Raw genomic sequence first — 55,830 nt, 5'->3', positions numbered from 1 at the left:
ACAGCAGCATTCATAGATTGGCAGCATTGTTGATATGGATTGCTGCGGACCGCTGTTGAGAACCGCAGATTATATGACCAAGGAAGCATTTTTAGCGAAGCAGCCAGTCTGAGTTTACAGCAATGGAATTGGAGCCTTATTTGCTTTCTCCTTACATAAAGCGCATGATGATTATAACGACAGTAATTGAAACGGGTGCTGTCATTTGGGCTTCAAATGCCTGACCCGCAACAAAGGAGGACGAAGTGTCTTCCATCGCGTTGAATTCCAGAAACATCACTATGATTTCGCGACTTCTAAGGGAGGCTCGCAAACCCGGCGACACGCAAGATCTGCGCACTGATGCTGCACGTTATCTGACACGTCGATTTCAGGAGGGAACACGTGACGAAGGTCGGCTACAGATCGCCCTGACACAGTTTATCAAGAAACATCGAAGAATGGCAAAGGCCGCCGATCGTTGAGATGACGAAGGCGGCTCCGTAAAAAGCGAAAAGTAATGGCCCTTTCATTTCCAAACCCCAGCAGAAGTTTCGATGATCTTGAGGTGGGCGTGCGATTTGTCGGCTACGATGGAATGACCTCCGTCCCATTTCTAATCGATAAGCCCGCCCTGGAGAAGAATGGCGCCATTGCAGCGACGGAATCATCGCTTCTTGCTGCCTTCGACGCCTCACGGAAACTGATCTACGATGCTGCTCTCGAGGTCTATTCACAGGCTCGGCAAACTTCCTATCGCATCACCGTGGAGGACATGAAGTAGCTTCTTATGCAATGATTGAGCCGATCTGCCGTCGCAATTCAGCCTCAGTTGCTTTGCTCAAATTTAAAGCGCATGGTGCATGTCTCGACAGCTTTTGAAACGGGCGCTGTCGGTTGAGAGTGCATACTCCAGCCCCAATACAAGGAGGACGAAATGTCTTCCAAAATTATCAAGCCCTACTTTGGACCTACCGACTTTCGAATGATGCGTGAAATACTGCGACGCGCCGGCTATCGGCTTTACGATACCGCAGAAAACCGTGCCGCTCACATATCCGCAGCAAGGCTACTCATTCAGGAATTTCAATCTGGACGCTCACCATCGTGAGCGATGCCGCAGCTTTCTCGGCAACATGCCCGTGAGAACGTGGAAGTATCTCCAGCGGTGATTTGAACCATCACTGGATTGGTCTGGTATGAAAGAATTAGTTAATTCCTCAAAAACAGGAAGTTTTCAAAATGCCCCGTGGTCAGAAAAGAAGTAACCGAGAAATAAGAAAGCCAAAGAAAGATAAGACCAAGGAGAAAACTGCGTCAACAGATGTTGTTTCAGGTCGCTTTCCTACTCCTGCCAATGACTTGATCAAAACCAAACGGCATTAGTTATAGCTGTGTCTCCCACGTTGCTTGGTGAGGAGACACAGCCCCTATCGGGGGTACAATCATGCCAACGTCTACATTTAGTTCAATAGGCAATTTGTATTGCGAAGGAAAGAACCTCGGTTCTGTTGGCTACCGTATTTCCATACTCACGGAAGGTGAGAAGACGTTTACAAAGGGCGTCTTGTGGGCAAGTATGGATATACTCCGGCAAGCTTATCAAGGAGATCTTGTTCAGTTATCATCGGAAAAAGGCAACGGCTTGCTGAACGTAGATGTAAAGAACGTCGGAATACATGGAAATGCTGACTTCATTATAGTTGGAAAGCAGACGTTTTAGGACATCGCATACCGGTACTTAATAGACGTAGGAACCGAGCACCCACGCGACCAATCCGATGTCGATGCATATGATGAGAAATGCGATCAGATACACGCTCAATTTACGATCCAAAGATTTTTGGGCTGACATTTTATCCTCGCCAGATTGATCACGTGTCATTGAGACGATGCCAGCCCGGTAAGTACCTCGTGAAACAGGCCTCTCGATCCCAACTCGAAGTCGCCATATTCAGCCCGACGTCAGGAAACGCGGATTATCAGCCATGGGCCAACCTCAATCGGAGCCGCTTTCGAGGAGGCCATCGCAAGACCAAGGATTTTGCAGTGACTTGCGGGGCCGTATAGCCACCCTCATTCTCCCAGGCTTCCAGTTCTCTTTGATTGGATTGTGATAGCCGTTGGGCGCGGATTGCCAAAAGCATATCCAGCATCTGCACAGGATCATGGCTTCCGGCGCTGAAAATTTCACAAAGGTGTTTGGCGGCTTCCAGGCGAGTCTCTGGTTTTTCGCAACCCTCCAGCGAATATCCGGAACGTTGCAGGAAAGCACGAAGCGAAGGGAAATCTTCTGGGCCAAAGTAGGATAGACGTGACGCGGAAGACATCGCATGTCCCCCTTCATTTTGGGGCAGGAGATTATTCTCTCCCAACGACAGCGCCCGTTTCAACTGCTGTGCATAACAAACAGTGCGCCTTTTCGAATTAAAGCGCAAGCAGACATGTGATATTTATTTATTTAAAAATAATCGGCTCAGAATTTTTATCAGATAATCATGAGCCGGCGAAAATCAACGCGTTGCCTTATACTTTTGCATCTTCTCAATTTCATGAATGAATTTTTCCGCATACTGCGCTGTATTAACGTAGTTCAGTTCATTGGAGCCAAGAATATGATGATGCGTGAATACTGCTTTAAGTCGATCCAGAAATTTGGGTTCGGTCTCGGCTAGATGCCCGATGAGAACCTGAAGTATCTGCTCATGTGCAAGAACCTTTCGTTCTAGAGCTGTGGTGTCATTAGCCATTGCGTTTGCTCCTCGGTAAAGAATGACGTGGCGACCGGGTACGTGAGAAACCGCCGCAAGAACGCCGGAGAATATTCGCAAGCTGCGACCAATCTTTAGATGGAGAAGTCATTTGTTCATGAGCATTTCTGAGATCGCTTTTGCTGGCCGTCGTGTCCTCATCGTGCCATGGACGTACAGAAACAGTTTCCAAATTAATGCTACGGGTAAGTTGTTTATTCATTATAGCCTCCTCGTTCGGTTTCCCGTCCACATTAAAGCGCCTTGGCGAGTTCGTTGCCGCACGCAGTAGCGAGCGCGGTATTGGGCTGCTGTGCTCCCAACGGTGTCGCCCACCCTGTCTTCTCGATAAAAGTACGGCGGGAGTAAGCTGGTGCGGCCTTAAAATCAGCCAGGATGTTTACAACGGCCGGATCGTTTTTCGATTTTTCAAGACAGTAAGGCGTCAGAGCGAGTGCTACCCCGTCGGTCGTGTTGGATGCAATCAGGCGCTCAGAAGTGCCTTGTGTGACCCACCCACCTACGGAAAACCCGATAGCAATTGCCGCAATGGCACCAACCGATGCACCGCCGAGTGCGGGCTTTAACCATTCAAACTTGTTCATGAAGGTATCCGATCTTCAATGATCGAACGCACATAATTATGCGTTGGATTTTGATTATAGCACCAATGCAATCAACTTTTGCGAGAATTCTTTATAAATTTTAATTTTAAGTTGTTTTTCGGCGCCAAATTGAGTTCTTGTGCCTACATAATTTTCCGAGCCGAGCAGGCGTCCACTGCTAGTACCCACCTTTTCCAAGCGTGGCTTTACTGGTTGGGAGATTTAACGGGCTTTGCAGAATATATATTTCGGTGTGCTCGTTATTGAAACATAGCCGCCGCTAGCTTGTTGTGCTGAGAATGATAAAGGCGTTGGGCACATGACTGACCTTGCAAAACCATACCATTCGGCGAGACGATTTGCTGCGGGCGTGAGACCTCGTGATCTCCCATCGCAAGCTATAGCAGAGGCGTTGAAAGACGGTTTGAGAGTGACGTTCTCCAACAATAATGAAGACCCATGCTGCTTGAGCGTTTCAATCGGAAGAAGCGTCAGGTAACCCGCAACTGGAATCTGGATGAGACCTATGTGAGGGTCAAAGGCGAATGGCTTTATCTGTATCGTGCCATCGACAGCAGCGGCAATATCGTCGAGTTCCTGCTCAACAGAAACCGGGATCTGAAGGCTGCCAAACGCTTTATCCGCAAGGCTCTGGCCCGACATGGCAGGCCAGAGAAGATCACTATTGATGGCAGCCAGACTAATCGAACGGCCATCATGCAGAGTGATGCCGAGAGCCCGTTGCGACAGGATGGAAGGTCCCTCACCATCCGCTCCAGTAAATACAAGAACAACACCATCGAACAGGATCATCGCCGCATCAAACGACGGATACGATCCATGCTCGGCTTCGAGTCCGAAGCCGCCGCCAGCATCACGCTTGCAGGTATAGAGCTCGTTCACATGATGCGAAAGCTGCAAGGCAATTTCGGATCAACCGCACCGCTTTCACTCAAACCACAATTCACAGCGCTTGCAGCATAGTTGCGCCCAGCGGTTGGCCACCCTTTGTTCCGCCGAAAATTTTGCAAAAGATCCCGATTTGACGCGAAATTTCAATGGTGAACGGCTATGATCGGTTTACATCGAGTTCTAATTTGAATGATGTGCGTTCTATCTGGAGGGTACTTTGCGCGGTCTCGATTTTACATCCTGGCAAAGCATGCTGCTTACGCTGATCAGTTTAGCTCTATTTACTCTGATTACCATCGGGATCCGCTTGTTGATGATGTTTACCATCCAACAACGACGCGAACGAATGAACCGGCAGATCAATGAGCGCCTGCGGACGTTGATTGCGGCATATAAAATCCTAGGTGGGTCGTTTACGGGAGATTTGAGCGCTAACCCTATCCATTTGAAAGAAATTCGTCAGCATGCCAATGTTGGAGGCGGCTATAACCTTGATGAAAAAGAATGGGATAGGCCACGTCGTATCCGCGATGCTGTGGAAGCGGCCCTCTCTGAGGTCATATTGCTTGGAACAGATGAACAGGTGAAATTGGCCGTTGAGGCTGCTAACGCCCTGATCGTAGGTGAACCTGTAAAGACGGAAGCGCTCGTTGTCTCATTGCGTAATTTTATTCGCGAGGCGCTCGCACTCGAACCGGTTTCCGCCAAACTCATAATTCCACAACAAGGGCCAGCACGGCCAGTTGGAACTGCAGCCCGCAAAGGTAAAGATCAGAAGGGCGGAGACTCTGGTGGCAAAGGACACGGTGGTGTGGGAGGAGGCGTGGGTGGCAATGCTGGCTTTAACGAAACACCGGCCGAGGATTCGGCTCAATACCAAAGCCGGTAGAAACTGTTGGGATTAAAACCAATAGTTCGGTCCATTTGACAGTGTTTTCGCCGCAAGCGAAAGGTTCTATGTTCCTCTTCCAATTGCAGTTTGCTTGAGCTTTTCTTTCTCCAATAGCCGGGCTATATCGGACCTTCACGCTGACGGGCTTAAAAACCCTCGGTCTGTCTGTGAGCAGCCCCGTGACGTTGGGAGACGTGCCAGGGCTTTTCTTCTTAGCTTCTATGCGACGAAATGCTGTTGTCGATGTACATCCAGAAGCTTCGAGAATAGCATCGTCTATGCTCGGCACTGAGCGTCTTCTTCCTCCAGAGAGCTGTACCATTGGCTTCAGTTTCCTTTGCAAATGCGCATACACAGTCGCAGTGCTCTCAAAGGGCTTTTTATCGGAGCTTGATAGGATATTTTGATGGATCTACATCCGGAGTATCAGTGAGATGCTGCTTCATCAGTTTCTCGTCTGGAAAAATGGCATCAAACAACCCATCCTTTCCTGCATAGGGTCCAGGAACGTGATGCTTCGTGTTCTGGAGGTCGGTTTCTTCATCGGTCCAGTCTGGTCGAATGTAAGTACTGGATAAACTGAACGGTGTCCGATCTTGCTTGGAGTAAGTTGCATAGATTTCAACCTCCCGCTGAATGTCGAGGTAAAGGAAGGCCAGGTTTGTCCGTGTTCGCGCCAATTGCAGCAGTTCATCCGGTATCTGCACCTTGGATGAAAACGTCACTTATTCTTTAGCCAGATGAGTTGGATAATCTGGATATACGTCTGAATGCGGCCAGTCGCAATCTGCTCCTATGTCCATCGGGAGCCGGCTTCCCAGAAGGACACACACCTTTGAAGTAGGACTTCTGCCATTTGTCTTTGGATGCCTGGGATTCTTTATCGCCAAGGCTCGCATTGAACTCAGTACGACTGTGGGACCAGGTTTGGTACTCCTTACTCAGTTCGGTATTTTCTGAAAGGCATCTAATGACGGGGGAGAAGTATTCGAGTTGCCTGCGCTGAATAGGAAAAATGTGGCAGAACGGTTCCCCCGCATCGAAATGAATTCGCGCTCCGGGGCGGGTAAATTGCCAGTTCATCGTGAATGTATAGGGCGACCAATTCGTCTCAACGAGACCGGTTAACGGCGCAATAGCGTCCTTGGGCCTGTTGATTGGACCAGTTACAAAAAGATCGAAATCGGGTGGCGTTTTGAACAGGCATGGCATGTGGAATGTTAGAATACCATTGCCAAAATGGCTGATGGCCGGAACTGGTTTGTCGCCTTTGCTCTTGATGTGAATTGCATCAAGCGTTCCTCGTCCGGTCCAGATTGCCGAGAAAGCTGTCGGACACAGGATCTCCCAGCCATGCGCGTTGACAATATTCAGCGGCAAGCAACGATAAGCGAAGCGTTCACCGGTCGCATCCATCCAGTCCCGCTCCAGTGGAGCAGGACGAATGAGAAGTTCTTGACCATCAAGAACATAAGCCGTCAGTTCTTTCATTCCAGTAAGCTACCACTCGGCGCGGAGGCCAAAATACCCTCCAACTGACTGCTTCTTGTCACCACTTAAATTCGTTGAATAGCTGGCGGCCCCATAAAGACTAACTGTCTTGCTGAGACGCGTACTAAGACCACCACCGATTTCCAGCTGTGTTCCCTCAACATCGGTGACGACATCTCGTGAATTGAACGTCACCGTATCATCAGAACCGAACTGGTGCCAGAGATTGACATTCATGAATGGCTGCACGGGTTTTCCGTTCAATTCAAAATTGCCTTCGAGACGTGTCCCGAGCCTTCCAACCGCGCTATTTGAAGTATCATAGTCGATGCTGGAGAAACGGTCGTTTGTGTCATCCAGATCGACACGCTGCCAGATCGCCTGAATTTGCGGCTCCAGCGTCCACCGATCATTCAGCACGACTGGATACCCCCCCTCGATCGAAGCAAGGATTGCTTTGCCGTCGATATCGGCTCCGATGCCGCGCGATGAAGTAGCGTCGCCGCTGATCCAGGTGTGCATTGCGATGGCATCGAGATACCAGCCATTTGAGCCAATATGGGTCCAGTAAGCACCAAGGCTATTGCCATCGAGGTCGAGCTCGCCAACGTTCCACTGGTTACGTCCCAGCGAGTTGCCTTTGACGTCACCTGTTGCGTTGGTATGGGCGAAAAACAGACCAGCCCGATCTTGGCTGCCGTCATCATGCTTGGCTGCAATGATATCGAGGCCTGTCTGAATGCCCCAGATATGACCGTCAAACTTCGGTGCCATGTCATAGCTCAGTCCACTGATAGAAGTGTCGGTCTTCTCCTTATATCCTTCGCCAAATATCCGTGCCCATGCTGCAGTCAGATTACCCTGGCTGTTCAGCAAATATTGATCGCCCTGCCGTTCGTGAAAGGTTCCCAAAGTGGCCATACCCATCTGGCGTACGATCGAAGGCACGACCGTATAGCCTGGAATTTCCGGGCGAATGTTCGGTATTCCCCCACCGGTTACTGGCGGCGGAGGCGGAGAGACTGGTGGGGAAACAGGTGGCGAAACTGGCGGGGAAACTGGTGGGGAGACTGGCGGGGAAACCGGCGGGGAAACTGGCGGGGAGACTGGCGGGGAGACTGGCGGGGAAACCGGCAACTCCGAACGCAGGAACCAGTCGTTGTCATTCTCCACGTTTGGTGTGACGCCACCGCGATACAGCCAGTATTCAAATATGCCAGCGGCGACCGGGTCGCCAAGCGTGAAGGCTCCCGTCGTTGTCGTCGCGCCTTGATCAGCATCGATGACGCGGATGCCATCAGCCACCGTCTGATCGCCAGGACCGTTGACATTGGTGACATAGATCGCTGTCGTGCCGGAGCCTTCTGCCCCAGATCCTCTGATGACCAGCTGGTCTGATGGGGAGTCGTCGGTTCCTAGATAGGTTTGAATGTTCAGACGCCCACCCTGACCGACATAGTCACCAAGCACGACAAAGCGATCCGTCGTGTTCGTATTGTTATTGGTCAGGTCGATAGTCCCGGCATTGTTGACGGTTACCAATTGACCGGATGTAAACGGTGCGACCGTGTGCGTGCCGTTTCCAGCCAGAACTGTACTGGTCGCGTCAATCGAGAGAGAACCGGTTCCAGTGCCTGCGTCTCCCATGGTCAGTGTACTATAATTACTGAAGGTAAGCTCAGAGTTTTCGACCAGATCAAAGGTCTCCCAGTGCGAGATACGCGCCACATCACCGCCCGTGGTTTGCTTCCAGACCAGATGATCGTTTCCAAGCCCACCGTCGATGGGTAAATAGCTACCCAGATTGTCTTCACCAGTTCCCTGGGTCAGACCAAGGAACTCGGCATAATCGTCACCTTCTCCCATGTCGAACATGCTGAGAATTTTGCCGCCCGACCACAGTACGAAATCGTTTCCTGCGCCCATATGCAGGCCGCTCGAACTGGTGCCGCCTGAGAAATATCCCTGATCATTGCCATTTCCTGCATTGATCGTACCGTTGATGGTGCCTCCGAGCATGAATATGACGTCGTCGCCGTCGCCCATGTCGATGACGTTCTGGATAATGTCGGTGCCGGTCGTTCCTTCTGGGCGATTGAACAGGATATCATTTCCGCCGCCAAGCAGGACGCTGCCGTTGATTGTTCCGTTATTGTCGATGATCTCTTCGCCGTCATCGCCTGTCAGTGTTCCATGAATTGTGGCCCCGGCATGGTTTTCAACACGATCAAGCGATGTACCGTGCATGGCGAAATTGGCATCCATCACGCCATAATTGATGACCTCGTTTCGGTCGCCGGTCAGCGTAAGCGCGCCGCTGACTTGCCCGCCAGCATTATTGATAAAACGGTTGTTTCCCGTGGCTTCCAGCGTCAGACCCGCGTCAAACGTGCCGTTATTGGTCACGGTGTTCTCGGCACCCGTCATGCTGACGGTTCCGGCGATCTGTCTACCTGCTGCAAGCGTCAGGGAATTGGTGCCGGTCCCAGTTACGGTAACGTTGCCATTTAAAGAGCCGTCCTGAAGCAGATTAAACGTCGTATTGTTGGCAGCATTAATACTGCCATCAATTTGACCATAATTGTTCAGGTCGTTATTGCCAGGACCGGTAATGGAAACGTTGCCCTCCAGCGTCGCACCGCTTTGTACATTTACAACCAGTGACGTGCCTGGTGTATTTGTGTAGCCGCCATTCACGAAGCCTGTGCAGTTCACAATGCCGCCAACTTCGACACAGTCGGCTCTTGCCTCGGTGCGCGAAAAGCCAATGATTGCGAGAGATGCAACGGATCCAAGCAGTGCCAGGCGAAGTCTCGATGTAATTGCGCAGTTCGGAGGGAAAATCAGGACTGGTGCATGACGGCGACCCGCTGTTGTCCCCTGATCGCTTATGCTTCTGACTGCTCGTTCCGCATTTCCAGACATCAGAACCCCTCATGATTCGGTCACGGTCAATGCAATTAAGCGTGAAACAAAAAAACCGTCAATAAAATCTGCTGTTCTCATCCGGAATAGGAAACAAATGGAAAATATTTGCCTGTATAAAAGAAAGATAAATTTCATCTTTAAGCATACGCCGTCCTGTCCAAGGAGCAATTCGGCACAAAACATATTAAAGCCAACACTTGCTTCAAAACGGAACAAGAAACGTGTAGCTACCTATCTTACACGCTCCGTCTATAAAGCTTCACTGAAAGGGCACAATCTGGCAGAGGTTCAATTAGTCAGTGAATGACCTTTTTAAGAACGAAGACACACCAGGCGATGATTGCAATGAATAAGAGAGTGCACAACAATCAAGACAAAGCAGCTGCGTCTCGTTTACGCGAGGAATTTGTAGATTATTTGCTGGGCGAACTAACAGACTGCTTTTCCTTGTCTGAAATGTCACCTCAGTGTCCATACTGTCAAAACTCTACAACATATCTTATCAAAAGAGGCGGAAAGCCATCGAGTGAATTGCCTAAATTCCGCTGTGAAGCCTGCAATCGAATGTTCAGTCGGCTGACGGGTTCGGTTTTTTCTCATATCAATCGCAGCGAATTCCTGCCCGGTTTTATAAAGCAGTTGCCACAACAAAAATCTTACAGACTGGCCGCACGGGAGCTTGGATGTGAATGGCGTTTGCTCTGGCGTTGGACAATGAAATTAAAGAAATGGCTGGCAACTCACGAGAACGGAGTGCAGTGGACAGAGTGCATACGTTTGGGCTACGAGACGATGGCAGCCAGTGGCCGCCGAACACGGCCGCCTATTGGACCCCTTGAACCAGAAATCATGCGGTTGAGATTTGCAGGTCATGCTATAGGCACAATTGCAACTCGATTAGGACTGAACCATGCAACAGTGGCGAAAGTCATCCAACACTACAATTCCCTGTCCGCGGGTGTAGATCTACCTCCTCGTCGCAGACCAGGACGCCCGTTGACAATCACATTCTCCACCGAGATCATCCGGGAAGTGGAAAGAAGACGCGCTGACGGTCAGAAACTGACGAAAATTGCACGGGAGCTGAACCTTCCCTATGAACCACTCTCACGTCAGTGCCGACGGGCCCGTGCGGTTTCTGACTGGCAATCTGAAGAATGAGTGCATGGGACGTGGTCCAAGCTGCTGTCTTTGAGCATTGTCATTTCTTTGATGTACAGAAGACGTACTGATATACTTCTCATTCATGACGAAACATTTGCAACAGAACGACTTTGGCTCGCACTAGGTGCGAGCCAAATTTCTTAATATAGCGACAGTATTGCGCAAGCACTCGCCACCAATTTGATCAAGCCTTCTTGATCAGACCAAGCTGCATCATGGCCGTCAGTCCATCGTCAAGACCGTTTTCCTCCACGATCAGCCCATCGACGACTTTCAATACGGTCTTGCCGGTGAAGTGCATCTTGCGGCCAGTCGCAGCCGGAAGGCCTTCATAACCGGGCAAGAGGTCATCCCAGGCCGCGCCGGTGTGTGTGCCACCGCCTTCCCATTGACCAACAACATAATCACCTTCAGCGATCAGGTCGGCCGTGCCCCAGAAATTAAGGTCCGGAAATGCCGCACGGAAATCCGTCATGAACGCCTTGATATCATCACGACCGCGACGCGGTTCGTGAAGAGAATATTGCAAAAGCATATCCGGATGGGCGATTTCATCGATAACGGCAAGGTTCACATCCTTACCCCAAAATTCGGTGAACCAGCGAACGACGACGGCTTTGTTGTCTTCTTCTTTGCTCATGGGAAAGTCCTCTCTTTCGATCGGGTACCATCGAAACTGCTCGATGACCTGTAAACAGGAATATTGGACCTTCACTGGCATCAAACTCCGGTTCTTACCCTCAAATCGGAATGGATGTGCGTGACATCAAATATCGGGATTTTGTGATTTGAAAACAGGAAACGGAGTGTGGAAGACATTATGGGAACCATAAATGCCCGCATGATTTCTATTATCCCGCCAAACTACAAGATCGCTTTTCGCAACAGGAACCGCATCGGTATGGTGATCGAAATGATCCCGGAAGATGAGACGCTTGATGCGTGGACCGAAATGCTGACCGTGCACATCATGCATAATGTGAATGAGCATACGCTCGACAGTTTCTACAAAGGTATGAAACAAGCATGGAAGGAAATGTGTGCGGGAGGGGGGGCAAGCCGGATCGTAGAACGCGGGGTTGAAAACCAGCAACCGACCTTGATCTGGTCCCAGGCCTGTCCTCTCAATCCTCAAACCGGGCGTCCTGAAAACACCTGGTTCAAGCTCTCCATACGAAGCGGCGTTATCGTGGTTGTGCAGAAGGCGTTCAGATTCGAGCCATCTGCGGACGATATCGCTTTCTGGCTTGAATTTCTGGGCAAGTTCCAGGTAACTTCTCGCGGAGATACCGTGCAATAGACGCGATTGCCCGCACCTGGAAATGCCGAATTCTGCAGGCGACGACCGCGGGATCGTGTCTGAACCTACCAGCCCGGATAGAGCAGATAGAGGCGTAGCCAGTCATCTAAAACACCAGCCGCCCGCATGCATTCAATGGCATCTGCAGCATGCCATGAGCATGGGACGCGTCGCAGCCAGACATTATCTTTTCCTGCCCTGTAAAGCCATATGATTGAGGCCGCCAGCATCTGGCGCTCTTTTGACATATGGCGATAGCCGGCTCGCCATTGCTCCATCCCCACAGCCATCACTTCGTCGTGGTAGAAATCGTATCCGGTCGGCTGGATCGAGTGATGATATGGACCATGCCCGCTATCCTGGAAAAGTGTGTCCAGATTGTACCGGGCAATTATTGTTCTCAGGTGTTGGTCGAACGATCTCAGTTTGTCATGACTTGACGGCAGGATATCAATACCTGGAACGCTTGATAGCTGGCGGATGTCTTCGTTATCGAGCTCAAGTCTCGACGCAACCAGTCGCGTCAGGCGGTATGCCGGATATCGAGCTCGTGCCGTTTCGACAGACATGAGTGAGAGTCCGATAAGATGCAACGGTTCGGGCATGCTTTCGTAAAGAACGAATTGCCGATGGATATCGCCGGGAGAGCCGTCCGACGGAAGCTGCGGAACAGACATATCAGTGCTCCAGGACTGGCTGTTCGCGTGCAAGAAGCCTGCGCTTGCGATTCACGCCCCACCGATAACCGGAAATCGAGCCGTCCTTTCTGATGACGCGGTGGCAGGGTATGATCACTGCAATGGAATTATTGGCAATTGCTGCCGTGACATCGCGTGCATCACTTGATCCGAGCCTCGCCGCCAACGCCCCATAACTAATGGTCTGGCCCACAGGCACTTCCCGCAACATCTGCCATACCTGCACTTCATATGGCGTTCCGCGCAAATCCAGTGGCAAATCACAAGCTCGCGCCGGATTCTCTATCACTGCTATCACAACTTCCAGCAAACCGGCCATTTCTTCCTGACGGCGCTCCAGTGTCGCACCCGCAAAACGTTTGCGGAGAGCATCTATGGTGGCTGTATGTGTGGAACTGAATTCGAGTGCAACAATACCCTTGTCTGATATGACAAGCACAAAATCACCCAACGAACAGGTTCCCCACGCAAATCGGATAATCTCAAACATGTTTATTGCCTCCAGGCTCACTGTAAGACGAGTGTAATGCCTTTATGTCGGAGCGCGCTCCGATCCTTGTTTTCAAATCAGAATATGGGCTCGATCTTTAATTTGCTGAAGGTACAGGCAATCAGCTTCCCAACGAGGAGATGCATCAGCACAATGCGTCCTGATCACTCAAAAAATCGTTTGAATTCATTAGCCGTGTGTCGAAAGGCGAAAGATATCGGCAATCTTTCATCGCGCACAGACGCTTCAGGTCAACACAATGTCAGGGTGGCCATGACCAATTAGTGTTCGATCCTGTGTCAGGCGAGCCTGAGTATTGTTGTCTCGGCAAGCAGATAGGTCTCGCCGGAATCGAAACGGACCTCAATATCGCCGTTATCGAGAGCGGCCCATTCTGCATAACCATCAGATACCAACTGGCCGATGTATTTCATGACGAGCGCCTTGTCCGGACTGTCCTGGGCAAAGGCGACTATCGCGTCGACGGCTGCTGCAGTTCCCGGTAACTTGCGCCGACTCGCTCTTGCATCGAATCCGCCGCGCGAAAACATGATCCTTGGTATCCTTGTCCTTATTACCGCGAGTATCTGACCTTCGCTGACCAGATACCGTGCGCCGATTTCACGAATGATATCTCATTAAACATATGGGTTCCTTCAGCCACACTCCGATTATTGTCGTTAAACTGAAAGAATACCCGAATATTACAATGCACCCCGGAAGGTGAGATTAATACGCATACGTCCTACCGTCTCGTGTGTTCCCTCCTTCAATTCTGTAACGCCATGATAGAAAAGCCGTGATGGGCCACCCCAGACTGCGACATCCCCATGCCGCAATTCATATTTCTTCACAGCATCATTCCGCTTCAGGCCACCAAACTGGAAGGTCGCCGGCAAACCAAGGGAGACAGATACAATCGGATTTGCGAAATCACGTTCATTCTTGTCCTGATGCAGGGATAGACGAGCGCCGGGCTCATAGCGATTGATCAGGCAGGCGTCCGGGCGGAAGTCCGGATACCCTGCCTTTGTCGCGGCATCCACTGCGAGATCGATAAAGGCTTTTGGCATGGCCGGCCAGGGATGGCCAGTTTCAGGATCATTTTTGTCATACCGGTAGCCGGTTCGGTCCGTAACCCAGCCAGCCGTGCCGCAATTTGTCATGGCTACCGACATGGTGAAACCGCCTGGTGTCACCATATGCCGAAACCGCGCTTGTGCGATGATCGCGTCGAGTGCTGCGAGCAAATCTCTTTCGTACGGCAGTGCAGCACCACGCAGAAGCACGGCGCCTTCTGCCATTATTTCGGTTGCGGGCTCGATGTGAGCGAACAAATCAGACATTGCCTAGCCTATTGATTATCAGTGTTGTTAAGATGTGAAAAGCAGGTGTGAGGCCCAAGGATTTGCAGAGTGACCACGCCTTATTCCCAAATGGTGTGACATGGTCTTGAATCGACGCGACATTCACCTCTGTTAGGCCAGAACGTTACCGCGCTCGCGCGGTATACGCCAAAGATACCAGGCCGCGACGGTACGGTGGGGAGACCATGCCTTCGAAATCTGGAGAAGTTGTTTTGGTCGGGGCTGTTCGGGGAGCGATTTCAACACGCGGTACCCTTCGCGTACGCCAAAATCGTCAACAGGCAGAACATCCATCCTTTCAAGTGAATACATCAGTAGCATTTCGACTGTCCAACGACCAACGCCCTTGATGGAGATCATACGTTCGATCAAGGCTTCGTCGTCCATGGTTGCGGCGGCGTCGTGTGTCGGAACCAGGCCATCGACTGCGCCCTGTGCAATTGACTTGATGGTCGCGATCTTGCTTGTTGAGAATCCGCAGCTTCGAAGAAGGTCAAAATCGGCAAGGATCAGGTCTTCCGGAGACGGAAAATCACAATGCTCGAACAATCCCTTGAGACGGCCGATGATCGCGTCCCCAGCCTTGGCCGTGAGCTGCTGATATGCGATAGCCCGCACGAGTGCCTCATAGGGCTCCCTTGCGGCCTTTGGATCGTGCCGACATGGGCCAACCATCTCGATCAGTCTGGCCCAGTCGTCATCGTGATTAGCGAGAAAAGCGATGGATTCATTGTAACGGGTTTCGAGATTCATTCAGTCACCTTGTCTCCGTGGACAGTCGCATAACGGAGCCTTATCCAGAAAATTATAGTGAGGTCGCCATAGGACAGCGACAACAACAAATTTGGGATGGCAATGGCTGCTATTGCGGTCAGCATTAATCAAGCGGTCTGCAGCGCTTCCCGATCAAGCAACTGACGTTTGCGATCAACGCCCCAGGCGTAACCGGAAAGAGAGCCGTCGTTCCGCACGACCCGATGACATGGGATGGCAACTGCAATATTATTTGCAGCGCATGCGCCAGCAACTGCACGCGTTGCATTGGGCGTACCGATGCGCCGTGCAACCTCGGCGTACGACACGCGCTCACCAACAGGAATTTCCTGAAGAGCCTGCCAGACACGACGCTGGAAGGCAGTGCCGCGGACGTCAAGCGGAAGATCGAGCCCGATGCCAGGATTTTCCACAAAGCCACAGACTCGGGCAATCAGTGCCTCATATTCGCGATCCATCCCGATCAAATGTGCTTTCGGAAAACGATCCTGAAGGTCGCGCACGAGCATGTCCGGATCGTCGCCAAGCAGGATCGACGCAACACCCTTGGCGCTGGACGCCACGAGGATCGCACCAAGATATGACTGGCCAACCGCAAACTTGATTTCCTCATTCGCTCCGCCCGCGCGGTATTTGGTGGGCGTCATGCCGAGCATGCCGGTCGATTTTTCATAAAAGCGACCGCTTGAATTATAACCGGCATCATAAATTGCCTCGGTGACACTAGCGCCGGTGTCCAGACCTTCGCGAATCCTCTTTGCGCGGCTCGCCGCAGCATAGGCTTTCGGTGTCAGGCCGGTGGAAGCCTTGAAAATCCGGTGAAAATAGCTCGCACTACGATCGACGGATGCAGCCAGCGCTTCCAGCGAAGGTTCTTCTTCGCTTTCCTCAATGATGCGACAAGCTCTCGCAACAAGCGCGGCATTTTCGCTATCAAGGGAAAGTCCTTCCGGGTTGCAACGCTTGCATGGACGAAAACCTGTTGCGCGCGCGCTTTCGACCGTATCGTGAAGGGTAACATTCTTTGGGTTTGCTGTGCGCGATGGACAAGAAGGTCGACAGTAAATGCCGGTCGTCGAAACAGAATACCAGAACTCGCCATCGGCGGCCTTGTCACGGACGACAACGCGCGCCCACCGTGGATCATCAGCTACAGCGAGAAGCGGCGTGCGGGAGGTATTCAATTGCTGAATTTTCGTGTCCATGGTCTTTCACCCGTTTTTGTAATGTCACGACCATGCATCCAAAAAAGGATGCAAACACTCCGATCCTTGTTTTCAAATTCGAACTGGTTTCAATGGAGCAGGATATGGTCAAGCAAATATAATATCGCCACCAGCTATTGCTCTCGACCTCATCGGGAATCCTGCAAGTGTTTTGAGCTGGCAATCCCAGTTTGAAAATATGAATCGGAGTGTGAGTACTGACGGTAAGTGCTCGATAGTGCCGACAAGCTGCGGTCGCGCTGATCTTCGGCGTTCAATTCCGAAAGAAGTCATTTATGAAAACCCAACTGGATCCGTCACCGTTTGATGGCCTGTTAAAGGCTAGTGCCGCACGAATAGCCCAATATCCGTGGGATCAAATTGCAGGCAATCTCGATACTTACGGCGCCGCCGTCCTTCCCGGCCTGTTATCGTCAGATGACTGCACCTGCGTTGCTGACCTTTTTTCGGACACTTCTCTGGTTCGTGTGCCGGCCGTCGAAGAACAACAAAGATGGGGGAATGGAAACTATCGTTATATGCGCTATCCGTTACCAGAGAAGGTGTCCAGTTTGAGGACGGTCCTCTATCCCTATCTGGTTCCGATTGCCAATGGATGGAACGAGCGAATGGATATCGGAGAACGGTATCCATTCGATCATGAAACATATCTCGAAACCTGTTATCGTTCTGGCCAGACAATTCCGACATCTATGATGCTGGATCATTCTGTCGGCCAGCAAACTTTGCTGCATCAAGATGTTTACGGAGAAAAGGCGTTCCCGCTCCAGACCGTTATCATGCTCTCACAACGCGGGGCCGATTTTAACGGCGGTGAATTCGTTATCACCGAGCAGCGTCCACGCATGCAGACCCGCCCTGAAGTGGTCACCCTGAATAAAGGCGATGCCCTTGTGTTCGCCACCTCCAATCGCCCGGTAAATGGCACTCGAGGCATGTATCGCGTCAATTTGAGACACGGCTTCAGTCAGGTTCGAGAGGGCAAACAGCGTGTTCTCAGCATCATCTTCCACGACGCCGCCAAATGACCGGGAGAAATTTTTCCATGTCCAATACTATTGAAGCCAGAAACCTGTCTGCAGCCGAGCGCGTTGACCAGATCGACTGGGAACGCATGGCGAGAGACCTCGCGGAAGGCGGATCGGCCGTCGCCCGGCAATTGCTGTCCCCGGAGGAATGTGAGGCACTGACAGCACTTTATGCGCAAAGTGATCTTTTCCGCAGCCGTGTTGTCATGGCGCGTTACGCCTTCGGCAAGGGCGAGTATCAGTACTTCAGCTATCCACTGCCAGATCTCGTCGGGGAACTGCGAACCGCGCTCTATCGACATCTCGCGCCGATTGCCAATGGCTGGAATCAGCGGATGCGCGTCGACACTGTTTATCCAGACGAACATGCCGAGTATCTGGATTATTGCCACCGTGCCGGTCAGAAACGGCCAACACCACTGTTGCTTGAGTATGGCGTCGGCGACTATTGCTGCATGCATCAGGATCTCTACGGCGACCTTGCATTTCCAATGCAGGTTGTTGTCCTGCTGGCTGAACCGGTGCGGGATTTTACCGGCGGAGAGTTTTTGCTTGTCGAACAAAATCCGCGTGGCCTTTCGAAAGCGGAAGTCGTTCCGCTTCGTCAGGGCGATGCCGTGGCTTTCGCGGTGAATCACCGACCGGCAAAGAGTGCGCGTGGAACCGCCCGTGTAAATTTACGCCATGGTGTCAGCCGCCTTCATTCCGGGCATCGGCATACTCTGGGTATTATCTTCCACGACGCCAAATAAACGTTCATCGGCGAATGTGCCGGACACTTTCGTGTCCGTCATTTTTACTTTTGGGTTCGGTTTTTTGATTTGAAAGCAAGGATCGGAGTTTGGCTCGGAAGCCGACATCGTAACGTTGATCATGAGGTTCGATCAAGGAGATAAGACAATGAACTGCGTGATCACAACCACGACGCTTCGAGCAGAGCCGCGAATACATCAGACACCGTCTGAACCAGATATTCTCTCATATGCAATCACAAACTGCGAACTCGGCAGGATATTGGTTGCGCGTAGTACAAAGGGTGTCTGTTCGATTCTGATCGGCGATGAAGCCGATGCATTGATCGCGGATCTCGCCAGACGGTTCCCGAAGTCTATGCTCAATGCGGATGAGAATGATGTGAAAGACGATATCGGGAAAGTGTTGCGCTATGTGGCAAAGCCCTCCGAAGGCCTTCACTTGGAACTCGATATGCGCGGTACACCATTCCAGCGTCAGGTTTGGGAAAAGCTTCAGAAAATACCCGTTGGTCAAACGGTCAGTTACACTGAGTTGGCCAGTAGTCTGAGCCCGTTGTTCCATTCACGTTCGGTCGCCACCGCCTGCGCGGCCAATCCGATTGCATTAGCCGTTCCGTGTCATCGCGTAGTGCGAAGCGACGGTACTCTAGCTGGATATCGCTGGGGACTGGAGCGCAAACGTAACCTTATTGAAAAGGAAGCCGCAGCATGAACGAGGTTGCAAATACAATCGCTTCTGTCACATCGGTTACAGAAGCAGAGGCTAGAGTTGCCGCATTTGATTGGCAAGTGCTCGCCGGAGAACTTGATAACTACGGCTGTGCCGTTTTACCTGGTCTCTTCACACAGGAAGAAGGCCGTGATCTTGCGGCACTTTATCCCGACGAAAGCCATTTCCGCAGCCATATCATTATGGCGCGGCATGGCTTCGGCAGGGGCGAGTATCGCTATTTCAAGTATCCGTTGCCAGATCTTATCGGTGGCATGCGTACGGCACTCTATCCGCGGCTCGCCGGCGTAGCCAATAATTGGAACGAGCGGATGGGGCTCGATCAGCGCTTTCCTTGCGAGCACGCGTCATTCCTACAGCAATGTCATGATGCCGGGCAGGTGCGTCCGACGCCACTTTTGCTTCAATATGTTCCGGGCGACTTCAACTGCCTGCATCAGGATCTTTATGGCGATCTTGCTTTCCCGATTCAGGTGGCTGTCCTGCTCTCGGAACCGGGCCAGGATTTTACTGGCGGCGAATTCGCGCTGACCGAGCAGCGGCCACGCATGCAAAGCCGCGTTGAGGTGGTGCCGTTGCGCCAGGGTGATGCCGTTGCGTTCGCTGTCCACAATCGTCCTGTTCAGGGTTCCAAGGGAAACTATCGTGTAAATCTGCGTCATGGCGTCAGTCGCGTTCGTTCGGGCATGCGCCATACAGTAGGGATCATTTTCCACGACGCGCGATAGCGTCGCTATTCCGACGCTGCGACAGAAGCAGCGTCGGACCATGTTTCTGCACAGTAGGGCTTTCAGGGAACCACCGAAGATATTTGTTCAATCGCGGAGAGTCTTCCGGCTATTGGCTCAATCATTCGGTAGGTCAGGGTGCGCGATTACTCAGCGGAAGACAGCTAAAGACGACACAGGCACCGTCCGCAGAGGGAATGTTGACAGGAACCCCGTACTCATTGGGATTGCACTGTGATGTGTTCGAGGCAAAACGATCAAACAACACAGTCTGCCCGGTACGGGACGGATACCGTAAGATCGTCTGCCCGGTACGGGACGGATACCGTAAGATCGCCTGCCCGTCGCGATCAAGAAGGGCTTGAATATCCGCACAACGGCGGGTGTTCGTATCAATTTTGCTGATCGCCAGCGCCGGCACTGCAAAGCCGAGCGCAAGGATAGTAGATAGAATAACCTTTCGCATATGCACCTCCTTTTGCCTGGTAATTATCGAACAAAGCATGATGACACTCACGCACTCCGCGTTCGCGGAACTAAGATCGGTGATCAAGAATGTCTCGCACGAGAGAGAAGGGAGATGCACTCCGCTTCTTCTTCCCGAATTCGATTCATATTGGCCCGGTTGATAGCGGAGGGTACGCTTTCGTCACCGTGCAACTGAAATACCGGAACAGCTCCCAAACTCCATTAAACTGCTCAGAACTGACAGCATAATACTGCTGTCTACAGTAAGGCATTAATCCCGCTCGTTGTTCGTTCATCCGGCAAGTTGACCAAACAATTGCGGCAGGGCGGAAGGCGCAGTTCTTCAAACATCAATTATTTGAAAGTAGGAAGCGGAGTGCCGCCTGTACTATCGATTGCTAGGAGACACGTAACTGAACAAATGCAGTGTGATGTGGAATTCGCATCTGGCGCGTGAATCGAGGATCAAAGTATGGAAATCGTAGTTAGTGAAAGCGCTTGGGTCGGCGATCTGATCTCAACTGGTGTCTGCGAAAACGATCCGATACTGAATCGCTCATTATTGGAGAGCGACGATCTTACATCTCTGATCAGAAAAGATGCGCCGGACTTGGTTCTCATTACGGAAGACGAGCGTACAGCGTCGATTGACGAAATGCTACAATCGCAACCAAGTGGAGATGTGTGGATATTTGGCTATGGGTCTCTGATCTGGAACCCTGCGATCAAGTATACAGAAAGGCGCATTGCACGCATTGAAGGTTGGCACCGATCTTTCTGCATGTCCATAATCGCGGGACGTGCATCGGCAGCAACACCCGGCTTGATGCTGGCCCTCGATGAGGGGGGATATTGTCAGGGAAGTGCATTTCGTCTGGCGGAAACCGATGTTCGGGCTGAGCTTACCTTGCTGTGGCGTCGCGAGATGATATGTCGGGGAGGGTATATACCCCGTTGGCTCGAGCTTCTTGATATCAATGGCAAATGTTTCGGGCATGCGATTGCATTCACAATAAATCAGGACGGCGGCAAGTATGCAGGAAACATGCCGAACGACCAAGCTGTTCAGCGTTTGGCGACTGCCAGCGGCGGGCTTGGATCATGTGCGGATTATCTATTCCAGACGCGAGATGGACTAAGATCGCATGGCATTCCGGATGCAGAGCTTGAGTATCTTGCGAAACAGGTCGAAGCCGTACTGCAAGCCTAAAATCGCGTTCAGATTGCAGCTCGTCGGTTATCTAATCTATACAGCTCCCTCGAGAGAAGTCCCTCACAGTTACCGCATAAGAAGCTGGCCAAAACAGTGCTACAGCCCGTTGGAAAAATACGTTGTGACACGGCGGTGTCGCTGTTCTTGGCAGTGTGATGGGGTTTTTGCAATCATTGGATTGCGCATCTCAAAGCTCGATAGAACCCAGACAGCTGCTTTATAAATCAAAACGCAATCAGACATGGTTAAGTCGGCCCAGCGGAAGGATGCCATACAGGTTTGAAGCCCTGTTGAAGTACCGCGATGGTAGTGGCGGGTGTCACGAGCTGTAATGGCCGTCCAGTAAGTCGACCGAATGAGGAGGGGGCTGTATAGCCTCCGAATGACCATTCAAGGGTCATTCCCGCCCGCAGGGCATATATACTAGAAGTATCTGAAATCATTGTACCATCGGGCAGGCTTGCGAGTTGTGAGAGAGCCACTGCTTGCGGGCGTCCGCCCGATGCAAGTCGCTCTTTATGCAGACGCTTGTCAACCATCGGCGCGCGGGGTTGCATGATGTTAAATGCTTGCCCAAAACGTGCAACAAAATCGATGGCTCGATCACGGCGGCAATAAAAACAGGGGCGATGACCAGCCGATAATCCGGTCACCTCATCGAGAAAAAACAATTCAGTCCATCCGGGCTGTCCGTTCGGCCTGTTTCGACCCATTGGGTCTCGCCGCCAATCACGGAATTCACAAACACAGATGATCCATGCTTGTAAGGCCCAACGCTTTTTCAAGAGCGTCTTTGTCTCAGGATCATGAATGATCCCACGATTTCCTGTAAACAGCCCGCGCTCATTTACGGCATGAATCGCGCCAAAAGGATCAACCCGATTTTGTAATGGCATGACGTATCCTCTTCGCACCCTTCGAGATATTCAAGCTCAGATTTCCTTTAATATCTCGACATGCGTAGCTGTTGAACGGGCAAGAGCACCAAGGTCGTATCCGCCCTCCAGCACAGATACAATGAGTCCGTCCGCACATTGTGCACCCCATCCTCGTCTGAGGTGATGAAGTGCGACTTTTCGGTTTGAGTTTATTCATAGCGATGTCTGTTTGCGACAAGTTTCTGACGGAAGATCTCCGCCGGTGTTTTTCAACCCAGACATTTGCGCGGCGTATTGTTGAGTTGACTGCAAATGAATGTCAGATCCCGGTCAGTTAGTGTCAGCGGATCTATGTCTCTTGGAAGCCAGTGTAGTGCGTCTGCTGGTGTTTTCGACAGTTCCTTTTCGCCAGGGTGATTGTGGGTCGCAAAACCATGTTTGCGATCCAATACCGGCTTGCAGATAAGCCCATTCTGTGAACTCGGTGCCGCGATCAAAAGTGATCAACCGGTGTGCAACCTGGGGCAGGGTTGCAACACAGTAATCAAGCCGTTCGAGATGCGCGCTGTGGCCGGAGGGGGAATATAGCCCGCCCTCCGCCGGAGGCAATACAAGGGTACAGCGCTTTAAGACAGGATCGCCCGGGGCTCGAGGAAGGCCTCGAGCCCGAATGCGCCGAACTCCCGGCCAATGCCGGATTGCTTGAAGCCGCCGAATGGGGCGAGCGGCTCGTGCGGCGCGCCGTTGATCGTGACCCGTCCGGCTTCGATCTGGCTGGCGACGCGCTTTGCCCGTTCGAGATCGGACGACTGTACATAGCTGGCGAGGCCGTAGTCGGTATCGTTGGCGATCGCGATCGCCTCGGCGTCGTCCCGATAGGGGATCACGCAAAGAACCGGACCGAAGATCTCCTCGCGAGCGATCCGCATGTCGTTGGAAACCCCGCTAAAGATGGTCGGTCGCACGAACCAGCCCCTGTCGAGGTGATCGGGTCGGCCTTCGCCGCCCGTAAGCAGGGTCGCACCTTCTTCCCGGCCCAGCCGGATATAGGACTGGACGCGCTCCCATTGTTTCAGGCTCACCATTGGCCCTATGGCATTGGATGGATCGGTGGCCGGTCCGACCTTGAGTGCTTCCGTTACCGTCTTCAGACGCGCAAGGATTTCATCGAGCCTGCCTTCGGGTGCGAGGATGCGCGTGCCATCGATGCAGGCCTGCCCGCTGTTGCCGAAGCCCATCGCCAGGACCTGCGGAATGGTGCTATCGAGATCGGCATCGTCCAGGATGATGGTGGGACTCTTGCCACCCAGTTCGAGTGTTACACGCTTGATCGTCTGCGCGGCGGCGGCGAGAATGGCGCGGCCCGTCGCGGTGGAGCCGGTAAAGCTGATTTTGGCGATATCGGGATGTGCGCTGAGCGCGGTGCCAGCGACTGCACCCGTCCCGTTGACGATGTTCAGCACGCCGCGCGGCAATTCGGCAGCGTGAAGGCATTCGAGGAGACGCTGCGTCTGGAGCGCGCTCATCTCCGAGGGCTTGATGACGATCGTGGTGCCGGCTGCTATGGCGGTGGCGAGCTTCGAGCAGATGAAGCCGTAGTTGCTGTTCCAGGGTGTGATCGCAGCAGCCACACCGGAGGCGCGCATGTCGATCTCGGAACGACCGATCGTTTTGCGGAATGCATAGTTCTCGACCACTACCGCCATGTCGAGGAAGACGGTTGCCGCGTGCTGGATGGCGAAGCCGACAAAGGCTGCTGGGGCACCATATTCCTCAATCATGGTTGCGGAGAGGTCTGCCGCGCCCGCCGAGACGGTAGCGGAGAGCCTCTTCAGCATGTCGATGCGCTCGGCTTTGGAAGTACGCGACATGGCCGGGAAAGCACGCTTCGCAGCTGCAACCGCGGCATCGACGTCTCGCGCATCGCCAAGACGAACGCTGCCAATCTGTTCGCCAGTTGCAGGGTTGAAGAGAGGGGCACGCTCCTCGCCTTGGGGGATTACGAATGCGCCATCGATATAGATCGTGTCAATCATTTGCATGGAATAGGCTCCGCTTTGAATGTTGCGGTCTTCAATATGATCCGTAATAATTGATCTGATAAGGCGGACAATATCGTACAGTCTGATTACGAAAGTCGAGCAATGGTCAAGGCAAGCCTGGTTGAATTGGAAGCGGTCGCGACAGTTGCCCGCGTGGGTGGTTTTCGCGCGGCCGCGCGGGAACTTGGCATGTCTTCCTCCGCACTCAGCCATGCGATTGCCGCGCTCGAAGAACGACTTGGCACTCGCCTGTTCAACCGAACGACGCGCAGCGTGTCGCTTTCACTGGAGGGCGAGCAGTTCGTGGCAGAGATTGGGCCAGCGCTGGCGGCAATCGACTTGGCGATTGAGCACGCGGCGGAGCATAGCGGAGAGCCGACTGGGACGTTGCGGATCAACATGGCGCTCGGAGCCGCACAGATGTTTCTGACGCCGATATTCCTCGAATATGCGTGTCGTTATCCTCGCGTCGAATTGGAGATCGCGACCGAGGGCGCCCTTGTAGATGTTACGGGGCAGGGGTTTGACGCCGGTATACGCCTATCTGAAGCGGTACCGCCGGATATGATTGCAGTTCCGATTCTTCCGGAAATCCGTTCCCTGGTTGTCGGGGCGCCAGCCTACTTCGAAACCTGGGGCGTGCCGAAGGTGCCGACGGACCTCAATCGCCATCGTTGCATTCGGGCCCGCATGGCGAGCGGCAAACTCTATCGCTGGGAATTCGAGCGCCGAGGCGAAGTTATTCTGGTCGACGCGCCCGGTGCGCTAACGCTGGATGAAGGCAACCTAATGGTTGAGGCCGCTTTGGCAGGGGCTGGATTGACCTATCTAGCTGAGCCTTTAGTGGCCAGACACATCGCCGCCGGTCGGTTGGTGGCCGTTCTCGAAGATTGGACGCCAGCCTATCCTGGACCCTGCCTATATTTCGCGGGGCGTCGCCATGTTCCGGCAAGACTCCGCGCCCTGATTGAACTTGTGCGGCACTTGTCGACCAGGACTGGGTCGTCTCAATCGGCTTGATTGAGCGCAAGATAGCAACAGACCGCGCTAGCCTTCGCTCAGTATCGATTTCGATGCACTTACGTCTTGGCAGGACCGCGCGGCTTCCTGTGGAGTTGCCGCTCTGATTGGGTTGTAACAACGGAAAAGGCAGTATCACGCATTGTTACAATAGTCGTGGGCGTCGCGGCTCTCCCGTAGCACATTCGAGCGAGCCGCTATCCCATCGTCCAAAATCAGCCGCAGCGCGATATGTGCTTTCCAGGAAGGACATCAGAACTGTTTCGCCATCGGGCGCCCGACGCACCACATCGTAGGGCAGTAGAAACTCACCCAATGTCTTGTCAAAGTAGGCTTCTTTCGGTGAAACTTGTGCCCCGCTAAAACCCTCAGGGGTGGGGTAGGCGTAGGAGTAGAATGCCGGGAATTCGATTCCGCCGCCACCGGGCCAGAATCCTGCGGATGAAACCTCATGGCTGTAGGCCTCGCGCGTGATTAAATCGGGCAAAGCCGGAATGCCTCCGGGATGCAGCGGCGCGCGTCTGCCCGAAAAGCGTGTTACTGCCAAATCAAAAGCGCCCCAGAAAAGATGAACGGGACTGACCTTCCCTATAAAGGATGTGCGAAATTTCTGAAGTACCATCGTACTTGAGATGAGCGCTTTGAAGTACTTTTCGACCGCCAACGCATCATATGGACGCTCGATCCGATCGTCGGCGAAAGGAACGGGCTTTGGTACTTCGTTCGGACGATCATGAAACACTGGAGTGCCACCAAGTCTGCCGATGAGCTCCAGAAAACGCGAGTGAAACATCGCTACTGATAGGGGTTCAAGATCAAAATGTGCTGTCTGCCCATCAGATGATTTGCCGACCACCCGATGGGCAACAAGATCGAAAGCCACCTCGATGCCGCCCATTACGTCTGGCACCAGACCAGTGGTTAAACCACGAGCGTAGGGGTAGAAGGCAGCATGCCATGAGTGGTTGATCCAAGGTGTTCTGGCCAACCGATACTTGCCAATGATCTGCGCGTAGAGTTGAAGGGCCGCATATGTATCACGCCATTCGAGATAAGGAATATCGGGCCATCGCTCATTCATGCGTCATACCCTCGCTTATAATGGCTTAACAGGCACTGTACTGGGTTTGCCGTACTTTTCCAGGCTATTATGGCGCCGCTCCAACCGCTAAAAGTTTGAATCTGCATTTATAACAGTAACTGCGCCTGCCGACGGGTAACTCCATTGATTGTCTGATGGTCAGTTCCCCGAGTTAAATTGTACGTCCTCACCTCTCCGTAATTGGATCAATCGAATAGCATCGCGGGTCGCGATAAAACGAAATTCCAAATCTCTGAAGCCTGTTGAAAAACAGTTATTCCCGGTCAGCCGTTGCAAAGCTGACCGAGAATATTTCTCAGGGATTGAGGGCAATTATTGGCGCGCGGCCGTTTTGAGGTTCTTGGCCGCGCGCTCTATAAATTCTGCAACAATTTTGGGCTGGGAGACATAAATCGCATGGCTTCCCTTTGCCTCAGCGATTGTGGCGCCAGCACGTTTAGCCATACTGCGTTGAGCCGCTGGCGGAATCATTTTGTCTTCCGTCGCAACCAGATACCAGGATGGCTTGATTTTCCAGGCCGGTATTGAAACCTTGCCGTCAAGCGCAGCCACGCCCCACGGCACCTGCGAACTGGCCATGAATGAGGCGAGATCAGCTTTGACGTCTGCAGCAAACGAAGCGGCAAATTTCGCATGATCGAGGAACAGGTAGCCATCTACTGGAGGCAGGATAGGAGGAACTGGTGCACCTGGTGCGGGATTGGCAATAAGGCTGGAAACCGACTCTCCGCTATCGGGAGCAAATGCCGTGATATAAACGACAGCTGCCACTTTCGGATCTGTGCCAGCCTCAGAGACTACGACGCCGCCGTAGGAATGCCCGACGAGAATGACGGGGCCTGTAGCAGCCGTTATGGCACGTTTGGTCACCGCGACATCATCGGCCAGTGAAGTCGTGGGGTTTTGTACGATGGTGACATCATATCCGTCGTTCTTCAGTTTGTGGTAAACACCTTGCCAACCGGAACCGTCCACAAAGCCGCCATGAACCAGGACGACTGATTTTGCATCTGTGGCACGTGCAGGTATGGGCGCTATTCCAGCGCCGGTGGCCAGTATTGAGGCGGTTGCCATCAAAGCATACAAATTCGACATGTCTTTTCTCCTCACGAAAGCTCAATGCCCAATTATCAGGTACTTGCATAAGTCTCATCGTGAACAAAAAGGCCATGTTTTGAAGGATATGGCCACGATCAGTCGAGTTTGATGCGCCGCCATTCTCCTGGAGACCTGCCGATCAGACGGGTGAATATCCGTGTGAGATGGCTTTGGTCGGCAAAGCCACATTCGAGTGCGATTGTGCTTATCGACACTTCAGGTCGCGTCAACATCTGCTTTGCTTTGTCGATCCGGCGGTGCTGCAGCCACTGGTGCGGGGGCATGCCCATTGATTGACGAAACGCACGAGTAAAATGACGTTTGGATAACCCGCATACTTTCGCGAGTTCGCCCAGGGTAACATTGCCATCAATGTTTGCATCGATCATCTGCGTTGCAAGACGCTCTTGCCAAGGGGGAAGACCGCCACCCCATTGGCGCGGCAGTTGCGCTACATTGCCATAAGTATTGGAAAGATGCACGGATAGCGCCATGGCGACGAAATCGACGAATAATTCGGAGGTTTCGGCGGGACGTGCAAGCGCTGGCCGCATGCTTGAAAGCAGATGGCGAATAACTGCATCATCGACTGTACTGCCGACCGTATGACGTAGCTCCTGAATATGCCTTGGGATATCACCGTCATCGCCCATTTTGATAAGTGCTTTGAGGGGGATATAAAGGTTCACGGCGTGAAAAGGGTCACGAAGGTCTGTGGCCAGGTTCATGCGCAAGTCAAACAACGCGACTGTGCCTGCATCGAAGCCGCTAGGCGCGATCGATTTTCCATCGGCATACAGATCGAAGTCACTGGCTTTGCGGATCTGAAGCGCAATCAGAAAAGCATTTTCACATACTGCACCTGTCATCCCCGCGTTGCGGTTTGGGCAATTGAGCTCTAGAAAGACAAGGCCGGTATCCTTGGCAGAACGCGCGGTCAGAATGGGCGCGTCTGGTAGTCCGACGGCAAGAGCGACTGGATTCGGCCTGCGGCAAGACATATACGGACCGGCCATGGGCAATGTCTCGTTTCTTCGTAAAATACTTGGTATCATACTCTTCGACACGGTAGGAGTGAATACCGCCTTGAAGAAACATACCGGGCCATCCCGTTCACGCCGTGAACTGGCTAGCGATCGCTACCCCTTTGAGATTCCGGGCTGATATATCCGGAAATGAGGCCATAAAGAATATCCCTCAACCGAGGCTCGACGTCGACAATCGCATGGGCAAGAAGGGGTTCTTCGCGGTAGAGTTGTGCAACGTCAGGACCGGGTGTCGCCATCTGCCAGAGGGCGCCGGCCATGCTCACTGCTGTGGATATGATGTTAACCGCCTGTGATTGGGATAGATCAAACTGATTTTGTAATTTTGCGGCGATAACTGCAACTTCCTCCAGGGCAACCAGCTTGAATGTACGCACGTTTTCCACCGAGACATTTCGCTCGAGGTTTAGCGGGACGTGGGCAAGCAGATCACAGAACAGTGGTCGTGTGACCAGTGAACGAGCGAGTATCCCTGCGACCGTTCGCGGATCTGGCGTCGGGATTTTATCAAGATCAGCGCGTAAGGCGGCAGACCATTCGCGCCAGCTTTGTCCTGCAAGAATCAGGAAAATCTGTTCCCGGGTTTCGAAGTAGCGCAACAGTGCCGACTTGTGCATGCCGATCGCGTTGGCGATCTCCGTCAGCGTGATAGCACGAATACCCCGCTCTGCGGCCAGCGTTCGGGCGGCTTGCAGAATATCGTTCTCGCGCTGCTGCTTGGCCTCTGTGCTGCGTGCACGCTGGAATTGATGCGTCATGACCTTTATCAAAACCTTGTTGTGTAAATAATGCAACCGTGGTTGTGTTAATCACATAGCGGAATCACTCCGTCATTTCAAAGAAATGCCACCGGATCGAGAAGAATTATGAGAACATATCGGCTCTATCAGATTGACGCTTTCACCCGCGATCGGTTCACCGGGAACCCCGCTGGGGTCGTTCCGGACGCAACGGGACTTTCCGACATGCAAATGCAGGAAATCGCGCGGGAAATGAATGTCTCGGAAACGGCGTTTATCTTCCCAACCAAAACAGATGGCTCGGACATGACCGTGCGTTTCTTTACCCCTGCGACGGAAGTACCAATTTGTGGTCACGCCACAATCTCGGCGCACTGGGTCCGAGCTCATGAGGGTGCTGCCAGCGGAATATACATGCAGAACACTGGAGCTGGAATTCTGCCGGTGGAGATAGAGCGGAAGGGTGGTTCAATTCGCATTTGGATGACACAAAGGCCGGCCACATTTGGTGACCCCTTCGACGAAGCGATCAATAACGACATCCGCACGGCGCTCGGCATCACTGACTTCTCGACCATCGGACCGGTTCAGATCGTATCGACTGGCCATAGCAAGGTCATGGTTCCACTGACTTCAACTGCAACCCTGCATGGGTTGAGCCCCGATCTCGCAGCACTTTCGCGGATCAGTGAACAGATTGGCTGTAACGGCTTCTTCACTTTCGTGCTTGCTGATCGTTCCGAAGACGTTCTTGCACATGGACGAATGTTTGCACCTGCGATCGGTATCCCGGAAGATCCGGTCACCGGCAATGCCTGCGGCCCTCTGGGCGCCTATCTGGCCCGGCATGCTCTCATTGCCGTTGAACCTGGGAAAACAACCGAATTCACCGTGCGTCAGGGCGAGGCCATGGGTCGTCCCGGCCTCGTAAAGGTCGAAGTTCACCGCGAAGGCGAAACATTCGGCATTCGTATCGCTGGCGAAGCTGTTCCCGTTTTTTCAACGTCGATAGAACTGGAACCACTCGGTAGGATCCCGGCAATTTCTGACGTCAGAATAGCTGATCAAGCGTGATCGGCAGATCACGCAGCCTTTTGCCAGTCGCATTGAAAATAGCATTGGAAATGGCAGCGGCGACGCCAACTATGCCGATTTCCCCAATGCCCTTTACTCCAAGCGGGTTGACCTCCTTGTCTTCTTCAGGAACGAGGATCGCCTCGACCGTTTGAACATCCGCGTTCACAGGAATGGCGTAATCCTCGAAGTTGGTGTTGATGGCCCTGTTCTGGACGGGATCGATTGTCAGCCCCTCGAAGAGAGCCGAAGACAACCCCCACACCATACCTCCACGATATTGTGCAAGTGCTGTACGTTCATTGAGTATGCGTCCGGCCGCAAATGCACCGACAAGACGCGGTACGCGCACTTCCCTTGTACGCGCATTGATCCTTACTTCTACAAACTGGGCGCCGTAGGATGCAATGGCAATCGTTTCCTCGCCTTGCGTCGTGGACAGGATGGCACGACCGCCATTGGCATTCTTGCCCCCAAAGGCGGCATATTGCGCCGTCTCCTGAATTGAAGGAGTTCCCAGGCGGTCAAAAGCCGCGCCAAGATCGGTCATTGAAGGCATTGTGCCGCCGAGCCGCGAGACGATGCGCTCGCACGCAAGTCGAATGGCCGGAACAGTACTCGCTGTCTGCATGGAGCCACCTGCCGGAGCTGTTGGCGGCAGGAGACTATCCCCCAGAAAAACGTCAACATTTCCTATTGGCAAACCGAGCAGTTCCGCTGCCACCTGACCCATGGCCGTATAGGCTCCCGTACCGATTTCAGACGCCGCAGTTTCGACACGTGCCTTACCGGAACGCAGCAGTGTCACGGTCGCGCTTCCGCCGTAATTGAAGCAAGGGAAGGTTGCTGCCGCGCAACCATAACCAACCAGCCATTCGCCCTCACTTTTGGTTCCCGGAACGGGATTTCTCTCGTGCCAGCCAAAGCGTTCTGCTGCCACGTCGAAGCATTTGACAAGCGAGCGGCTGGTGAAGCGGCTTCCATCTACGGGACTTCTGGCTGGTTCGTTACGGCGTCTTAGTTCAACAGGATCCATTTTGAGTTGATGTGCCAATTCGTCCATCGCTGTCTCGAGCGCAAACATATAGGGCATCTCGCCTGGTCCACGCATGAAGCCGGGTGTCGTCCGATCGGTACGTACAATGTTGACGCGTGTAAAAATCGACGGCGCAGAATACATGTCTGCTGTCAGGTCCGTCGAGGCGCTGGCATAAGCTCCAAAACGCGAACACATCTCCCATGCTTCATGGGCGAATGCTGTCAGCTTTCCGTCAGGCGTGGCACCCAGTCGGATGTGATGACGGCTTTCCCCACGATAGGTGGACAATGTGAATCCTTGCGGGCGGGTGGCTACAAGTTTAACAGGCCGGCGATGCTTGCGCGCAAGTGCTGCAAGAATTGCCGTTCGTGGCGTTAGGCTCAGTTTGCTGCCGAAGCCGCCACCAATATAGGGGCTGATGATGCGGACGCGCGATGGATCGATGCCGAGTTGTCGTGCAACGCCCTTCTGAAGCCCGGCGACGTATTGGCTGGGCTCATGGACAACAAGGGTATCACCGTTCCATAGGACCGTGGTCGGGAAGGGCTCCATCGCATTATGGACCTGACTTTGCATGTGATAGGTCGCGTCGACGGTTACAGCCGCCTTGGCCAGGGCTCTTTCGGCATCTCCTCTTACCGGATCGACAAAGCCGGAATTGACCGCAGACCAGGGTTCGGTGACAGTTCCCCGGCTTTCCAGTGTGACCGCTGCCGATTGCTCTATATATTGAACAGTGACAAGAGCGGCGGCTTCACGGGCAGTCTCGAAACTCTCTGCCAGCACAACGCCGATGATCTGTCCATCGAACACGATATTCTTGTCAGTCAGGGGCTGATGATTGGTTGCCGAACCTGCGGCCTGGCTGACGGGGGCTGCCAGCATGGGAGCGTTCTCATGGGTCACGATGTCGATAACGCCGGGCAGGCCCAGCGCCTGTTGGGTCTCGATCCTGTCGATGCTGCCTTTCGGAATGGTACTGAGTAGCAGGAATACATGGATTGGATCGGCGACGACGGTATCGGCCGCAAATTGGGCTCGGCCCGTCACCTTTGCATGACCGTCATAACGTGCATGGCCTGTTCCAATCAGCGGGAGTTCACGGAGAGAAGTTATATTTCCAGACATTGTCAGATCTCCATTGTCGCCGCACCGAGCAGCGCACGGACCAAGGTCTGCTTGCCGAGGGGAACCTTGTATTGATTGTGGGCATGAGCGATGGCGTCTGCAAATGCTGCCTCTGCCACACGTTGCGCGCTTTGCTCCGTTAACACAGCCCCCTTGAGCAGGTTTTCTGCTTCACGAGCGCGCCACGGAACAGTCGCCACCCCGCCAAGCGCAAGGCGTGCATCGCGCACAGTTCCATCGTCGGCAAGGTCCAGGGCAACAGCGGCACTAGCCAAGGCAAAGGCGTAGGATTGTCGATCCCGGATCTTTAGATAGAGCGAGCGTCGCATCCAGGGACCTCGTGGAATAACGAAGCCGGTTAGAAGCTCATCACGCTCGAGCACAGTCTCGATGTGGGGGGTCAGCCCCGGTTGTTTATGTAGATCCTTGAATGAAATAGTACGTGGTCGGCCCTGCCTGCCAATAATTTCCACTTGAGCGTCAAGGGCAACAAGAGCTTGCGGAAAATCTCCGGGGTAGATCGCAATGCAGGCTTCGCTCGTTCCGAGGATAGCGTGCTGGCGGTTATGGCCATCGAGGGCAGCGCAGCCCGAGCCTGGATTGCGTTTGTTGCAAGCCCCGAAGCTGGGGTCGCGAAAATAGGCACAACGAGTACGTTGCAACACATTGCCGCCGAGCCTTGCCATGTTGCGGATTTGCTCGGATGCACCCAGATCAAGCGACTGGGGTATGAGAGGGCAGATCGCACGAATTGCCGGATGGGCTGCCACATCGGCCATGCGCACCAGGGATCCAAGGCGAATTGCCGTATCGCTGACCTCAATGGTTGAAAGGCGTGGATCGCCAAGCCTGGTTACATCAACCAGATGGCTGGCTTTCAGCACGTTGATCTTCATGAGATCGAAGACCGTCGTGCCACCTGCCACGAATATGGTATCCGGTTGGCTGAGCGCCCTTACTGCTGCTGCTATGGTTTCCGGCTTTTCATAAGTAATCGGTTGCATGGCTCACCCCTCCATCAGCAGTTTGGCCTGCTGAATGGCGGCAACAATGTTTGGATATGCGGCGCATCGACAGAGGTTCCCACTCATATACTCGCGAATGTCTGCCGTCGTATCGGCATGTCCCTCCCTGACACAGGCTATCGCCGACATGATTTGCCCTGGCGTACAAAAACCGCACTGGAAGGCGTCCTGGTCGATGAAAGCCGTCTGCATGGGATGCAGAACGCCGTTCTCGTCCGCAAGCCCCTCGATGGTTGTGACTTCAGTGCCGTCAGCCGCGACGGCGAACATAAGACAGGACAGGATGCGACGGCCATCAACATGGACGGTGCAGGCGCCGCACTGGCCCTGATCGCATCCCTTCTTGGTACCGGTCAGGCCGGCGTGGTCACGCAGTGCATCAAGCAGACTGGTGCGCGCATCCACCGCCAGTCGCCTGCGTTGGCCATTGATGGTCATTTCGATGGCCGCTGGTACATCGGCATCTGGCGATTTTCCTGAAGCCGGTGTTTCGGCAGGTGCTGGAGACGCTGCAAAAGGTACGATAGCGACGCTCGCGGTTCCTGTCAGGAAAGTACGACGTTGAGGATTGGGCAGATTCCGTTCACCTGACATCCGGCTTCACTCCTTTTCCATGAGCCTGATGGAGCGGGAAAGCTCGTCAGGCACTATTAATAAAACACTGTTGCGTTAATAATGCAACGCCGTTATCTTAAGTTCCATGAACATACAGGTCCTAAATCCAGACTTTACCGCTCCCCGTCCGGCATTTCTGATGGACGATGCTGCAACCATCCTTCGTTTCGCTGCCGATAAATTCGATGCGGGCCAGGGCGTGGCGCTAGTCACGCTCGTTGAAATACGTGGTGGCGCGGCCCGTCCGCTCGGGGCCCAGATGGCAGTAACGGAAGATGGTCTCTACTGCGGATTCGTTTCCGGTGGCTGTACGGAAGCTGCGGTGGCGCGCGAGGCAATGGCCGCAATCCTGTCGGGCAACGATCGCTTTCTGAAGTTGGGAGAAGGGTCTAGATTCTTCGACATTGTATTGCCGTGTGGCGGCGGCATTACATTGGCAATCCATGTGCTTTGCGACACGAGCTCTTTGCGTAAAGTGATTGCGTCGCTGGAGCAGCGCACATCTGTCAGCTTGCGGTACGACCCAGCCAGGCAATCCCTTGATTGCGTGCTGGATCTGGCTAACACAGGCTGGTCTGGCGATTTGTTCGGGCGCGCGTTTCGCCCCAGAACGCGCGTGTTGCTGTTTGGCCGTTCGATCGAGTTGGAAACAACAGCCAGTCTTGCCAGGGCTGCAGCCTATGATGTGTACACTAATGTAGCCGGGGATCCGGACATCATAGGTAGGCTCGCCGACAGCAACAGTGCAATCGCCTTGCTCTACCATGACCTTGATCGTGAAGCACACGTGCTGGAGGCTGCACTTGCTGCCAAACCTTTCTACATTGGTGCCCTTGGCAGTAGCAAAACCCATGATCGACGCAAACTGGCGCTGCGGCAGCGTGGCTATGGCGATCAGGAGATCGCGCGCATAAAAGCGCCTATTGGACTTTTCCCGAAGGCGAGAGATGCAAACTCCCTTGCTATATCGGTCATTGCAGATATCGCAGCCATCCATTGTCCGCAACGGAACTCATGATAATCCGGTCAGAATGACCCATCGTTTGCTAAACCCGGGGAGGGCACAAGGCAGGTGAGATGATGCACTCGGATGACAGTTCTTCGACGAAGACAGGACAGATCGACGTGGCAATAATATTGCTGGCGGCCGGTAGTTCCCGGCGTTCGCTAGCCGGAGGCGGACACAAGTTACTTGCTGTCTTTGATGGCGTTCCGCTTGTTCGCCGCTCCGCTTGCGTTGCCACGACGAGCCATGCAGCAACGACAATTGTTGTGTCGGGTGACCGGCAGGCCGACATTGAGGCAGCGCTCGATGGCCTGGATCTGGTGCTGACACACAACCCGGATCATGCTTCCGGGATCGCGAGTTCATTGATTGCTGGCCTTTCTGTGGAACAGGCAAGAAAATCCGACGGAATATTGGTGATGCTCGCCGACATGCCCGCTATTACCAGCACGCACCTTGACGCGCTCATCTCGTGTTTTCAAGAAGAGGGTGGCAAGATCATCGTTCGCGCAACGTCGAGCGGTATTCCGGGGAATCCAGTCGTTATTCCAGCCTCTCTTTTTGAGGACATTTGTCAGTTGCGTGGTGATGTCGGTGCCCGGAAAATTATTCAGCAATCCGGATTGAGAATTATCGATATCGACCTGGGTGATGCTGCTCACCTGGATGTCGATACATCCGAGGCGATCGCAGCGGCCGGAGGCACGTTCGGTATATAGTCTGGGACATCGCTTTCAGTTGCTTTTCCTGTGATGTGAGCAAGTCTGAATTCAGGGTTTTTATTGTGGCAGATTAAGTAGGCGACATCTCCAGCAATAGAGAAAAACGTCAGTCTGATGATCATGGATGCCGATGCACAACTCCGGTCTGGCTAACGGTCAGGGCTGTCACGACAAAACAGGTACAGTTGATGATGGCTCGCGGGGAAGTACGGAGGGGAACATGTACGGTTTACATGCCGATGTTTCCAATGACACTGCCCGACAGGTTCGCGAACTCGTTGCAGCTGAGCCTAATTTCACAGATGTAGCTACGCCAGTGCATCTTGAACCTTATTTGTTGCTTCTCGGCAGGGACTGCCCCGTTTCATACAATTCTGGCCTTATCTATGAGCTGCCGCACGCCATAAATTACCCGAGCGCAGCGCGGCTGGTCGGCAGTGATTCCGAGGAAGGCCAACGACTTATGAAGTTCTGGGAGGAGCGTGGACTGCCGGAAGGCCTGTTTGAACTTGGCTTCGGGCATGTCGCGGACCTCTGGAAGCCCTGGTGTGTCGCGGTTGTCGATCATGAGATTGCCTCGATAGCATTTGCGGCCCGGCTCGCCGAAGCAGGCGCCGAACTGAGGTTGTCAACGGTGAAGACCTTGCGGAGGCAGGGTTTCGGTGCCGCTACCACAGCTGGCTGGTTCCGGCGTCCTCAACTCCGCACTCGTACGCTGTTTTACAGCACAGACCGAAACAATGCGTCATCGCAGCGCGTTACCCAACGTCTTGGTTTACAACTTCGAGGGGGCAGTTTACGCATATCCTCTACCTGACAAGCCAATCTGGAAACCCGATTTTCCCGGACGAGCGGTTGCTCATCTCGCATCAGATCCCGGGGACATTTGGAGCGTCGTAGTCTTGACGATGATATATGGAAGAGCCCATGCGTATAGTTCTTACAGGTAGCTCCGGACGAATTGGTCGAGCCATATTTGGCCTTTTATGTGAACAGCACGAGATTTCTGGAATCGACCGGTCGCCTTTTTCGACAACACATGTTGTCGGCGACTTTGCCGATGAGGTGCTGCTTCGTCAGGTTCTTTCAGGAGCAGACGCCGTAATCCATACCGCCGCACTTCATGCGCCCCATGTCGGCACAGTACCGAATGAAGAGTTTCAGCGCATCAACGTGGAGGGAACACGGCTTATCGCCCAGGAGGCGATCGCAGGTGGCGTGAAGCGGTTTGTCTTCACCAGCACTACAGCGCTTTATGGATATGCCGTTTCGGCCGATTCTTGCACCTGGGTAGATGAAGACACGCCTCCGTTGCCGAAGAGCATATACCATCGGACGAAGCTTGAAGCTGAGAATGTCCTGGAGAAAATGGCTGGTGCCGAATTTGCCGTGCGGGTTCTGCGCATGTCGCGGAGCTTTCCGGAGCCCGGTGATGTAATGGCTACTTACAGGCTGCATAGGGGTATTGATGCACGTGATGTCGCAGATGCTCATGCTGCAGCTTTGGCAAATGGTGGCGCCCATTTCCAGCGTTACATCATATCTGCGTTCAGCCCTTTCACAAAGCAGGATTGCGAAGTTCTTTCGGTAGACGCGGCTGCCGTCATTAGACACAAGGTACCGGATCTCGCCACCGAGTTTGATCGGAGGGAATTGTCTTTACCGCGCATAATTGATCGGGTTTACGATTCAAGTCGTGCCAGGAGCGGGCTTGGCTGGCACTCCCGTTTCGGCTATGAGGAGGTGCTGGCTCAAATGGATCGTCGCAGCCTGGAAGTACTACCTCCTGGTTCTTGTATCAGCAAGAAGCCGGAATAGGCTGGTGTCACGACACGAAAGCACACAGCTTTCCCTGGCTGCCAGAATGGAAGTCTCCCTTCACAAGGGCCTGAGATCAACTATGACTGTAGAGGACCAGAAATGGTCCTCGGTGAGACCGCTATGTTGTCGGTCGGCAGAGCGGAGAGCGAGCGCTAATCTATTCTGATTTTGAAGATGCTCCCATCTCCTGGTCTCGATCATGAAGACTGGGAAGTGGTACCTATTAGTTCCATAATGTTGATTACGCCTGACATCCAATAAATTCAATTATTTAATGGATGTCTCTACCAACCGTGCTCTCGCGCGAGGCAACGCCTCTCTAGGCCAACTAGATTCTGACTGGCAATCAGATGGCACGACCAGCAGCGAGTGGGAACAGTTACACGTGCTTGCTGACCGCGGACCTTCCGAAGCCTGATATACGAAACTGTTCGGGCGCGGACCGGATAACAGCCCCATGCGCACCCTCGTTCAGTGGGATCTGTTCAGTCAGGCTGGAGTAGGGATTTCGACAGACGATGAAATCGCCGGGCAAGGGGCGATCTTCCTAATTGTCGACGACGTTGCCGCCGAACGGGAACGGTTGCGTGACGTGGGGATCATGCTGGGGGATGACATCCTGGGCGACTATACAACGCTGGCGCAAGTGCATGATCCCGACTGCAACCTGTTCACCCTCGCGACGCCGCCGTCACCAAACTATCCGCCCGCATAAGCGAAAGTCAGCCACTGTAAGGTTGAAAGCGGCCCGTCAATATCAAGTTCTAGGCATATTCGTGGTGTGTAATTCAGTCAACGAAGCCATACACGTACCCGTGGTGTTATATGCTGATTTGTGACCGGGACACATATGCCGCGCGGGCACTCGCACGACTCATTTTACCGGAAGATGTCAAAGGCAGACTGCCGGGGCGGACCAGTTCTATGTGAGGCGTTATGCCAATGCTGGAATTGACCGCCACGGCAATCTGCCTTTTCACTGCTTCGCAGTTATCTCGCTGAGCGCTCCTGTATTCGACCAGGATGACGATGGCCTCGGAACTATTGCTATCGACAGCAAAAGCTGCCACGCGCGTATTCTGCAACTCTGGAACTGAATTGACCGTCTGTTCAATGTCTTGCGGCCAGATGTTGCGGCCATTGATTGCTATCATGTCCTTGAAGCGACCGGTGACAACCAGCTCACCGTCTTTCATGAACCCCGCATCGCCTGTATCCAAGAAGTCGGTATCCGCAATCCGCTTCGTTGACTGAAGCGACCCGTCGCAATAGCCGGACATCAGGCTGGGGCCGCGAATGCATATATGGCCAATCTGGCCTTCGGGCAGGGGAGTTCCGTCGGAAGCACAGATTTTAATCTCATGACTGCGCAGCGGTCTGCCGCAAACGGCCAATAAGCGTGTATCCGGTTCGTCTCGTTCAGTGGATATTACTAGATTTTCCTCCAGTCCTTTGCGATTAACCATCTCCTCACGAAGACCGTGGCGAAAACTGACCAGAAGCGTGGACTCCGCAAGTCCATAACTTGGCGTAAACGATGTCTCGTGAAATCCGAACTGTGCCGTGGCTTCGGCAAAATCATTGAGCTGACGAAGATCGATCATATCCCCTCCGACTCCTGAAACCCGAAGAGAAGAAATATCAAGATCGCTGTCTGACTGCTTGAGCCGCTGTGCGGCAAGCCTGTAACCGAAGACCGGTGCGTAGGTGATCGTAGATTGGTTTTGGGACATCAACTGTAGCCATAGCACGGGACGTCTGGCAAATGTCGAGGGTGTCATGTAGTCCACGGTCGTTTGAGAAAACAACGGCGCTATCGAAAAGCCAACCAGCCCCATATCGTGGTAGAATGGCAGCCACGAGAAGGCGCGATCTTCGGCGGTGATCTCAATGCACTCACGCAATATTCCCCTGACATTATGGCACACCGCTTCTTGTGAGATGCGAATACCTTTTGGTTCTGCCGTTGAACCTGATGAAAACTGGATATAAGCCGGTTCATCAGGTCGAAGCGGATCCAGTGATACCTCACCTTGAATGGCATCCAATTGACTGTAACTGACGGCTTGTACGCCCGCCTTCTGCACGAGATCGGGTGATAGCTCTTTTAGTGTATCGGGCAGACAAACGAGCTTAGCATTTCCCGCTCGCACAAATGCGCAAAGCCTCTCGACATAGCTTGTCTTGCCACCAGGATAGACTTCGAAAGGCATGGGGCAGGCGATAAGTCCCGCATATTGGCATCCATAGAACAGATATAGAAATTCTGCACCAGTCTCCCCAACAATCGCGACTACATCCCCTCTATTCAAACCGTACGAACGAAGCTTCGCGCCCGTAACGATAGCCCGCTCTCTTAGATCGCGATAAGGTACTGTTACCGTGAGATCGCCGCGTTGATCATAAAAGCAAACACCCGTCTCGCCGTTCGCTGCATAATCCAGTGCCTGCGCGATGGAGGAGAACTCAGCAACACGCTGCAATAATTGGCTGTTTTGAGTTGGGATAGCCGTTATATCCACGTTTTGATGACCCGTTTTTCTATTGTTCCAATTCAAATGAGATGAGGCCTTGTTCAGGTCGAACATTCGAGCATTTGTGCCGGTATTGAGATGTCATGGGCATGTATCTTTGCATCGAGGTCTGTGAATGACCTATCTACTGCAACCTTTGCTATGGCAAGCGCGATGATGATCATGTCGCGGGCCACCTTGTCGAGCCGCGGCAGTATCTCAATCTCCTTGCCGCCCGCTGTCTTCACAACAATCAGTCCGGCTTCTTCAGCCGCTCGAAACAGCTTTTGGATATGCGCGCGGGAAACGCCAAGCGACCGTGACAGCTTTGAAAAAGGCAGGTTGACGACCCGGTAAGGGCAACATGAGAAAAGCTGCGATGCCTGCAGGAGTTTCATCAGAACTTCATAGCCGCCATCGCGCTTGATGAACAAACGCGCTGTCGTGTTGCGTTGGCGGAAAACCATGCATTCGAAATATATATCTGTCGCATGCCGCGAGATGCTCGCCATGGCATGTTGGATTTCAGAGTATTGGACACCAAACAGTATGGTAAGCGAAGAAGAGTAGAGGGTTGCGCTCGCCGTAAGACATCGGAAAAACCGTGCTGTTGGGACCAAAGGGTTCTGACGACGATCATGCGGTGATTGCTCCACCGTCAGATAACCCGACCGGACTGCCATATCGATGATCGCCGAAACCCGGTTTTGTGTTGCAATCGCGTGTTCGCGTGCAAATGCCTGAAGCTGAGCTTTTGTGAAGTAGCGGCTCGCAACCGGATCAGTGCACAGTTCAGTGATTTTGAGCGCAAGCAGATATTTGATATCTTCGGATGCGAGTTTCGATATGTTGTGACCACGCATGGAGAAATTTAGATAATTTTCGACGTAGTTCTCCAACGCTTCGTCAAGTTTCGGGTGTCCCCGCATCTGACTGATTTCACGGTACAAGATTCTGGAATACATGGGCATACTCCTCTCTCGTTTAAGGATGCATTCATTCTCCTTCTCCCGTTTTGAAATGCCATTTCTATATGTCTGTTCGGGAGCTTATGTCTTTTTGTTGATCCACTTCTGAAAGCCGTTTTCTCAAAGCGCTGTCTATGTTTTTGTGGCTGTCGCTACCAAGGACAAGCCGTAGCGGCGGGTTCTCTTGCTGGCCGAGATCAAGAATAGCTTCTGCCACTTTCCTGGGGTCTCCGATCGTAGGGAATCGTCCCATGGCGAGCAGTTTGAAATAGGCGCCTACGGCGCTGTTTCGATAGTCTCCGCTCTGAGGCTCCACAATGATAGCGCTGTTGTCGAATTCCGTCTGGATCCGACCAGGCTCAATGAGTGTCACCGCAATGCCAAGGCTTTTCACCTCCATCGAAAGTGCTTCAAAGAACCCTTCCAATCCCCATTTGCTGGCGTGGTAGATACTAGCGGCAGGGTAGGCCATTTGACCACCTTCGCTGGACAGTTGTAGAAAACGACCCGTCTTCCGTTCTCTAAAATGCGGCAGAATTGCTTTTGCCAGGAAAATTGGTGCGACGAGATTCACGTTGATCTGCTTCCTGATGGAATGTTCGCCCAGCTCTTCAGCGGCACCAACAAGAGCATAACCTGCTGCACTCAAAACAGTGTCAATCCGACCGATAGAACTGATTGCTGATTGGACGCATTCTGCGACCTTAGATATCTCAGAAAGATCAAGCTGAAGGAGCGCAAGCGATTTTGGATATTTCTGGTGTAGCGCACTGATTTTCTGAGGATTACGGACAATTGCCGCCACTTTGGCACCGTGTTGCAGCAGCAGCTTTGTAACCTCTAACCCGATGCCGCTACTCGCACCAGTGATCAGCCATCTCTGCCCATCGAATATCTTTCCCTCCACCATCAATTCAACCCCACAACACGTACTGGCTGTCCGCCTTCACGTAGCATCTGCGATTTCCAGAAATAGCTTGGGGGCTTGTTGGAAGTGAGTTCAAAGCGAGCGCAGTTCAGAAATACGCTGAGGAAGGTCACCAGCTCCAACAACGCAAATTGTTTTCCGCCGCAAATACGAGGTCCGATGCTGAAAGCCATGGTTTCACCCGTGGCTTTCTGGGTAGCAATGTCGTCCATATCCAGGGCCCAAGGGTCCGCTCGAAAGCGTCGGTCCAGTTGAATGCCAATGAACGACACGATAATGTTCTGTCCGGCACTCACCTGCGTCGTTCCCAGATCATCGGCATCAATGGCATAGCGTGCAACGATGGGGGTCGGCGGATAAAGCCGCAAGGCTTCAGAAATGAACCGCGACAATGGCTTGAATGTCGAGAGAGTTCGCCAATCTCTATGATTACCGTGCCAGAAAGCGCGCGCCGATGCGCGAAGCTCCTCCTGAATTTCGGGATATAAGGCAAGCATATAACATGCCCAACCCATAGTCGCAGCGGATGTTTCTGCTCCAGCTGCCATAAACGTCATCAACTCATGTTCAAGCACTACGCGGTCCGTGTCGCGTCGATCAGCTTCAAGTAAGTCATCCAAAAGGGATGTATGAGGCATGTCAGACGACCGAAAATAACCGAGCTGCCGCAATATCTCGCGGCGCAGATCTGGCAAAAGCGCCAATCTGTCTCGATAGAGCGCGTTCGTCATGCCTTCTGGTACAAAGGAATAGTCAGAACCAATGGCCATAAGTTCTGCCAGAACCGACAAGTCGATGCCTGTCTCATGAAGCTTGATGCCGAAGAAATTATCGATGAGGACGCTCGCAGTCATCCGTCGCAAGATGCTATCTTCAATGCAAGGTTCATTGTGACTGTATACCACCATCTCCTGAATTGCTTTTTCCGCATAGCCGGTTGAAAGCCTGAAGGTGTTTGCACGGTCGAAGCGGTTGAAATAGCTCTGTGTCAGTTGACGACGGATTTCCCAAGCATGTCCATCTTCCGAAAAACGCGAAGCGCCTAGTGTCTGGCGAAACCACGCCATGTTCTTACGATAGTTACCGGTATTGAACCTCAGAATATGGTCGGCATCCTCTAACCGTTGAATGATCAAGACACTGACGCCGTTGAAGTCGGTAGTTATATTCTCCCCGTTCCGCTCACGAGCAAGCTCATAGAGATAGCCGCATATGTGAGAGGACAGGCTCATGCTTTTTCTTTGCGCAGCAACTCGGCCAGATCAGCCACAGACTGCATCTCCAGCAGAGCGATGGGATCAACTTGGTGACCGATGTGCTTCTCGATTTCGAGAACAATCAGCTCGAAAGTCAGACTATCGAGTTCGCCGAGCGAGCCGATATCTGCACTAACGGGAATTGTCTCGGCGGGTATGAACAAGCATCCAGCCAGAATGTTCTTGGCTTCAACGACGAAGTCATCTTCATGCGATAGCTGCTGCGTTTGACCAGTCATACTGTCGATGTCCCATTCGTTTTCCGAGGAATGAAGGCGCGTGTCGATGGTGCGCTTTTGAAAGAAGCAAAGACCAGAAGGTCGAGGCGCTCGCCATTCGGTGCCAGACATTCCTGTTTCAAATGACCTTCGAGTACAAAACGCGAGTTGTTTTTGAAATTGAACAGCATTGCGTAGTTGCGCGCCAGAATGCGCGCGGTGAATTTTTCAATGTCTCGTTCGGCATAAAAATGGTCGAGAGTATCGTCAATCGTAGCCCATAATGTCTGCTTGCCACGTTGTTTTTGATCCCCGATGCCGGTGGTCAAACTACCGATCTTGTGGTTACGATTAACGTCTATGGTGTAAAAACCCACCAGACTATCGTTGCTGCGGTCGAATATACCAAGAATATAATTGTGAAAATTATCGAACCTAACGATAAAGTGTCTGAAGCTCGCCAGCGTGAAATTAAGTTCATTAAGGTTCAGTCCGCGCAGCATGTCTGTGCGGTTGAACCATGAAACGAGATTTTCGTTAACATCCGAATCTCGAAGACTACGAACATAATAATCTTCGCTCTCGATATAGACCTCCGGATGGGTCGAATTGGGACTATGAAATACCTCATCTTCCTTTGGTAGCGGGATGACAATTGCTTTTGGAGGAATGGTGATCGTAACCATGCTCAGCTTCCCGTTGCTCTGGCAGGTGCTTCAGCGTGATGGCGATAGTTCAACCAATGCCGTTGAGTGACAAGCACTAGGCTGGCCAGATCCAGCCAACCTTTTAAAAACCAGTCGTGGACCGTGTCCTTCGGTAAAGCTCTGTAGGCTGGCTCATTAATCATATAAAGTCGATGTTGTTTGAGACCAGCCGGTTCCATCTCGTTGAACTCCAGTAGGCTCGGGGTCAAAACACCAGCAGCCTTCAAGGCAAGGGCAAAAGCGGCTGCTCGCCTGCGGCCGTCAAAAAGCTGCGCTGCAAATGAAGCGATCTGATGCAGTGTTTCGGTCGGCGCGCCAGCGTCATTGAAGAGTGCAGCGGCCGAATGATTTTCAGTCAAGGGAGTAAGTTGGGCGCTCTTCTGGTCGAAGATGAGCACACCGGCATCCTGATCGGGCAACTTCTCCAGCATAAACGGATAGAGCTGCATGACACCGGGCAGGTAAGGCTGCATATTTGTCGGGTTGGGGGCGTAAACAGCACCACCACTCCCGACCTGACCTGTTATGGCGACCGGAAAAACCGCATCATCATTGAAAAACAAGATCGGATAATGTTTGGCAATATTCGGGAATTCAAACGAGGCAATTGGTGCGAACAGAGGCAGTTCGATTGGTTCAGTTTGCTGCCTTTGCACATAGCCAAGAGAACGGTGCGTTTCCGCGCACAGAACAACCGGCAATTCCAAAACTATTGAATGACTAGATCCCATATAGCGCCTATCCCCCAATTTTTCGATTCGAAAAGATCGCCAAGTCTAGTTTCCGCACACAGACTCAGCTGCCCGTGATGCTTATCCTCCGCCAAATTCATATCAATGAACATAATTAGCGTAAGCTAATACATAGAAACTGGAAATGCACTCGATTTTTATCAGAAATCATTGACCGAGATCATTTCAATTCAGGGAAAAACGCTTATCCTTTGCCTAAATATGCTGATCCGCGTTGCCAGGAGGGGACCTTGCCTGAACCGCTGACAAGACGCATACCGCAAAATACTGTTGTCGATTTGCTGAAATGCTCGCGTCGCTATTTTCTAGCGTCAGCGGCGTTAGCGGTCATTTGTATTGCAGCCCCTTCAATCGGCCAAGCAAATGAATGGACTGGCGCGGTCGATAGTGATTTCTACAATCCGGATAACTGGGACGACAACAACGGACCACAGGGTTCTAGCTCAGCAGTGAATAATGGCAATGCCGTTGGAACGATCGATCTCGGTTCTCCGGCGGGTTATGACTCCAATCTGGTCGGTGGTATTGGAACGGTTGGTGGGCAGAGCGGTTCTGTGACTATCAATGTCATTCCAAATTCCGAATCCCAGACGAATAGTGTTTCTCTCAATACCGGTAGTGATCTGGTGGTTGGTAACAATGGCGGGCAAGGCACACTATCTATATCACTTGAAGGGCCTATTTCTACGCCATTAAGCGCTAACACGATCAGTATTGGCAAGGGAACAGGTAGCGTCGGAGAAGTCAATCTCATCGGTACAGGCAAGGATACGGGGGTTCCTCCAGAAGGGCCATTATGGCTCGACACATCCTGTCAGGGTTGTGCACCAGTGTTTTTTGGCTACTCATTCTATGGGGGGCTGTATATCGGTGTTGATGGCGGCACAGGGACGTTAAATCTCGATGGTGCTGCGTTCGCTACGAATAATCGTGGTGAATTCATCGTTGGGGATGGTGCTGGAAGCAACGGGGCATTGAATGTCCTCGCAGGTGGCAAGTTAGGCGATCCCGGCGTCACCTATAACAGTAGTAATATCAACACCTTGACCAAGGGCAAGGCTACTGTAGGGTTTGACGGAGGTACTGGCGCAATCACGTTGGATGGCTCGGCAGCTGCAACGCGCAATGATGTGCCCATGGCGTTTTTCGGGCAAGGCCTTGTTATTGGCAATGGTCAAAATAGCGTTGGTAGCGTCAACATCCTTTCTGGCGGCAAGGTTCACAGTTATACCGACTATCAGATAGGCGTCAGCTACCAGAATTACGTTGACAGATCCGCTCTCGACACAAATGTAGGCATCAATGGAGGAACAGGCTACATTACAGTGTCAGGTACGAACTCGGTATGGTACCAGTCTGGCATATTACAAGACTATCTTTCACCCTGGAGTAATTCGACTACATCGACAGATATAGGTGCACTGCGAGTGGGGCAAAGCGGAGCCGGTGAGTTGACTATTGCCGACAACGGCGAGGTTCGTATCGGCACGGCGACTTTCCTCGCGGAGACGGATGACAGCAGCGGGGTTTACAAGCAGATCTATAGTCTGGTTGACCATGTATCAAACGGTACATTGATATTGGGCGGCGAGACGACGGGAAATGGTACATTAAGTATTGGTGGTGCTGTGGGAGGAGCTGCGGTCGCCCCTGGTCGTTTGATGGCGCAGACGGTAGAATTTGGTGACGGAACTGGATTGATCCGTTTCAACCATACCGCTGATAATTACATCTTTGATCAGTTCGATGCGCAGTACCTCGATGGTCCATCGAGGCCGTCGACGCTCGCAATAGTCGGCGATGGAACTATTGAAGCGGCGGCTGGTCGTACCATTTTGAACGAAAACCAGCTGAGCTTCACCGGCACCTTGCTTCCGAGCACGGGTATCTTGCAGATAAATGGCGACATATCGACAGCAACAGCCAATATTCTGGCCGGCGGCACGCTGGAAGGCACCGGCATTGTTGGATCGGCTGTCAATGCAGGCACTGTTGCTCCGGGACAGACACCGGGGGGCAGTCAGGGGCTGGCAAGTTCAATCGGTACTTTGACCATCGCTGGTAATTATACAGGACAGGGCGGAATTCTTTCGCTCGATACCGTACTCGGCAATGACAGTTCGCTGACCGATAAACTAGTCATCATTGGCAATACATCGGGAAACACGACTGTTAAAGTCAAAAACATTAATGGAAATGGTGACGATACAATCGAAGGGATTCAAATCGTTACGGTTGGCGGCACATCAGACCCAAATGCATTTTCTCTTGCAGGCGATTATGTATTTAATGGCCAACAGGCCGTTGTGGGTGGCGCCTATGCTTATCGTCTCTATCAAGGCAGTACCTCTCAGCCGGGTGATGGCAACTGGTATTTGCGGTCGAACCGCATTCCGACAGACCCGGTCGATCCAGACATTCCAGTTGACCCGGATGAACCCGATCAACCTATCTATCAGCCGGGCGTCAGCCTCTATGAAGCCTACCCGCAGTTTCTGCTCGGCTTGAACAGTCTGCCGACACTGCAACAGCGCACCGGCAACCGCTATTGGAGCAATGCGGGCAATGTGATGCTGGCTGAAGGTGCTGATCCTGTTGGGTCACCTTATGCTCCGGCGGCGGAAGCTGGCAATCTGATTGAAGGCAGAGGCGTTTGGGGACGCATCGAAGGATCACATAGCAAGATCGATCCTAAATTCTCCACATCTGGAGAAAACTACGACTACAACATATTTAAGCTGCAGGCCGGACTGGACGGTATGCTGGTGGAAAACGACGCTGGAAAGCTGATCGGCGGCATTACGGTCCACTATACGCACGGCAAGGCTAAGACCTATTCAATCTTCGGTGACGATGAAGTATCAACGGACGGCTACGGCTTTGGCGGCACACTGACCTGGTATGGCGATAACGGCTTTTATGTCGACGGTCAGGCACAGCTAACCTGGTATGATAGCGATCTGAGCGCCAATAATAGCCAGTTTACGGCGGGCTTGAACGGGCTCAATCTGGCTGACGGCAATAATGGCTTCGGCTTTGCGATCTCGGGCGAAACCGGCCAACGCGTTACACTCAATCAAAACTGGTCGATCACACCGCAGGCGCAATTGACCTATTCGAAGGTTGACTTCGACAGCTTCAACGATGTCTTCGGAGCGCGTATCAGTCTTGATCGCGGCGAAAGCCTGCAAGGCCGCCTTGGCGTCGCCATCGAGCATCAAAACTCTTGGTACAATGCCAGTGGCTTGATCGATAGAGCGCAGGTCTATGGCATCGCGAACCTCTACTATGAGTTCCTCGAAGGAACGAAAGTGGATGTTTCGGGAACCACATTTGCCAATGAGAACGAGCGGCTGTGGGGCGGCATCGGGCTTGGTGGCAGCTACAACTGGAACAGCGACAAATACTCGATCTATGGCGAGGGTGCTATCAATACCAGTCTTGCTGACTTCGGCGACAGCTACTCCTATAAAGGGACGCTGGGCTTTAGAGTGAAGTGGTGACGATCTGGAAATGCTGCAAACACCCTGCACAGTCAATTTAGAAATGTCTTTCCGTCGCAGTTAAAGTACCCGCCAATGATCGTTCACGCTTCAATCGTGGGGAGTTCTCCGATGTCATGTGGCATCAGGATATTTATCGCGCGGATTCTTGACTGGTAATCTGGTAACGTCACCGAGCGTTTGAGTTTCATATCGGGTTGGCATTTTATATTCTGGAGACATCAGTCAAAAAATAAACTTGGACTCGTTATTCGTTGACGATCAGAATCGGACACAGTTTCAGTGCTTTTTTATCTGAGATAGTGAATATGAGGCCGTCCGCTATAGGGAGAAGGTTCCACACGCGCGTCAATCGAGAAAACTTGCTTGAGAATATTCTCGTTGATTACTTCTTCGGGTGTACCTGAAGCGACAATCTTTCCAGAAAGCATGATAATCAATTCATCGCAGAACATGGCCGCATGATTGAGATCGTGCAAAGCAATGATGCTCGTGAGCGATAGTCCGGAAACCAGCTTCAACAAGCTCATCTGGTGCTGAACATCCAAATGATTGGTCGGCTCATCAAGGATGAGCTCCTTTGGCGTTTGCGCTAAGGCTCTTGCTATATGTGCACGTTGCTTCTCACCACCTGACAGGCTCTGCCACGGGTCATTTTTCTTGGCCGTCATCCCAGTGCGTTCAATGGCGTCCTGTACAGCTCTCTCGTCCGCTCCCGTCCAGCCGGAGAACAATGATCGGTGCGGAAAACGCCCAAGTCTTACAACGTCCATCACCTTGAGATTGGCGTTGGTCGTCGCGTGTTGTTCAACAAAAGCAACACGCTGCGCAAGACTGCGCCGGGCAACCGAATTGATATCCTTTTCATCAAGCAGGACGCGTCCGGAATAGGGGCGTTTCAATCCGGCGATCAGGCGCAGCAACGATGTTTTTCCAGAACCGTTTGGTCCTAACAGCCCCAGCATCTTTCCAGGCTTTGCGTCGAAAGACACGCCATCGATTATCGTTTTCTTGCCAATTTTCCAGACAAGATTTTCGGCTCTGATCGTCATGATGGGCGCTGAAACCGGTATAGAATGATCGAGAAGAAAGGCACGCCGACAAGTGCTGTCACCACACCGATGGGCAGGACCTGTTGCGGTATCAACGCGCGTGAGGCGATATCGGCCAAGACCATGAAGATTGCACCGACGATGGCGCAGGCGGGCAACAACCTTATGTGTAGCGGACCGACAATGAAGCGTGCAGCATGAGGGACAACGAGCCCGACGAAGCCTATCGAACCGACCATGCTGACAATGGTGGCTGTCATCATTGCTGTGAGCGCAAATAGCACAATGCGCGCACGGCCGACATTCACGCCAAGCGAGGAGGCAGCCTCATCGCCGAAAGCAAATGCATCCAGAACATGGGCATAGAGAAGGCAAGCGATAAGACCGAGGGTGATGACGACGGATACCAGCGTGAATTCTGGCCAGCGAACGCCACCGAAACTCCCAAGCAGCCAGAACATCACGTCGCGAGCCTGCTGCGCATTGCCGGATGTGGTGACGATGTAGGAGGTTGCGGCGTTGAAAAGCTGCGATGCGGCGACACCCGCCAGAATGGTACGGTCGGCACCGCCCCTTGTTCCATTGGAGAGGAGCGCAACAAAGAAGAAGGCCGCAAACGCGCCAACGAATGCGCCTGCCGACAATGAAACTGCGCCAGCACCGATGCCGAGAATGACGACCATGACAGCGCCGGTTGATGCGCCAGCCGAAATACCCAGAACGTAAGGCTCGGCAAGCGGATTGCGCAAAAGCGACTGCATAATTGCGCCGGAAAGAGCGAGGCCTGCACCGCAAAATGCTGCCACCAATGCGCGGCTCAGACGGTAATCCCAGATCACCGTCTCATGAATGCGATTAAGTTCGACAGAACTCCATCCCAGGCGATTGGTTATCGCTGCAAAGGTTGTCGATAAGGGGATCGGCAAGTCGCCAATACCGACGCTGATACCCACCACGAATCCGATTGCGACAAGCGACGCCAGCAGCATTATGCTGAAAGCGCCCCAATGCCTTAAAGACTGGCCGGAAACAGTCACTTGAGAATACCGAGTGCTTTCAACTGTTCCGCGACCTGCTCTGCACCGTAAATCGTACGGATGGTCGGGTTCATGGCTTGACCATCCATGACGGCAATGGCCTTGTTCTTGACCGCTGGCATCTGGCTGACCGCAGGGTCTGTATTAAGAAACTGAATCTTGGCTTCAGGCTTGTCGAGCTCCCAACGATTACGGTCGAGATTTGCAACAACAATCACATCAGGGTTCGCGGCGATAATGCTTTCCCAACCAAGGGTTGGCCATTCAGCTTCCGCCTTGATGGCATTCTCGCCGCCCAGAACATCAGCGATGAAGCTCGAGGCGCCATTTCCGCCGCCCAAATAGGCGTCTGCGGATGGCGACGGGCTGGAGAACCAGAATAGGTAAGAAAGTTTCTTGCCGCTTGCAGGAACGCTTGCGCGCAAAGCCGTCTCGCGCGCCTTGAAATCAGCGATTAGTGCCTGGCCGCGATCTGAAACATCGAAAATCTGCGAAAGCTCGTCGATCTCCTTATAGAGAAGATCCATGTTCCACAGCTTGTCGCGGCTGCCATATTCATCCTTGACTTGCTCTGTGCTCAGGCATGTGCTCGGTGAAAGATAGGTTGGGACGCCAACCTTGTCGAAATCGTCGCGCTTTGCGACCTTGCTATTTGGCCCGATGAGGCTTGGAAGAGCTGCCGCTACGAAATCCGGATTTTCGGCAAGGATCGATTCAAAAGTCGGGAATTCAACGGTTAGAAGCTTCACTTTGGAATTGGCAGGCTCAAGTTGCGGTAGAACCTTGCTTGGCCAGAACGCCGTTCCCGCCATTTTTTCCTCAAGGCCCAGAAGCAGCATTATTTCGGCGCTGTTTTGCCCAAGGCCGATAGCGCGTTCTGGCGCTTTTGCAAATGTAACTTTTGTTCCGCAGTTGTCGAGCGTCAATGGATATTGCGTGGCCGCTTCCGCCGGGTTGTTCTGGAGAGCGAACAGGACGACAAGGCTCGTAGCGGCCAGAAGTGTTTTCATTGCGGTCACTGATAATATCCTGAATTGCGGGTCGCGGTTTGTCGTTAGCCGTGTGAAACCGGCTTCTCTATAAGCTGAATGTTGTTTTTAAAACAAGAGTTAAATAGTCTTATTTTAAGCGCGCCGTTGTCGCGATCGCCAGCTGTTCGGCTTTCGTTGGAACCCAATGCTCTGTGAAGATTGAGAATTTCAACTGTGATGTCCTTGCTATATGCGAGCAATTCTGCGGACGCGGGTTTCTACGCTCATGCCGGGCAGGTGAGCGGCAAACTCGCGAGTTGGCTCAAAGCGCGAAGACCGCGCTGATTTTGTATTTATGGCCTAAGAAAAACCATGATTTAAGCGAGAACATCTGAAAATAATAACGATGCAAACGGTTAGTAGGGACACTCTGTTTGCATTTTTCAGATCGAAGACGGTCAATGAAAAAGCAGCTTACTGTTGTGGGCAACGGCCCACTGTCCCGCAATCTATCGAATGATATCGACAGTTCCGATTATGTGCTGCGATTCAATGTGCCCCATTCCTTGGACGGTATGACTGGCTCCAGAACTGATCTTCTTATGTTGGCGACATCTGCCAAACAAATGCAAGATTGGTTGCATGATCCGACGTTCCTGAATTCCATTTTCATGCGCAATACGTCTGAAATTCTCTTTGCCGTTCATCCGAGCATCATCAGGCGTTTTCATCATCAACCAAACTTCCTATCGCGTCTCAAAGGACGACGGGCGGACTGGACGCTTCCGGCTTTCGAAATCTTGAGTGCGACGGGCAAACCCATACGAATACTTCCGCCTCAAGCCTATTTTGACGTCTGTGCTGAACTGGGGATCGCGGAGGCGCAGATGAAGCAGCAATTTCCGAGCACGGGCTTTTTTGGCGTCTGGCACATGCTGCGAACTTTTCCATCAAGTGATTGGGATATTCGGATCTGCGGTTTCAGTTGGGAGGGCTGGAAACACCACAGCTGGCCCGCCGAACTGCACTGGATTGAAGACAGGATCAACGTGGGACAGATCCGGCTTTTATCGTGAAGCTGATTTTGCTTCGGGCAGTGCATATGCCCTTTCTCCGTATTGGAAATTGTTCATTATCAGTGAGTTCGATATGTTCTTCAGGCTTTTTGACAAGTTCCGGGCGTGGAGCCGCGCACATCGTTCGATGGCGATAGCGTTTCCAACATTGGCGGAGCTCGCGGCAAGCAAGCGGACCAGCAATGGTCCGACGGGAACGATTGTTGCATTTTACACGACCAATAGTTTTTACGAACACGAGAAAGACCGCCTTCTCGCAAGCGCTCGATGTCTTGGGCTCAAGATCATCTCCGTTGCCGTTGAAAATACGGGAAGCTGGGTGCGCAATGCGGGGCTGAAGCCCAGTGTGCTGGTGCAACAGCGCAAGATGGTGAGAGGTCCATTGCTCTATGTCGATGCGGATGGGGTGTTGCATCGCGATCCTTGGCCAGCATTGTTGTCCATCCAGAGCGACATAGCCGCGTACTATGAAAAAAGCGGCCATCTTCTGAGCGGAACCGTGCTCATTAATGACACCCCATCTGCCTTGGCTCTTCTGGAAGCGTGGCAAAAGGGATGTACGGACGAACCGGATCTCTGGGATCAGCTGGTGCTGGAGCACATCGTAACGCAGGATTCCGCTGAAGCGTCGCCGCATTATTCGATAACCCGGCTTCCCGTGTCCTTTTGCTGGATATTCGATAACCTCGATAACGAGCCGGTTGAACACATCTATATTGAACATCTTCAGGCTAGTCGCGAGGCGAAGAAACGTCGACGTTTCCTAGGTCGCACTGGAAAGCGGCTGCAACGCCGACGGGACCGGATCGTGGAGATCGAGCGCATTTTGTTGAACCAGGCCGATACAGATCATAGTATCGACCCGTTGATGAGGGATGACTGAATGTCGGTGCCTATTCTTCTATATCACCAGATCGCACCGCTACCACAAAAGGACATGCCGTTTCTTGGCTTGTTGGTTCATCCGGCTCGATTTCGCAGTCAGATGAAATGGTTGAAAAGAGCGGGTTATCGCGGGCTGTCCCTTCGTGACGCCTTACCTTACATCAAAGGTGAAAAAGCAGGCAAAGTGGTGGCGATTACTTTCGACGATGGCTTTCTCAATGTGCTGGAAAATGCCGCACCGATACTAGCCGAATATGGTTTCACAGCGACCAACTATCTCGTCGCCAATCAGGTTGGTGGAAGCAACGTCTGGGATCAGCCGCTTGGAGTTCCGAAGACACCTTTGATGTCCGCCGCACAATTGCGGGAATGGGCAGCTCTTGGACATGAGGTGGGCGCGCATACGCTTGATCATGTCCACCTGACCGAAACGCCGGACAATGAGGCGAGAAGGCAGATTTCCCTATCAAAGACGGTTCTGGAGAATATGCTCGGTGAAGAAGTCTCCAGTTTCTGTTTCCCCTATGGGGAAAACAATCCCATTCATCGCGAAATGGCCGAAGAAGCCGGGTTCAAAACGGCCACAACCACTGTTCGAGGACGAGCAGGCTCGGCGAACAATTTGTTTGAACTGCCTCGGATCAGTATCCGCAGGCGAGATATATGGCCAAAGTTCCTCATGCGTGTATTTACTTAGTTAAGTGCCGGTACAAGTAACCGGGCAAGCAGAGAGAGACAGTTTTTTCTAAACTCTATCAGAGCGGCGTTGCTACCGGCACTCGGGACGCCGACAATAAGAAGAGGAAATGGCGTGCAACTGTATGATCTTGATGCGTCGGCGACCCACGCCATCAATAGTCTTGCTGGAACAAGCCCTCTCGCGGATTTGACGATGATCCGGGTGTCGGCCATCGGCGTGCCGCTGCTGGTGGCGACGGTGGCCGTGCAATGGTGGCGCAGGTCGGACCGGCCGCACAATAGGCATGTTCTCGTTGCGACCGGTCTTTCCTTCCTGCTCGGTCTGGCGATCAATCAACTCATTCTATTGGTGGTTTATCGGACAAGGCCCTATGACGGTGGCATTTCGCATTTGCTGATCAGCCCCAGCGCCGATCCGTCCTTCCCCTCCGACCATGCGACCGCAACCTTCGCTATCGCCGCTGCATTTCTGCTCCATGGAATGCGGCGAATGGGGCTGTTGTTCCTCGCCACCGCATCCCTGGTCGCGTTTTCCCGCGTCTATATCGGAACCCATTATATGGGTGATGTCGTCGGCGGAGCCGCGACTGGTATCCTTGCCGCCATTCTAATTCACACGCTTTACCGGGAAGGGACGCGCTTCGATCGGTTCGTCACTTCGATCCTGTAGGTGCGGATAACATGATGGCATCGTCATTCACGGCACGGCCACGATCCTGGGGACTAGGCGGTGGGCTGTATCAAAAATACGAAAACCGTGTGTACCCTAATGGACGGAAATCGCTTATTCTGATTTTTGACTTAGTCTGGAGCAAGGTGGTCAGTGTGATTTTGAAGCGCTTTCCGCTATTTGTTAGTGGCTCGGCAATGGGCGCCGTCATCGATTATGTCGTGACACTAACTGCAAGCGATTTCTTGCATCTACAGCCTGCCGCAGCGTTGGCGCTTGCAATGATCTTCAGCGGATCTGTAGTGTTTCTCTTCCACGTCCGCGTCACATTCAAGTACTCGACCGAAAAACTCCTTTATCGATATATTCTGTTTATGGGCTGGACCGGCTTGATCTTTTTGTTGCGGGCCGTGCTGCTGCAAGTATTTCTGCAACTGGGCTTGCGACTGGCCATAGCACTCGTCATAGCGATTGGACTTGTGTCTATCGTAAACTTTGCCATCTCCTCTATTGTCATTTTTGCAAAGACTCCGTCATGAGCGCAAAAAGCCTCTGCATTATAATTCCTGTTTACAATGAAGCGGCAGGTTTGCCGGATCTGCTTGACCGGTTGGATTCGATTGCCGAAAGCATTGCTGCCGAGTTTGCGCTCGCCGTTGAATTTGTCTTTATCGATGATGGAAGCAGCGACGACAGCTTTGCCCTGTTGAAAACCCACGATTTTGGGCCACGCATCGTTCG

General features: G+C 52.7%; 56 protein-coding genes and 3 pseudogenes (1 of these 59 cut by a window edge). 25 read left to right on the top strand and 34 right to left on the bottom strand.

The window, feature by feature from the left end; all coding sequences use genetic code 11:
* The first annotated feature begins 499 nt into the window (after positions 1-499).
* Complete coding sequence (locus QBD01_RS07420; protein ID WP_280992267.1) at positions 500-763, top strand: DUF1488 domain-containing protein; 264 nt, start codon at positions 500-502, stop codon at positions 761-763.
* A 153-nt stretch (positions 764-916) separates the two neighbouring features.
* Complete coding sequence (locus QBD01_RS07415) at positions 917-1,090, top strand: hypothetical protein (RefSeq protein WP_181394330.1); 174 nt, start codon at positions 917-919, stop codon at positions 1,088-1,090.
* Positions 1,091-2,492: 1,402 nt separating this feature from the next.
* Here the strand turns inward: QBD01_RS07415 and QBD01_RS07410 are convergent.
* Together QBD01_RS07410 and QBD01_RS07405 are read right to left on the bottom strand one after the other, a co-directional pair.
* On the bottom strand, positions 2,493-2,729 hold the full coding sequence (locus QBD01_RS07410) for a hypothetical protein (RefSeq protein WP_280992266.1): 237 nt from the start codon (positions 2,727-2,729) through the stop codon (positions 2,493-2,495).
* A 254-nt stretch (positions 2,730-2,983) separates the two neighbouring features.
* Positions 2,984-3,334, bottom strand: coding sequence for a hypothetical protein (locus tag QBD01_RS07405; protein WP_280992265.1), 351 nt, complete (start codon positions 3,332-3,334; stop codon positions 2,984-2,986).
* A gap of 456 nt (positions 3,335-3,790) precedes the next feature.
* Between QBD01_RS07405 and QBD01_RS07400 the strand changes: the two are divergent.
* Both QBD01_RS07400 and QBD01_RS07395 read left to right on the top strand, forming a co-directional pair.
* Positions 3,791-4,318, top strand: a pseudogene (locus QBD01_RS07400) (IS6 family transposase); the annotation flags it as partial.
* 145 nt (positions 4,319-4,463) lie between these two features.
* Positions 4,464-5,135: a hypothetical protein gene (locus tag QBD01_RS07395; protein WP_280992264.1), complete on the top strand. Its 672-nt coding sequence runs from the start codon at positions 4,464-4,466 to the stop codon at positions 5,133-5,135.
* Between the two features lie 383 nt (positions 5,136-5,518).
* On the opposite strand, the gene QBD01_RS07390 is transcribed toward QBD01_RS07395, so the two are convergent.
* Genes QBD01_RS07390 through QBD01_RS07380 form a run of 3 tightly spaced genes read right to left on the bottom strand, consistent with a single transcriptional unit; the run spans position 5,519 to position 9,554 of the window.
* Positions 5,519-5,863, bottom strand: a complete 345-nt coding sequence (locus tag QBD01_RS07390; protein WP_280992263.1) for a hypothetical protein — start codon at positions 5,861-5,863, stop codon at positions 5,519-5,521.
* Between the two features lie 7 nt (positions 5,864-5,870).
* The gene (locus tag QBD01_RS07385) at positions 5,871-6,629 is read right to left on the bottom strand and encodes a DUF6065 family protein (protein ID WP_280992262.1); all 759 of its coding nucleotides are present in this window, start codon (positions 6,627-6,629) and stop codon (positions 5,871-5,873) included.
* A 9-nt stretch (positions 6,630-6,638) separates the two neighbouring features.
* A complete protein-coding gene (locus QBD01_RS07380) occupies positions 6,639-9,554 on the bottom strand; it encodes an autotransporter domain-containing protein (RefSeq protein WP_280992261.1) in 2,916 nt (971 codons plus the stop codon).
* 348 nt (positions 9,555-9,902) lie between these two features.
* Between QBD01_RS07380 and QBD01_RS07375 the strand changes: the two genes are divergently transcribed.
* Positions 9,903-10,718 carry a hypothetical protein gene (locus QBD01_RS07375; protein WP_280992260.1) on the top strand — a complete coding sequence of 272 codons (816 nt, stop codon included), beginning with the start codon at positions 9,903-9,905 and terminating at the stop codon, positions 10,716-10,718.
* A 187-nt stretch (positions 10,719-10,905) separates the two neighbouring features.
* On the opposite strand, the gene QBD01_RS07370 is transcribed toward QBD01_RS07375, so the two are convergent.
* Positions 10,906-11,361, bottom strand: a complete 456-nt coding sequence (locus QBD01_RS07370; RefSeq protein ID WP_280992259.1) for an ester cyclase — start codon at positions 11,359-11,361, stop codon at positions 10,906-10,908.
* Between the two features lie 168 nt (positions 11,362-11,529).
* Here QBD01_RS07370 and QBD01_RS07365 point away from each other — a divergent pair, with 168 nt between their 5' ends.
* Positions 11,530-12,021, top strand: coding sequence for a hypothetical protein (locus QBD01_RS07365; RefSeq protein WP_280992258.1), 492 nt, complete (start codon positions 11,530-11,532; stop codon positions 12,019-12,021).
* 65 nt (positions 12,022-12,086) lie between these two features.
* On the opposite strand, the gene QBD01_RS07360 is transcribed toward QBD01_RS07365, so the two are convergent.
* The 6 genes from QBD01_RS07360 to ada all read right to left on the bottom strand — a co-directional run bounded on the left by QBD01_RS07360 (position 12,087) and on the right by ada (position 16,555).
* Positions 12,087-12,698: a hypothetical protein gene (locus tag QBD01_RS07360; protein ID WP_280992257.1), complete on the bottom strand. Its 612-nt coding sequence runs from the start codon at positions 12,696-12,698 to the stop codon at positions 12,087-12,089.
* 1 nt (position 12,699) lies between these two features.
* Positions 12,700-13,209: a methylated-DNA--[protein]-cysteine S-methyltransferase gene (locus QBD01_RS07355; RefSeq protein ID WP_280992256.1), complete on the bottom strand. Its 510-nt coding sequence runs from the start codon at positions 13,207-13,209 to the stop codon at positions 12,700-12,702.
* 299 nt (positions 13,210-13,508) lie between these two features.
* On the bottom strand, positions 13,509-13,760 hold the full coding sequence (locus QBD01_RS07350) for a hypothetical protein (RefSeq protein WP_280992255.1): 252 nt from the start codon (positions 13,758-13,760) through the stop codon (positions 13,509-13,511).
* Positions 13,761-13,913: 153 nt separating this feature from the next.
* Positions 13,914-14,555, bottom strand: a complete 642-nt coding sequence (gene alkB / locus QBD01_RS07345) for a DNA oxidative demethylase AlkB (RefSeq protein WP_280992254.1) — start codon at positions 14,553-14,555, stop codon at positions 13,914-13,916.
* Between the two features lie 132 nt (positions 14,556-14,687).
* Positions 14,688-15,329, bottom strand: a complete 642-nt coding sequence (locus QBD01_RS07340; protein ID WP_280992253.1) for a DNA-3-methyladenine glycosylase — start codon at positions 15,327-15,329, stop codon at positions 14,688-14,690.
* Positions 15,330-15,457: 128 nt separating this feature from the next.
* Complete coding sequence (ada, locus tag QBD01_RS07335) at positions 15,458-16,555, bottom strand: bifunctional DNA-binding transcriptional regulator/O6-methylguanine-DNA methyltransferase Ada (RefSeq protein ID WP_280992252.1); 1,098 nt, start codon at positions 16,553-16,555, stop codon at positions 15,458-15,460.
* Positions 16,556-16,851: 296 nt separating this feature from the next.
* Between ada and QBD01_RS07330 the strand changes: the two genes are divergently transcribed.
* The 4 genes from QBD01_RS07330 to QBD01_RS07315 all read left to right on the top strand — a co-directional run bounded on the left by QBD01_RS07330 (position 16,852) and on the right by QBD01_RS07315 (position 19,817).
* On the top strand, positions 16,852-17,604 hold the full coding sequence (locus QBD01_RS07330) for a 2OG-Fe(II) oxygenase (RefSeq protein ID WP_280992251.1): 753 nt from the start codon (positions 16,852-16,854) through the stop codon (positions 17,602-17,604).
* Between the two features lie 17 nt (positions 17,605-17,621).
* Positions 17,622-18,356 (top strand): 2OG-Fe(II) oxygenase, encoded by a 735-nt coding sequence (locus QBD01_RS07325; protein WP_280992250.1) that lies wholly within the window; start codon positions 17,622-17,624, stop codon positions 18,354-18,356.
* A gap of 148 nt (positions 18,357-18,504) precedes the next feature.
* Positions 18,505-19,071, top strand: a complete 567-nt coding sequence (locus QBD01_RS07320; RefSeq protein ID WP_280992249.1) for a methylated-DNA--[protein]-cysteine S-methyltransferase — start codon at positions 18,505-18,507, stop codon at positions 19,069-19,071.
* Entirely contained in the window at positions 19,068-19,817 is a 750-nt protein-coding gene (locus QBD01_RS07315) for a 2OG-Fe(II) oxygenase (RefSeq protein ID WP_280992248.1), read from the top strand. Before QBD01_RS07320 ends, QBD01_RS07315 begins: the two co-directional genes overlap by 4 nt.
* A gap of 133 nt (positions 19,818-19,950) precedes the next feature.
* Here QBD01_RS07315 and QBD01_RS07310 read toward each other — a convergent pair whose 3' ends face one another.
* Positions 19,951-20,283 carry a hypothetical protein gene (locus QBD01_RS07310; RefSeq protein ID WP_280992247.1) on the bottom strand — a complete coding sequence of 111 codons (333 nt, stop codon included), beginning with the start codon at positions 20,281-20,283 and terminating at the stop codon, positions 19,951-19,953.
* Positions 20,284-20,757: 474 nt separating this feature from the next.
* Here QBD01_RS07310 and QBD01_RS07305 point away from each other — a divergent pair, with 474 nt between their 5' ends.
* Complete coding sequence (locus QBD01_RS07305; protein WP_280992246.1) at positions 20,758-21,495, top strand: gamma-glutamylcyclotransferase; 738 nt, start codon at positions 20,758-20,760, stop codon at positions 21,493-21,495.
* A 248-nt stretch (positions 21,496-21,743) separates the two neighbouring features.
* Here the strand turns inward: QBD01_RS07305 and QBD01_RS07300 are convergent, their stop codons facing one another.
* From QBD01_RS07300 to QBD01_RS07290, 4 genes and pseudogenes are all read right to left on the bottom strand, one after another.
* Positions 21,744-22,394: a hypothetical protein gene (locus tag QBD01_RS07300; protein ID WP_280992245.1), complete on the bottom strand. Its 651-nt coding sequence runs from the start codon at positions 22,392-22,394 to the stop codon at positions 21,744-21,746.
* Positions 22,395-22,430: 36 nt separating this feature from the next.
* Positions 22,431-22,535: pseudogene (locus QBD01_RS25425) on the bottom strand (histone deacetylase family protein); the annotation flags it as partial.
* 110 nt (positions 22,536-22,645) lie between these two features.
* Positions 22,646-22,936, bottom strand: a pseudogene (locus tag QBD01_RS07295) (IS30 family transposase); the annotation flags it as partial.
* A gap of 66 nt (positions 22,937-23,002) precedes the next feature.
* A complete protein-coding gene (locus QBD01_RS07290) occupies positions 23,003-24,418 on the bottom strand; it encodes an aldehyde dehydrogenase family protein (RefSeq protein ID WP_280992244.1) in 1,416 nt (471 codons plus the stop codon).
* 102 nt (positions 24,419-24,520) lie between these two features.
* Here QBD01_RS07290 and QBD01_RS07285 point away from each other — a divergent pair, with 102 nt between their 5' ends.
* Positions 24,521-25,438, top strand: a complete 918-nt coding sequence (locus tag QBD01_RS07285) for a LysR family transcriptional regulator (protein ID WP_280992243.1) — start codon at positions 24,521-24,523, stop codon at positions 25,436-25,438.
* Positions 25,439-25,583: 145 nt separating this feature from the next.
* Here the strand turns inward: QBD01_RS07285 and QBD01_RS07280 are convergent, their stop codons facing one another.
* The 4 genes from QBD01_RS07280 to QBD01_RS07265 all read right to left on the bottom strand — a co-directional run bounded on the left by QBD01_RS07280 (position 25,584) and on the right by QBD01_RS07265 (position 29,442).
* Positions 25,584-26,519 carry a DUF5996 family protein gene (locus tag QBD01_RS07280; RefSeq protein WP_280992242.1) on the bottom strand — a complete coding sequence of 312 codons (936 nt, stop codon included), beginning with the start codon at positions 26,517-26,519 and terminating at the stop codon, positions 25,584-25,586.
* A 333-nt stretch (positions 26,520-26,852) separates the two neighbouring features.
* Entirely contained in the window at positions 26,853-27,635 is a 783-nt protein-coding gene (locus QBD01_RS07275; RefSeq protein ID WP_280992241.1) for an alpha/beta hydrolase, read from the bottom strand.
* Between the two features lie 98 nt (positions 27,636-27,733).
* Positions 27,734-28,654 (bottom strand): AraC family transcriptional regulator, encoded by a 921-nt coding sequence (locus tag QBD01_RS07270; RefSeq protein ID WP_280992240.1) that lies wholly within the window; start codon positions 28,652-28,654, stop codon positions 27,734-27,736.
* A 113-nt stretch (positions 28,655-28,767) separates the two neighbouring features.
* Positions 28,768-29,442 carry a TetR family transcriptional regulator gene (locus QBD01_RS07265; protein WP_280992239.1) on the bottom strand — a complete coding sequence of 225 codons (675 nt, stop codon included), beginning with the start codon at positions 29,440-29,442 and terminating at the stop codon, positions 28,768-28,770.
* Between the two features lie 108 nt (positions 29,443-29,550).
* On the opposite strand from QBD01_RS07265, the gene QBD01_RS07260 reads away from it, so the two are divergent.
* Entirely contained in the window at positions 29,551-30,498 is a 948-nt protein-coding gene (locus QBD01_RS07260) for a PhzF family phenazine biosynthesis isomerase (protein WP_280992238.1), read from the top strand.
* Here the strand turns inward: QBD01_RS07260 and QBD01_RS07255 are convergent.
* The 3 genes from QBD01_RS07255 to QBD01_RS07245 are packed head-to-tail and all read right to left on the bottom strand — an operon-like array spanning position 30,476 to position 34,284.
* Entirely contained in the window at positions 30,476-32,665 is a 2,190-nt protein-coding gene (locus QBD01_RS07255; RefSeq protein WP_280992237.1) for a xanthine dehydrogenase family protein molybdopterin-binding subunit, read from the bottom strand. The two genes, QBD01_RS07260 and QBD01_RS07255, sit on opposite strands and share 23 nt — an antisense overlap.
* 2 nt (positions 32,666-32,667) lie before the next feature.
* Positions 32,668-33,669: a xanthine dehydrogenase family protein subunit M gene (locus QBD01_RS07250; RefSeq protein WP_280992236.1), complete on the bottom strand. Its 1,002-nt coding sequence runs from the start codon at positions 33,667-33,669 to the stop codon at positions 32,668-32,670.
* Positions 33,670-33,672: 3 nt separating this feature from the next.
* Positions 33,673-34,284 (bottom strand): 2Fe-2S iron-sulfur cluster-binding protein, encoded by a 612-nt coding sequence (locus QBD01_RS07245; RefSeq protein WP_280992235.1) that lies wholly within the window; start codon positions 34,282-34,284, stop codon positions 33,673-33,675.
* 160 nt (positions 34,285-34,444) lie between these two features.
* Here QBD01_RS07245 and QBD01_RS07240 point away from each other — a divergent pair, with 160 nt between their 5' ends.
* The 5 genes from QBD01_RS07240 (at position 34,445) to QBD01_RS07220 (ending at position 38,569) form a co-directional block, all read left to right on the top strand.
* Complete coding sequence (locus tag QBD01_RS07240; protein ID WP_280992234.1) at positions 34,445-35,323, top strand: XdhC family protein; 879 nt, start codon at positions 34,445-34,447, stop codon at positions 35,321-35,323.
* 59 nt (positions 35,324-35,382) lie between these two features.
* The gene (locus tag QBD01_RS07235; protein ID WP_280992233.1) at positions 35,383-36,030 is read left to right on the top strand and encodes a nucleotidyltransferase family protein; all 648 of its coding nucleotides are present in this window, start codon (positions 35,383-35,385) and stop codon (positions 36,028-36,030) included.
* A gap of 223 nt (positions 36,031-36,253) precedes the next feature.
* Complete coding sequence (locus QBD01_RS07230; RefSeq protein ID WP_280992232.1) at positions 36,254-36,850, top strand: GNAT family N-acetyltransferase; 597 nt, start codon at positions 36,254-36,256, stop codon at positions 36,848-36,850.
* A gap of 110 nt (positions 36,851-36,960) precedes the next feature.
* On the top strand, positions 36,961-37,851 hold the full coding sequence (locus tag QBD01_RS07225) for an NAD(P)-dependent oxidoreductase (RefSeq protein ID WP_280992231.1): 891 nt from the start codon (positions 36,961-36,963) through the stop codon (positions 37,849-37,851).
* A 460-nt stretch (positions 37,852-38,311) separates the two neighbouring features.
* Positions 38,312-38,569, top strand: coding sequence for a VOC family protein (locus QBD01_RS07220; protein WP_280992230.1), 258 nt, complete (start codon positions 38,312-38,314; stop codon positions 38,567-38,569).
* A gap of 106 nt (positions 38,570-38,675) precedes the next feature.
* Here QBD01_RS07220 and QBD01_RS07215 read toward each other — a convergent pair whose 3' ends face one another.
* Genes QBD01_RS07215 through QBD01_RS07185 form a run of 7 tightly spaced genes read right to left on the bottom strand, consistent with a single transcriptional unit; the run spans position 38,676 to position 45,175 of the window.
* Positions 38,676-40,442, bottom strand: a complete 1,767-nt coding sequence (locus QBD01_RS07215; protein ID WP_280992229.1) for a fatty acyl-AMP ligase — start codon at positions 40,440-40,442, stop codon at positions 38,676-38,678.
* The gene (locus tag QBD01_RS07210; RefSeq protein WP_280992228.1) at positions 40,430-41,338 is read right to left on the bottom strand and encodes a hypothetical protein; all 909 of its coding nucleotides are present in this window, start codon (positions 41,336-41,338) and stop codon (positions 40,430-40,432) included. The genes QBD01_RS07215 and QBD01_RS07210 overlap by 13 nt, the downstream gene beginning before the upstream one ends.
* A 58-nt stretch (positions 41,339-41,396) precedes the next feature.
* A complete protein-coding gene (locus tag QBD01_RS07205) occupies positions 41,397-42,245 on the bottom strand; it encodes an SDR family oxidoreductase (protein WP_280992227.1) in 849 nt (282 codons plus the stop codon).
* Positions 42,245-43,495 (bottom strand): cytochrome P450, encoded by a 1,251-nt coding sequence (locus QBD01_RS07200; protein ID WP_280992226.1) that lies wholly within the window; start codon positions 43,493-43,495, stop codon positions 42,245-42,247. The genes QBD01_RS07205 and QBD01_RS07200 overlap by 1 nt, the downstream gene beginning before the upstream one ends.
* Positions 43,492-43,758 carry an acyl carrier protein gene (locus QBD01_RS07195; protein WP_280992225.1) on the bottom strand — a complete coding sequence of 89 codons (267 nt, stop codon included), beginning with the start codon at positions 43,756-43,758 and terminating at the stop codon, positions 43,492-43,494. Before QBD01_RS07195 ends, QBD01_RS07200 begins: the two co-directional genes overlap by 4 nt.
* The gene (locus tag QBD01_RS07190; RefSeq protein ID WP_280992224.1) at positions 43,755-44,423 is read right to left on the bottom strand and encodes a GNAT family protein; all 669 of its coding nucleotides are present in this window, start codon (positions 44,421-44,423) and stop codon (positions 43,755-43,757) included. Before QBD01_RS07190 ends, QBD01_RS07195 begins: the two co-directional genes overlap by 4 nt.
* A gap of 2 nt (positions 44,424-44,425) precedes the next feature.
* A complete protein-coding gene (locus QBD01_RS07185) occupies positions 44,426-45,175 on the bottom strand; it encodes a SapC family protein (protein ID WP_280992223.1) in 750 nt (249 codons plus the stop codon).
* A gap of 251 nt (positions 45,176-45,426) precedes the next feature.
* Here QBD01_RS07185 and QBD01_RS07180 point away from each other — a divergent pair, with 251 nt between their 5' ends.
* Positions 45,427-48,699, top strand: coding sequence for an autotransporter outer membrane beta-barrel domain-containing protein (locus QBD01_RS07180; protein WP_280992222.1), 3,273 nt, complete (start codon positions 45,427-45,429; stop codon positions 48,697-48,699).
* 290 nt (positions 48,700-48,989) lie between these two features.
* Here QBD01_RS07180 and QBD01_RS07175 read toward each other — a convergent pair whose 3' ends face one another.
* The 3 genes from QBD01_RS07175 to QBD01_RS07165 are packed head-to-tail and all read right to left on the bottom strand — an operon-like array spanning position 48,990 to position 51,807.
* A complete protein-coding gene (locus QBD01_RS07175) occupies positions 48,990-49,751 on the bottom strand; it encodes an ABC transporter ATP-binding protein (protein ID WP_280992221.1) in 762 nt (253 codons plus the stop codon).
* Complete coding sequence (locus tag QBD01_RS07170; RefSeq protein WP_392391328.1) at positions 49,748-50,740, bottom strand: FecCD family ABC transporter permease; 993 nt, start codon at positions 50,738-50,740, stop codon at positions 49,748-49,750. The genes QBD01_RS07175 and QBD01_RS07170 overlap by 4 nt, the downstream gene beginning before the upstream one ends.
* A gap of 44 nt (positions 50,741-50,784) precedes the next feature.
* Positions 50,785-51,807 carry an ABC transporter substrate-binding protein gene (locus QBD01_RS07165; RefSeq protein ID WP_280992219.1) on the bottom strand — a complete coding sequence of 341 codons (1,023 nt, stop codon included), beginning with the start codon at positions 51,805-51,807 and terminating at the stop codon, positions 50,785-50,787.
* Between the two features lie 413 nt (positions 51,808-52,220).
* On the opposite strand from QBD01_RS07165, the gene QBD01_RS07160 reads away from it, so the two are divergent.
* The 6 genes from QBD01_RS07160 to QBD01_RS07135 form a co-directional block, all read left to right on the top strand.
* Positions 52,221-52,835, top strand: a complete 615-nt coding sequence (locus tag QBD01_RS07160; protein WP_280992218.1) for a glycosyltransferase family 29 protein — start codon at positions 52,221-52,223, stop codon at positions 52,833-52,835.
* Positions 52,792-53,718 (top strand): putative nucleotide-diphospho-sugar transferase, encoded by a 927-nt coding sequence (locus QBD01_RS07155; protein WP_280992217.1) that lies wholly within the window; start codon positions 52,792-52,794, stop codon positions 53,716-53,718. Before QBD01_RS07160 ends, QBD01_RS07155 begins: the two co-directional genes overlap by 44 nt.
* Positions 53,719-54,417, top strand: a complete 699-nt coding sequence (locus QBD01_RS07150) for a polysaccharide deacetylase family protein (RefSeq protein WP_280992216.1) — start codon at positions 53,719-53,721, stop codon at positions 54,415-54,417.
* A 120-nt stretch (positions 54,418-54,537) separates the two neighbouring features.
* Positions 54,538-55,089 carry a phosphatase PAP2 family protein gene (locus tag QBD01_RS07145; protein WP_280992506.1) on the top strand — a complete coding sequence of 184 codons (552 nt, stop codon included), beginning with the start codon at positions 54,538-54,540 and terminating at the stop codon, positions 55,087-55,089.
* Positions 55,090-55,247: 158 nt separating this feature from the next.
* Positions 55,248-55,628, top strand: coding sequence for a GtrA family protein (locus tag QBD01_RS07140; RefSeq protein ID WP_392391348.1), 381 nt, complete (start codon positions 55,248-55,250; stop codon positions 55,626-55,628).
* Positions 55,625-55,830: the start of a glycosyltransferase family 2 protein gene (locus QBD01_RS07135; protein ID WP_280992215.1), read on the top strand. It continues 775 nt past the right edge of the window; only the first 206 of its 981 coding nucleotides appear in the window; it begins with the start codon at positions 55,625-55,627; its stop codon lies beyond the right edge, outside the window. Before QBD01_RS07140 ends, QBD01_RS07135 begins: the two co-directional genes overlap by 4 nt.

The sequence above is a fragment of the Ochrobactrum sp. 19YEA23 genome, from assembly GCF_029909865.1.
Classification (GTDB): domain Bacteria; phylum Pseudomonadota; class Alphaproteobacteria; order Rhizobiales; family Rhizobiaceae; genus Brucella; species Brucella gambitense.
The sequence above is the reverse complement of the archived record's forward strand: the minus strand, read 5'-3'. Positions and strand labels throughout refer to the sequence as shown.

What these genes read in the sequence shown, in the direction of transcription:
- QBD01_RS07190 (WP_280992224.1), bottom strand. Translation starts at nt 44,423, where the DNA reads ATGGTTACGATCACCATTCCTCCAAAAGCAATTGTCATCCCGCTACCA.
- QBD01_RS07240 (WP_280992234.1), top strand. Translation starts at nt 34,445, where the DNA reads ATGGACGATGCTGCAACCATCCTTCGTTTCGCTGCCGATAAATTCGAT.
- QBD01_RS07380 (WP_280992261.1), bottom strand. Translation starts at nt 9,554, where the DNA reads ATGTCTGGAAATGCGGAACGAGCAGTCAGAAGCATAAGCGATCAGGGG.
- QBD01_RS07225 (WP_280992231.1), top strand. Translation starts at nt 36,961, where the DNA reads ATGCGTATAGTTCTTACAGGTAGCTCCGGACGAATTGGTCGAGCCATA.
- QBD01_RS07245 (WP_280992235.1), bottom strand. Translation starts at nt 34,284, where the DNA reads ATGTCAGGTGAACGGAATCTGCCCAATCCTCAACGTCGTACTTTCCTG.
- QBD01_RS07235 (WP_280992233.1), top strand. Translation starts at nt 35,383, where the DNA reads ATGATGCACTCGGATGACAGTTCTTCGACGAAGACAGGACAGATCGAC.
- QBD01_RS07320 (WP_280992249.1), top strand. Translation starts at nt 18,505, where the DNA reads ATGAACTGCGTGATCACAACCACGACGCTTCGAGCAGAGCCGCGAATA.
- QBD01_RS07175 (WP_280992221.1), bottom strand. Translation starts at nt 49,751, where the DNA reads ATGACGATCAGAGCCGAAAATCTTGTCTGGAAAATTGGCAAGAAAACG.
- QBD01_RS07310 (WP_280992247.1), bottom strand. Translation starts at nt 20,283, where the DNA reads ATGCGAAAGGTTATTCTATCTACTATCCTTGCGCTCGGCTTTGCAGTG.
- QBD01_RS07290 (WP_280992244.1), bottom strand. Translation starts at nt 24,418, where the DNA reads ATGCAAATGATTGACACGATCTATATCGATGGCGCATTCGTAATCCCC.
- QBD01_RS07355 (WP_280992256.1), bottom strand. Translation starts at nt 13,209, where the DNA reads ATGTTTGAGATTATCCGATTTGCGTGGGGAACCTGTTCGTTGGGTGAT.
- QBD01_RS07415 (WP_181394330.1), top strand. Translation starts at nt 917, where the DNA reads ATGTCTTCCAAAATTATCAAGCCCTACTTTGGACCTACCGACTTTCGA.
- QBD01_RS07300 (WP_280992245.1), bottom strand. Translation starts at nt 22,394, where the DNA reads ATGCCATTACAAAATCGGGTTGATCCTTTTGGCGCGATTCATGCCGTA.
- QBD01_RS07405 (WP_280992265.1), bottom strand. Translation starts at nt 3,334, where the DNA reads ATGAACAAGTTTGAATGGTTAAAGCCCGCACTCGGCGGTGCATCGGTT.
- QBD01_RS07280 (WP_280992242.1), bottom strand. Translation starts at nt 26,519, where the DNA reads ATGAATGAGCGATGGCCCGATATTCCTTATCTCGAATGGCGTGATACA.
- QBD01_RS07170 (WP_392391328.1), bottom strand. Translation starts at nt 50,740, where the DNA reads ATGCTGCTGGCGTCGCTTGTCGCAATCGGATTCGTGGTGGGTATCAGC.
- QBD01_RS07160 (WP_280992218.1), top strand. Translation starts at nt 52,221, where the DNA reads ATGAAAAAGCAGCTTACTGTTGTGGGCAACGGCCCACTGTCCCGCAAT.
- alkB (WP_280992254.1), bottom strand. Translation starts at nt 14,555, where the DNA reads ATGTCTGATTTGTTCGCTCACATCGAGCCCGCAACCGAAATAATGGCA.
- QBD01_RS07210 (WP_280992228.1), bottom strand. Translation starts at nt 41,338, where the DNA reads ATGCCCATGTATTCCAGAATCTTGTACCGTGAAATCAGTCAGATGCGG.
- QBD01_RS07150 (WP_280992216.1), top strand. Translation starts at nt 53,719, where the DNA reads ATGTCGGTGCCTATTCTTCTATATCACCAGATCGCACCGCTACCACAA.
- QBD01_RS07215 (WP_280992229.1), bottom strand. Translation starts at nt 40,442, where the DNA reads ATGTTCGACCTGAACAAGGCCTCATCTCATTTGAATTGGAACAATAGA.
- QBD01_RS07250 (WP_280992236.1), bottom strand. Translation starts at nt 33,669, where the DNA reads ATGCAACCGATTACTTATGAAAAGCCGGAAACCATAGCAGCAGCAGTA.
- QBD01_RS07325 (WP_280992250.1), top strand. Translation starts at nt 17,622, where the DNA reads ATGTCCAATACTATTGAAGCCAGAAACCTGTCTGCAGCCGAGCGCGTT.
- QBD01_RS07385 (WP_280992262.1), bottom strand. Translation starts at nt 6,629, where the DNA reads ATGAAAGAACTGACGGCTTATGTTCTTGATGGTCAAGAACTTCTCATT.
- QBD01_RS07370 (WP_280992259.1), bottom strand. Translation starts at nt 11,361, where the DNA reads ATGAGCAAAGAAGAAGACAACAAAGCCGTCGTCGTTCGCTGGTTCACC.
- QBD01_RS07420 (WP_280992267.1), top strand. Translation starts at nt 500, where the DNA reads ATGGCCCTTTCATTTCCAAACCCCAGCAGAAGTTTCGATGATCTTGAG.
- QBD01_RS07230 (WP_280992232.1), top strand. Translation starts at nt 36,254, where the DNA reads ATGTACGGTTTACATGCCGATGTTTCCAATGACACTGCCCGACAGGTT.
- QBD01_RS07285 (WP_280992243.1), top strand. Translation starts at nt 24,521, where the DNA reads ATGGTCAAGGCAAGCCTGGTTGAATTGGAAGCGGTCGCGACAGTTGCC.
- QBD01_RS07350 (WP_280992255.1), bottom strand. Translation starts at nt 13,760, where the DNA reads ATGTTTTCGCGCGGCGGATTCGATGCAAGAGCGAGTCGGCGCAAGTTA.
- QBD01_RS07315 (WP_280992248.1), top strand. Translation starts at nt 19,068, where the DNA reads ATGAACGAGGTTGCAAATACAATCGCTTCTGTCACATCGGTTACAGAA.
- QBD01_RS07360 (WP_280992257.1), bottom strand. Translation starts at nt 12,698, where the DNA reads ATGTCTGTTCCGCAGCTTCCGTCGGACGGCTCTCCCGGCGATATCCAT.
- QBD01_RS07265 (WP_280992239.1), bottom strand. Translation starts at nt 29,442, where the DNA reads ATGACGCATCAATTCCAGCGTGCACGCAGCACAGAGGCCAAGCAGCAG.
- QBD01_RS07275 (WP_280992241.1), bottom strand. Translation starts at nt 27,635, where the DNA reads ATGTCGAATTTGTATGCTTTGATGGCAACCGCCTCAATACTGGCCACC.
- QBD01_RS07200 (WP_280992226.1), bottom strand. Translation starts at nt 43,495, where the DNA reads ATGAGCCTGTCCTCTCACATATGCGGCTATCTCTATGAGCTTGCTCGT.
- QBD01_RS07255 (WP_280992237.1), bottom strand. Translation starts at nt 32,665, where the DNA reads ATGTCTGGAAATATAACTTCTCTCCGTGAACTCCCGCTGATTGGAACA.
- QBD01_RS07305 (WP_280992246.1), top strand. Translation starts at nt 20,758, where the DNA reads ATGGAAATCGTAGTTAGTGAAAGCGCTTGGGTCGGCGATCTGATCTCA.
- QBD01_RS07260 (WP_280992238.1), top strand. Translation starts at nt 29,551, where the DNA reads ATGAGAACATATCGGCTCTATCAGATTGACGCTTTCACCCGCGATCGG.
- QBD01_RS07195 (WP_280992225.1), bottom strand. Translation starts at nt 43,758, where the DNA reads ATGACTGGTCAAACGCAGCAGCTATCGCATGAAGATGACTTCGTCGTT.
- QBD01_RS07205 (WP_280992227.1), bottom strand. Translation starts at nt 42,245, where the DNA reads ATGGTGGAGGGAAAGATATTCGATGGGCAGAGATGGCTGATCACTGGT.
- QBD01_RS07270 (WP_280992240.1), bottom strand. Translation starts at nt 28,654, where the DNA reads ATGGCCGGTCCGTATATGTCTTGCCGCAGGCCGAATCCAGTCGCTCTT.
- QBD01_RS07375 (WP_280992260.1), top strand. Translation starts at nt 9,903, where the DNA reads ATGAATAAGAGAGTGCACAACAATCAAGACAAAGCAGCTGCGTCTCGT.
- QBD01_RS07330 (WP_280992251.1), top strand. Translation starts at nt 16,852, where the DNA reads ATGAAAACCCAACTGGATCCGTCACCGTTTGATGGCCTGTTAAAGGCT.
- QBD01_RS07220 (WP_280992230.1), top strand. Translation starts at nt 38,312, where the DNA reads ATGCGCACCCTCGTTCAGTGGGATCTGTTCAGTCAGGCTGGAGTAGGG.
- ada (WP_280992252.1), bottom strand. Translation starts at nt 16,555, where the DNA reads ATGGACACGAAAATTCAGCAATTGAATACCTCCCGCACGCCGCTTCTC.
- QBD01_RS07340 (WP_280992253.1), bottom strand. Translation starts at nt 15,329, where the DNA reads ATGAATCTCGAAACCCGTTACAATGAATCCATCGCTTTTCTCGCTAAT.
- QBD01_RS07185 (WP_280992223.1), bottom strand. Translation starts at nt 45,175, where the DNA reads ATGGGATCTAGTCATTCAATAGTTTTGGAATTGCCGGTTGTTCTGTGC.
- QBD01_RS07410 (WP_280992266.1), bottom strand. Translation starts at nt 2,729, where the DNA reads ATGGCTAATGACACCACAGCTCTAGAACGAAAGGTTCTTGCACATGAG.